Below are 55,313 nucleotides of genomic sequence, written 5' to 3' on the forward strand. Positions count from 1 at the left end.
TCGAGCGCGATGTCCCGCGCACGGCAGTCGCCGAGCGAGCGGGCGTACGCGTCGGCGGCGTCGGCCAAGGCGCCGACGTGGACGCGCAGCCGCTGCCGCACCGTCTCGGCGGCCGGCCCGGCGGGGCAGTGGACCGACAGGCTCAGGGCGATCTCGACATCGGCGGAGACCGTGGCAGGGGAGGTCACCACGGGCGCCTCGCTGGGGCGCGGCGGCGGGCCGACGAGCCGGACCGGGCGCGGCTGCGGCGGGTTCGCCGTGCCGTCGGGCGTGGTCACGGTCATGCGGTCCTCCTCGGTGGGGCGTGGAGCGCGGGGTGTCGCCCGGGGCCCGGAGGCGGGGAACCGGCGGGGGCATGGCTTCCCGGGCGACGAGATCAGTCAACGGCGGCGGAGGGCGCGCAGGAGACCCCAGGGGGTGACTCCAAGTCGGAGTCACCGGAGCACGGTTGGACGTACGCTCAGCTCAGCCGTGAAGGAGCCGAGGATGAGCCGCGAACCGGGAAACGTACGCGAGGTGACCGCCGGACTCCTCGGCGACGAGCGCCTGGTGACGGCGTGCGCGCAGCGGGACATGGGGGCGCTGTTCAGGCTGCTGAACCACCGGGGCGTCAGCACGCGGCGCATCGCGGCGGCCGTGGGCGTCACCCAGGGCCGGGTCTACGACTACATGAACGGCACCAGCCGGGTCGAGAAGCTGGCCATCTTCGAACAGATCGCGGATGCCTTCCACATCCCCGGCCACCTGCTCGGCCTCGCCCGCCGGCCGTGGCAACCCGCGGCCCAGGTGGCCTCGCCCGCGCCGCTCGCCGTCGCGCACGATGACGACGACCTCGCCGCCATGGACTCATTCCGCGACGCTGACCGGCAGACCGGCGGAGGGCGCCTGTACGGGGCCGTCGTACGGCACTTATCCCGGAACCTCGGCCCCCGCCTCGTGGACGCGCACACGGGCCCGCACATCTTCGCCGCAGCCGCCGCCATGACCGAGATGGCGGGCTGGATGGCCCACGACTCCGGCCACGACGACCTCGCCGCCCGGCACTTCGCCCGCGCCCTGCCGCTGGCCCAGACCTCCGGGGACAGCGCGCTCACGGCGAACATCGCGGCCAGCAGCAGCCACCTCGCCCTCCAGGCCGGAGACCTCGCAGCCGCCGCCCACTGGGCCAGGACCGGACTGGACGCGATGACGGCGGGACCGGGGATCGCCTTCCTCACCTCCCGCCTGCACGCGATGGAGGCACGGGCCCTCGCCGCCGCCGGACAGGAGACAGCCGCCGCCCGAGCCCTGGACCGCGCCCACACCACCCTCGACGGCCAGCCCGGCCCCTTCCACCCGTGGGTCAGCCCGTTCGACGCCGCAGCCCTCGCCAGCGAATCCGCCCTGGTGCTCCGCGACCTCGGCCGCTACGAACCGGCCCTGGACCACGCCGAACGCTCCGTATCCCTCCGGGAAGCGGGCCGCGCCCGGTCCATCGCGCTCGCCCGGATCGCCCTCGCCGGCCTCCACGCCGACCGCCGGGAATTCGACGCGGCCGTGGCCACTGGGGACGAACTTCTGAGCACCCTCACTCCGGCCCTCGGTTCGGTCCGGGTGATACACCAGCTCGACGACCTCGCCACCACGCTGGCCCCGCACCGCGCGTACCGGCCGGTCTCGGAGTTCCTGGCCCGCCTCGAGCACACGAGACGGTCCAGAATGCTGCTGCTCGCCGACATCCTCTCGCCCGCCGGAGGTGGCTGATGAAGCCCCCGACCCCTGCCGACCCCGCCGCCTGGAACGCCTACCTCGCCGAGGGCAACGCCACCCAGGCCCGCAAGCGCGTCGCCGCCGACGTACTGATCCGCGATGGCGTCGGTCGCTTCCTCCTGGTCAACCCCACGTACAAGCCCGGCTGGGACCTGCCCGGGGGCATGGCCGAAGCCAACGAGCCACCGCACACGGCCGCCGCCCGCGAACTCCACGAGGAACTCGGCCTCACCCTGGCGCCGTCCGTGCTCCTGGTCGTGGACTGGGTACCGCCCCACGGCCCCTGGGACGACCAGGTCTCGTTCATCTTCGACGGCGGCGTCCTCCGCGACGACGAGGCCGCCGCGCTGCGCCCGCGCGACGAGGAACTGTCGGAGCTGACCTTTGTCACCGCGGAGCAGGCCACAGTCATGCTCCGCCCACGCCTCGCCCGCCGCTTCACCGCCGCCATCGCGGCCCTGCCCCTGGGTGCCCCGGTATACCTGCACGACGGCCGATTGCTGCAAGGGTGACGGCCCGAGTCCAGGCCGGAGAGTTTTGAACCCCGCAGACTTCGCCGCGCTCTCCCCGACGGTCAGGGGCGAGCCGGGACTTGGGGGTCCCCGCCCAGGGGGGCTTCATCGGCTTGAACTGCTATTTCGCTCCAATCGCCCCCGTGCCTGAACGGTGTGTGCGTTCGGTTCGTGTCCGTGGCTTGAGTCGGTTTGGTAGGCGTTTCAGGGCCACCGGACGTGTTGCTGACCATGGTGATCCTGACGCTAGTCGCGGCGCTGCTTCCCGGCGGCCGTGCAGGTCGCGCAGAGCCCGCGTGCGAACCCTGGATCGGCGGCAAGTCCGGCGCGGTCGAGCAAGGCGCGCGAGAGCGGCCAGTGGTCGGCGTGCGTGCTCGGCTGCTCCTTGCACATCACGCAGATCGGATCGCGTGCCAGGACCGCACTGTGCAGCGCGTCCTCGAGCGCGCTCCTGTCCGCCGTGCGGCCGCTGTCGGTTGGAGCCGTGTCGGTGGCAGCTCCGGGCTCGGGCATAGAGGGGTGGGGCGGCCGGTAGCGGCGCCGACCGTAGACGTGCATCGAGCTGGTTCCTTCCTGCGTGGGATACGGAGGAGACCCCTGTGTGGTGCAGCCCTGCGGGTGAGCGGCGGATTACAGAGTGCGATGGCCGGCACCGTGCGCAGCCCAGGCGCCAGTAGGGGTTTCGGGCGTGAAGCCCGGAGATGCGGTGGTGTCGGAAGGGGGCAGCCTGGGAAGGCCCCGGGGGCTGGTCTGCTTCACTACGCCGGGCCGGTCCGGAGGTGGGGCTGCATTGCGTTGGGATGGGGGTCTCCATTCCTGGACAACCTCTGCACGCTCCTGAAGTCCATCGCAGGGGAGAGGCTGTACAGCCACTGGACCCCCTGCCCGTAGGGCGCCTTTTCCACCGAGAGCACGCCCAGGAGGTGCAACTCCTGGAGGGCCCGGTCCACGGTGCTGCGCGGCAGTTGGACACGTCTGACGACTGCGGCCGTCGAAGAGCCGGGGTGAGCGTGCACATCTGCGAGCACGGTGAGGCGCAGCGGTGGCATCGTGTCCCGCGCGCAGCGCACGGCCAGCAGCAGAGCGTCCCCAGACGCTTTACCGATGGCCCGCCCGCCTCGGACGATCTGCGCGAGCTGCTTGGCGAACCGGGTCGGCATCTCGGGCGCATGGGCTTGGACGACGTTACCGCTGTAGTCGCGCTCAACGGCTGTGCGGGCGAGGGTGACGACGTCCGCGAGGCCGAACAGCTCTTCTGTGTCCGCATCCGTCAGCATGGACTCTGCGTCCGGACCGATGTTCTTGAATAGATTCGCGACGGCCTCACCGAGGTTTTCGCGCATCTCCCTCTCGTGCCCGACGTTCGCCAGCGCCTGGCGTGCTGCGGCCCGCCGACTGCGGGGGGCTGCTGAGTCGAACCTGACCAGGACGAAGCGGTCTCCCATGACCGAGATCACGGCATGGGCTGCGTCCCAGGCGGTGGTTACCGCACCGATGACGGTGAGCCGGCCCCTCCACGTCAGCCTCCTGCCGCCATCCGCTCCCACTTGGCGGACCCAACAGCCGTCGTAGACCTCGCGCAGCGAAGCGAGTACGGCTGCGCGAGCGTCCCGGTTCATCGACAGGATCGACGTCACGTCCTTGATCACTAGGAGGCCGTCCTCGCCGATCTCCCGAAGGAGTCCACCGGTTGCGTTCTTGGCCCGTTCCTTTTCAGCTGTCCCGGACAGGAGGGCGGCTTCCCCCGTGATGGTTGAGGTGACGTGCGTCCCCGGGATCGCGGTGAGGGGCATTACGGTTTCGGTCTTGGCAGCGCCGGACCCTGACACGACAAGCATCCAGCAGGGGTCGCCCGCCAGCTTCTGGGCCGCAGCGGCTGACAGCACGCAGTCGAGAGCCTCGAGGTCATATTCCTTCCCGAACCACCGGGTGAAGACGGCGTGCACGTGGTCGAGATGTTGCCCAGAAATGGAGACCCCCGTCCCCATGGCAACGGCGATCGTGGCGTCAGTGGTCACGGAGGCCCCTCTCGAATGCCAGATAGCGGCCGTTGCCGCCTGGGATACGGATCGGAGGCCACCCAGGCGTTGGGCGAAGGTGGTGGGTCGCTGATGGACTTGCCTGCTCACTACGGCAGGCTTCGGCTGCTTCCCGCGTGGGCCGGGTGGCCAGACCTCGCGCGATGCGGCGCGCATATGCGTTGGCGTCAGCGGTCACCGCTGCCCACCACAGCGCGGGGTCGCTGGTGGAGAGTCCTTCGAGCCAGCCGTTCGCCGCGCGCCGCCGCCGTGAGTCCTCGGCCGCACGGATAAGGGCTGCGGCTCGGAGAGGAGAGTTCGGACTCAGCCGGAGCCATCCCTGGGAGCCATAGGCCGGCGGTTCGGTTCCGTCTCCTGCTGGTAGAAGTTCCGCCAGGCGGGCCGATGCCCATGCGGCGGTTAGCTCACCAGGAGTGTTAGCGGACTGCCCCGGACTACTGGGTGCCTCTGCCATGCTGGCCGTGCTGAGACCGCTCTCCATCCGGTCCCTCGGACGCCCCGCCGCACCGTCCCGTGCCGGGGCGTCGCTCATGTTGCTGCTCATTCGGCGGCACTCCCACGTGCTGCGCGGCGCTTGCGGCGGCGTGGGGAGCGCGCGGGCTGCGTAGCCGAGACCGGGGACGGCTCGACAGTAGGTGCGGGCGGGATCTCGAAGGGGCGGCCGGTGAGGAGTTCCCAGAGCTGAGCGGTGGGGACGAGGAGCCGGTTGCCGATCCGGATCGTGGGGATCTCGCCTGTGCGTGCGCCCTGGTAGGCCAGTGTTCGGCTGACACCGAGGAGTCGTCCGGTGTCCGGCCACAGGGGGAGGGTCGGCGTCGCGCACGGATCAGGGAGATTCCATGTCCGCTGCGGAAGCGATAGGGCCATGCATGAGGAGCGCGCCGTACGTGGTGTGCGGGTGTGGGGGAGGCGTGCGCGGTGCCGAGAACGGCGCGCTCTCCTCCTTCGGCTACTGGGAGGCGACCGACGCAGCCACAGGCGCCGGGGGTGGGGCCGCAGTGAGGACCGATGCGACGAGCGCATACCGCTGAGGGGTGACCACGGGTGGCAGGGAGTCCCCGACTCGTGGCATGAGCGCAGCCCATGCGGGGAGGCGGCCGAGCTCTGCCGTGGCGGTGAGGGCTGCCTGCGAGACGGCGAAGTGGCGGCAAAGGGTGTTGAGTACCCGGAGGAGACGGTGGATATCCGCGTCGAGGCGGTACATGCGCAGAGCGGGCCAGTCCGCCTCGGGCAGACCGAAGTACGCCTGGAGTCGCTGGGTGTAGGTGTGGATGCGTTCGGCGACTTCCGCGGCGATGAAGTGCAGTCGCCGGAGGGATACCTTTCGCTGGCCTGGGCTGGTCCAGGCGCCCCGGCGCCCGAAGGTCTGGCCGAAGCGGCGCCGCAGCCTGCTGCGCAGCTTGGTCAGATAGGCCTCGGCGACCTCCCGCACGTCCCGGGATGCCCCGGAAGATGCGGAGTTGTCCATGTGGGACAGGAAAGCACCGCGCGGCACGGCCTGTCATCACTCGCGGGTGTGTACTCGGGTCTCGATGGGCTGACGACTCAAGATCATCGGTGCCCCCCGTGGGGGCACCGGGCGTGTCAGCCGGTGTCATCTGGGGTTGGCCCATGCTGGCCTGTACGGCGCTGACCAGGCAGAATGGGGAAAACGGCAGGTCAGGCCGGAAGTATTTGGCGGGTTCGATTCCCGCCATCTCCACTCATCCCATGTGAGGCGAAGGCCCCGCAACCGGTTCCGACCGGCGGCGGGGCCTTCGTCGTGCCGCGAGCGCGGGCGGGCGGGGGCCGCGACGATCAGCGGCGCGCCCTGCCCGCGTCGATGGCGCCGAGGACGTCCTGGACGTCGACGTCCTCTGTGGCACATCGCTCGGCCCGGTCGCGGGCGACGGCCTCCGGCAGGCGCCGGGCGTTGGCCGGGGAGCGCAGGAGGTGGGCCGTCTCCTGCCAGGAGTCGTGCTCGTTCGTCGGCTCGGCGGGGGTGGGGCGGGACAGGTAGAGGGCGTGTTCGCCGGTGGCGGGGGTGCCGTCGTAGAGGGTGAGGTCCAGGCCGCAGAGGGCGAAGCCCCAGCGGCGGTAGGCGCGGACGGCCGGGGCGTTGACGTTGCTCACCTCCAGCCACAGGTGCACGGCGCCCCGCTCGCGGGCGAAGCCCTCGGCCCGTGCGATCAGGGCCCGCCCCAGGCCCCGGCCCCGGTGGGCGGGGTCGAGCGCGATGTCCTCGACCACCAGGCGCCGGTTCCAGGCCGCGTACGCGAAGACGCCGAAACCCGCGATCCGGCCGTCGGGGGCCACGGCCACGTACGTCCGCCGATCGGGGGCGGGGTCCGGGGTGGGGGCTGCGTCGGCGGCCGGGTCGGGGGTGTCTTCCGGGAAGACCTTCCGCAGGGGCGGGTCCACCGTGACCTCGCGCAGGCCGAAGCCCGACGGCGTCACGGACACCTCCAGGACCGTGTCGGTGGTGAAGGAGCTGTCGACGGCCGCCAGGCCCGCCGCGTCCTGCGGCCGGGCGGGACGGACCGCGTAGCGCCCGGCGTCGTGCGCTCCGGGGGTTCCCGGGGGAGTGGTCATGGGGGTGACGCTATCGATCCGTCACGACCCCCGTGTTCTGGCAGGCGTGCAGCAGCCACCGGCCGTCCTCGTCCCGCGTCATCACGTACAGCGGGGCGCCCTCGGTGTCCCCGTCCGGGGCGCGGTAGAGCTGCCGGACCTTCACGGCCGCCACGTCGGGGCGCAGGAAGCGCACGTGCGCGACCTCGTACGTCACGTCCCCGTCCCAGCTCGCGTCGGGCAGCACGGCGCGGGTGAACGAGGCGATCTCGTCGCGGCCGAGGAGGACCTTGCCGTGGCCGGTGGTCCAGATCGCGTCGGGGTGGAAGAGGGCGAGGAAGCCCTCGGGGTCCTTGGCGCGCTGGGTCCGTTCCACGGCGGCCACGACCTCGGTGATGGCCTCGATGGCGCCCGGGGCGCCGAGTGTCGGGTTCGGTGTCGGGTTCGTCGTCATGGGGGGAACTCTGGTACCTCAAGTCGCCTTGAGGTCAAGGGGTTTGGTCAGGACCGCGTACGCGTACGCCAACACCGGCGCCGCCGGCGCGAACACCGCGAGCGGCAGCGCCGGCAGGAGCATCGGCGCGCCCCGGGGCCACGACAGCGCGGCGGCCACCGCCGCGCCCCCGCCGATGCCGAGGACGACGGCGAGCAGGGCCAGGGCCGGCGCCTGCCGGTGCGCGGCGCGTCGCAGGGCGCGCGGGGCGAGGCCGAGCCGGCGCAGCCGGCCGAGGTCGGCCGCGAGGGCGTCGGCCCCGGCGACGGCGGCCGGCCCGAGCGGCACGGCGAGGACGGCCAGGGCCAGGGCCAGCGCCGCCCACCACAGGGCGGGGGAGGGGCCGACGGGGCCGCGTTCCACCCGCACCGCGTCGGCCGGCGGGCCGGCGGTGACGCGTGCGACGGCGTCCGTGACGGCCCTCCCCAGGGCGGGGGACGGGTCGGGGACGAGGGTGTCGGCGAGGACCGAGTAGTCGACGGGCTGCGCGCCCCAGGCGCGGGCCGCGGCCGAGGAGACGAACGCGGCGGCCCGACGCGCGGCGCTCGGGTCCACGGGCAGTTCGGCGGGCACGGCCGGGACCACCGGGCCGGGCACGCTGGACTCGGAGCCCGCCGGCCGGGTCAGGGCGGCGCGGTCGCCGTCGAGATGGTCCGCGGAGAGCACCAGCAGCCGACCCGCGCGCAGCGCGGCCTCCTCCCCGACGGTCCACGGCCGACCGGTGAGCAGCGCGAACTTGGCCGCGTCGTCCACCACCTCGATGCCCTGCCCGGTGCCCGCCAAAGGGCTGTCGGGGCGGGCCGCGACCCGCCACGGGCGGGCCAGCGCCGGGCCCGGGGCGGCGGCCAGGGCGTCGGGATCGCCGAGCGCGGTGCCCCGCACGAGCGGGATGCCCGGCGGCAGCGCCCCGGCCGTCGCACGGGCCACGTCCGCGGGCGCGGCCCGCGTCGTCAACAGCACCTCGACCTGGCCGGGCCGGCGCGGACCCTCGTGGACGGCACGGTCGTGCGCGGCGGCCCCCGCGAGGGTGCCGAGCGTGCCGACGACGAGGGCGGTCCCGGCGGCGCCGACCGCCACCACCCGCGTCGCACGCCGGGGCGAGCGGGCCAGGGCGCGCAGCGCGATCCGGCCCGGGGGCCGCCGGTCGGCGAGCCGGGCCAGGAGGTGCAGGAGGAGATCCGTGCGGGCCAGGAGGGCCCCGAACAGCAGGACCACCCCGGCCGCCGCGCACCGGGCGACGGTGTCGGCGTCCGCGCCCGGCGCGAGCCCGAGCCCGAGCGCGCCGACGAGCGCGAGCCCGCCGAGGACGGCGGCGACCCCGGCGAACGGGTGCCGGCCGGGCGGTGCGGGGCGCGGCTCGGACCGGTCCCGGGTCAGGGGCAGGGCGACGGCGGGGACGACGAGGAGACACAGCACGAGCGCGGCGTCGTACCAGGCGGGAGTGGTGGAGGCGCCGGCCGGCAGGGGCGGGGCGAACTCGGCGCCCAGGCCCCAGCCGAGGGCCGCGGCGGGCACCGCCGTCACGAGCACCCCGACCCGCAGGGCCGTGCGCCCCGTGCGCTCCGGGACCCCGAGCTCGACCAGGCGGGCGAGCTCGGGCCGCGAGCGGCGCCGCAGCAGGGCGAGGGCCGGACCGAGGATGAGGAGCAGCAGCAACGGCACGAGGAACAGCGGGGTGTCGGCGGCGGAGGACGCGACGGAGTCGGGGAGGAACGGATCGGCGGGCACGGGCAGCAGCGGCGCGAAGGCCCGCCCGAGGGCGACCGGCACCACGTACCCCGCGACCCGCCCGACCCGCCGCCCCCCACGCCCGAGCACGAGCCGCACCCCGAGCCGCACCGTGAACAACGCCCGAGCGAGGGCACCGGCGGCCGGGGGCGGGGCGGTGGTGTCGGGCGTGGCCGGCGCCGGGTCCGCCGTGCGGCGCGTGCCCGTATCGGGCCCTCGGAGGGTCGATTCGAACGCCGAGTCCGAGGTCGGGGCCGAGTCCGAGGTCGGCGTCGCCGTCGGCACCGAACCTTGGGCCGAGCCCGAGCCCGAGCCCGAGTCCGAGGTCGGCGTCGGCGGCGGTGCCGAGTCCGGGGTCGGGCCCGAGCCCGGGGTGGGTGTCGGTGTCGGTGCCGAGTTGTGGGCCGAGGGTGGGGCCGTGGTCCGGCTCGGGGCCTGGCCGGGATCGCCGCCCGGGGGTGGCGGGGGGTGTTCGGGGGATTCACCGGAACGGGGGACGGGAGCGCCGGCCGGCTGGGCCGGCCGGGGCGGGTGTTCGGGGGAGCGGGGGGTTTGCGGGGGGACGGCGGCGGGGTGCTCGGGCGGGCGCGCGTCGCCGGAGTGGTCGCCCGTGCGGTCGGCGGCCGGTTGGGGCGGGAGGGTCGGTCGGGGGCGGTGGGCACGGCCCGTGGGGTGGGGGCCGCCGGTCACGGCCGGCCGCCGGTGGTCACGGGGCCGAGGACGCCGTCGGCGAGTTCGGCCACGAGGTCGGCGTGCCGGACGGGCCCGGGCCCGGTCCCGCGGTGGGTGAGGACGACGGTGACCCCGTGGTCGCGCAGGCCCGCGAGGAGCCGCAACAGGTCGGCGGCGGCGCGGGAGTCCAGGCGTGCCGTCGGGTCGTCGGCGAGGAGGAGTTCGCGGTCGCCGACGACCGCGCGCGCCACGGCGGCGCGTTGCCGGGCCGCCGGGTCGACCTGGGCCGGCAGCCGGTCGCGCAGGTCGGCGATGCCCACCCGGTCGAGCGCGGCCCGCGCGGCCTGTCGGGCGCGGGCGCGCGGGATGCCGGCGGCCTCCAGGGGCAGCGCGGTGTTCTCGCCGAGGCTGAGGTCGGCCAGCAGCCCGGGGTCGGGTCTCACGAGGCCGATGCGGCGCAGGCGCAGGGCGGCGCGGTCGGCGGGACGGCGTGCCGCGAGGTGGTGGCCGAGCACGGCCACCTCGCCCTCGTCGGCGGCGTGCAGTCCCGCGAGCAGGTCGACCAGGGTGCTCTTGCCGGAGCCGCCGGGGCCGGCGAGGGCGAGCATCGCGCCGGCCGGCACGTCGAGGTCGACCCCGCGCAGCGCGGTCACGGAGTGCCGACCGGAGGCGAAGGTCTTGGTGGCGCCCCGCAACCGGATCACGGTTTTCGGCGAGGACGAGGACATGGGGGTCTCCCTCGGACCGGGGTTCGAAGGGGCCGACGCTACCGAGCGATGCGCCCGTTCGGGGGAGGGACGGGCCACGTGGGGCCGATAGGACGGATAACTCGAACCCGAGTCCGAATTCCTCGACGTGTCGATTCGATCGACGACAACTGATCGAAACTGATCGCATTGCCGGATTTACCGCCGAAGGGCCCGCGTCCCCTTCCCGGGTTACCGAAAGTCACCGCAGGTCGGGTCAAGTGGAATGGGTCGGTCCGAATGTGAACCGGATCGATCAAGGCGCGCGTAGTGGCTGGTCAGCGGCATATGCCGGCACTCCGAACAGGCTGATCTGCGCTCATTCGCCGCCTCTGCACAGAAAAAGAGGCGGCCCCCGAGGGTGCACCAACACCGATTCGGGGGCCTTCACCCACAAGCCATTTTAGCCCTGAGGATGGTTGGGATGCTCCACCATGTCATCCCCCCGACGCGCCGCTTCTCGCAGGTTTCCCACGACATCATTCGCCACCCGGGTCTGTCGGCCCACGCGAAAGAGCTGCTGCTGTGGAACCTCTCCCTCCACGAGCCCGAACCCCTCTGGCTGACGGCCCGGCCTGCACCCCTGCCGCACGCTGCGCTAACCCCTGTCGGCGTCCCGCATGAGCATCTGGCGTTCGCGCCCGCAGGCCATGCGGACCCACAGGTACGCCTGGTCGGCGTCCACCCCGGCCCAGCCGGATCCCACCTGGACCACGCGCCCGGTGACGATCTCGGAGCGCTCCCGGGCGGGGTGCTCGCGGGGCACGTACGTGGGGCCGGTGACGAGTTCGCCGAGGCGGAAGGGCGGTTCGGCGGAGGGCGCGTCGCTCACGACCCCTCCGTGCCCCGGTCATCGGCCCACGCCTCCAGGAAGCGCGCGAACCCGTCCTCGGCCCGAGCGAGCGTGTCGGCCGACAGCGCGTGATCCGGGCCGAGGGATCCCCAGGGGGCGGTGAGGGTCGGAGGGTCTTCAGGTTCGGGCACAGGGAACTCCGTTGATTGCTCGTGGGGCATTGATCGGCGAGGCCGGCCGGTCATCGCTGTCGGGTGTCGATGCTCCGTCCCTCACAAGGGCGTTTACACCTCGTTCCCGGGACGTTGGGGACGTTTCGTCGCTACGTTTCGACACGTCCCGGACGTCATCAGGAGGCGAACCGTGAACCACGCCCTTCGGCGCGCGATGGCGAGTGCCAAGATGACGGAGAGGCAGCTCGCCGATGTGTGCGGCGTGGACGCCAAGACCGTCGGCAGGTGGATCGCCGATCCGGCCCGCATCCCGCACGCTCGTCACCGGTGGGCCGCCGGCGACGCACTAGGCGAGGAGGAGAGCACGTTGTGGCCCAACGCCGTTCGGTCGGCTCTCGCGACGGGGCCCGACAAGGAAGTCGTCCAGGTCTTCCCCTACCGGTCGGCGGCCCCCGCCGCCCTGTGGCGGTCCCTGGTGACGAAGTCCCGCCGTGAGCTGGTGTTCGCCGGGTACACCAACTATTTCCTCTGGCTCGAACAGGCCAATTTCGCGGGTGCGTTGCGACGCAAGGCGCAGGCCGGTTGTCGGGTCCGGTTCCTGATCGGGGATCCGGACAGCCCGGTCACCGAGGCTCGGGAAGCGGAAGAGGGGGTGCCGTTGACGCTGTCGACACGGATCGCGGTGACCCTGGCCGAACTGGAGAAGTTGCGGGACGTGCCGGCCATCGAGGGCCGGTTCGAGACCGGACACGTGAACCTGTCCGTCTTCCGCTTCGACGACGAGATGATCGTGACCCCGATCCTGGCCCGCCACGTCGGCCACGATTCGCCCATGATGCACCTGCGTCGCTGCCGGGCGGACGGGATGTTCGACCGGTTCGCTGCGCACGTGGAAGAGCTGTGGGGCCGGGGACGGGATGTGCGAGGAGAGGTGGGGGATGGGCAGGCGGGATTGGTTTGACGATCCGGGGGCGCCCGTCGCGAACAGTCTGGTGCCGGCCGCGTCCGTCGTCGTCGTGGACGGGGACGGGCGGGTGTTGTTGCAGCGGCGGGTCGACAACGGGATGTGGGCCCTGCCCGGTGGGCGGATGGAGATCGGCGAGTCCATCGCCGGGTGCGGCATCCGCGAGACCTGGGAGGAGACCGGGGTCCGGGTGCGGATCACGGGGATCGTGGGGACGTACACCGACCCCCGGCACGTGTTCGGGTACGACGACGGCGAGGTGCGGCAGGAGTTCTCCGTGTGCCTGCTCGGCGAGCCCGTCGACGGGGGTGCGGGGGTGCGGGTGTCCGAGGAGTCGACCGAGGTGCGGTGGTTCGCGCCCGAGGAGGTCGACGGGCTCCCGATGGTCGACAGCGTGCGCCGGCGGGTCCTCGACTGGCGCGACGGCGACGGCCGTCCCGTCGTCTCGTAGGGGCCGGCGGTGAACGGGAGCATCGGGCGGCCCCTGCATTCCGTGTCCGTCGCCGGGGTCGTGGTGCGCGGGGACGGGCGGGTGTTGGTGATCCGACGGGCCGACAACGGGGCCTGGGAGCCGCCCGGCGGGATCCTGGAGGCGGCGGAGCGGCCGGAGGACGGCGTCGTGCGCGAGGTCGCCGAGGAGACCGGCGTGCTGGTGCGGGTCGAGGGCCTGAGCGGCGTGTACAAGAACCTCGCGCTCGGCGTGCTCGCCCTGGTCTTCCGGTGCCGGCCGGTCGGCGGTCGCGAGCGGGTCTCGGCGGAGTCGACCGAGGTGGCGTGGCTCGAACCCGCCGAGGCCGGGCGGCTGATGACGGAGGCGTTCGCGGTGCGGGTCGCCGATGCCCTCACCGACGCCGGCGGAGGCGCGCCGGTGCGGGTTCATGACGGGGTTCGGGTTTTCGGAGCGGAGGGGTGATGAGTGTTCGGGTCGCGGCTTATGCCGTGTGTTTCGAGGGTGGGCGGGTGTTGCTCGCCCGGCATGTCGGCGGGGACGGGGAGGACAACTGGTCGTTGCCCGGTGGGCGGGTCGAGCACGGGGAGGATCCGGTGCACGCCGTGGTGCGGGAGGTGGCCGAGGAGACCGGGTGCGAGGGGGTCGTGGAGCGGTTGCTCGGTGTGGACTCGCGGGTGATTCCCGCCGCCGAACGCGCCGTGCCCGGTGGCGACGAGCACCAGAACCTCGGGGTGTTCTACCGGGTGCGGATCACGGGCGGGACGCTGCGGCCCGAGCCCGGCGGGGCGGTCGTGGAGTGCGTGTGGACCCCCGTGGACGAGGTCGTTCGGCTCGGGCGGTCGGGGCTGGTGGACGTGGGGCTCGCGCTCGCGCGGGAGTTGCCGGCGAGCGGGCACGTGGAGCCCGTGCCCGTCGGGGGGCTCGTCCGGCACTGAGCCCTCACCGGCGGGCACGGGCGCGCAGGGCGAGGGCCAAGGCGGTGAGGGCGGCGGCCGGGGGGAGGAGGTAGGCGGTGGTCGTGGGGAGGTGGTCCACCGCCGGGCCCGTGAGGGCCGAACCGGCGGAGATGCCGGCCAGGATCGCCGTCACGGCCAGGGTCATGCCCTCGTTGAGACGGGCCGGTGGGGTGAGGCGTTGGACGAGGGTCATGGCCGCGACCATCGTCGGCGCCGTCGCCATGCCCGCCGCCAGGAGGGCGAGGGCCAGGGGGAGCAGGGCCGGTGAGCGGGCGGCCAGGGCGGGCAGGGCCATCAGGGCCGTGAGCGCCGCCAGGCAGGTCCACAGCCGGCGGTGGGGGTGTCGGGCCGCCGGGAGGAGGCCGCAGGCCAGGCCGGCCAGGCAGGAGCCGAGGGCCTGGAGGGCGAGGACCGGGCCGGTGGCCCAGGTCAGGCCCGCCGCCGTGAGGTGCGCGATCGAGGCCACCTCCATCGCCCCGAACATCACCCCCAACGCCGCGAACGCCGCCAACAGCGGCACGAGGCCCGGGACTCGCAGGCGGGACGGCCGGCCGGCCGGGTCGACGGGGGACGGCGGGGGTTCGGTGGCACGTTGCGCCGTGAACAGGGCCATGCCCGCGGCCAGCAGCAGCGCGGCCGTCGCCGTGGCGGCCTCCGGGAACAGCGCCGTGCACAGGAAGGCGGCGAGGACCGGGCCGAGCATGAAGCACAGCTCGTCGGCGGCCTGCTCCAGGGACATCGCCGTGTGCCGGCCCGTCTCGTCCGCCGCCAGCAGGTGCGCCCAGCGGGCCCGGGACATGCCGCCGGTGTTGGGCGTGGCCGCCGTCAGCGCGTGGCACGCGAACAGGGTCCACACCGGGGCGTCCAGGCGCACGCAGGCCGCCAGGCCGAGCGCGCCGAGGACCGCGAGCGCGGTCGCGGGACGGGCGATCCGGGCTTGGCCGTGCCGGTCGACGAGCCGCGCGATCCACGGCGCGGCCACGGCGGTGCAGGCCAGGCCGGTGGCCGTGACGGCCCCGGCCAGGGCGTACGAGCCGTGCCGGCCCGAGATCATCAGCACCGCGCCGACCCCGAACATGCCCATGGGCAGGCGGGCCAGGAGGTTGCCGAGGGTGAAGGCGCGGGCGCCGGGGATCGCGAACAGGCGGGCGTAGCGGGCGCGGAGCGGCACCCGGGCGGGCGGCGGTACGGGTGCGGGCGGCGGTACGGGCGTGGGCGGCGGTACGGGCGTGGTGGTCTCGGGGGCGGTGGCCTTGGGTGCGGGCGGCGTGGGCGGGGGCGTGGTCGTGGGCGTGGGCGTGGGCGCGGGTGGGGTCGGGGCGTGTGGCATGGGGATCAGGCTCAGCGTGGGTGGGTCGGCGCGTCCAACACCTGTTCGGGACCGATTCACGCACTCGGGTTGTGAAAGCCGGGGCGGGGAAGTTCGTAGGGTGGGGCCGTGGCACCCCTCGACCTCGATCCCCGGCTGCTCCGCGGCTTCCTCGCCGTCGCCGAAGAGCTGCACTTCTCGCGCGCCGCCGCCCGCCGGCACGTCGCCCAACAGGCCCTCAGCCGCGACGTGCGCCGCCTGGAGGCCCTCCTGGGCACTGTCCTCTTCGCCCGCACCACCCGGCAGGTCCAGCTCACCCCCGACGGCGAACGCCTGCTGCCCCTGGCCCGCCGGGTCCTGGCCGCCCACGAGGAACTCGCCGCCGCGTTCACCGCCCCCGACCGGGCCCGGCCCCTCCTCGTCGACCTCAACACCGAGGGCCCCGGCACCCCCGCCGCCGTCCTCGCCCACGCCCGCGACCGGGCCCCCGAGCACGAGTTCCTGGCCCGGTTCGAGCGCGGACTCACGCACGCCGCCGCCGAGATCGCCGCCGGCCGGCTCGACTGCTCCTTCGGCCGGGTCGGCGGCCTGACCGCCGGGGCCCGCGCCCACCTCGCCTGGCAGCCCGTGCGCCTCGAACCCCTCGCCGTGCTGCTGCCCGCCGACCACCCCCTGGCCGCGTGGCCCGCCGTGCCGCTGGCCGCCCTCGCGGGCGAGGACGTGTACGCGGGGGCCGGCAACCCGCACACCCCGGAGTGGACCGACCTGGCCCGCCACCTGTTCGAGGGGCGGGGGATCGGCATAGCGCCGGCCGCGCCCGTGGCGATCGGGGCCGAGGAGTTCCGCCGGGTGATGGCCCGCACGCGCACCCCGGTGCTCGTGACCGTGGACTTCCCCGAGCTGCCCGGGTCGGTCCGCCGCCCGCTGGTGGAGCCCGTGCCGCACTCGCCGGTCTCCCTCGTCTGGCGTCGGGGCCTGCGGCATCCCGCGCTGAGCGTGCTGCGCGAGGCCGCCGCCGGGCTGGCCGCCGAACGGGGGTGGCTCACGCGGGTGCCCGAGGGGGGCTGGGCCCCCGAACCCCTCACCTCCGGCTGAATCCCGCACGCCCCCCGAACCCCTCACCGACGGCTGAATCCCGCACGCACGCCTCCGCCTCGCCCGCATACCTTCGCCCCGCACGCCTCCGCCCCGCCCGCACGCCTCCGCCCCGCCCGCACGCCTCCGCCCCGTCCACCCCGTGCGTCGTATACCGACCGTCCCGTCCCGCCCCCGCCGCTGCCCCCGAACGGCCGGGCCACGGGCCGGCGCGTAACACCCGGGACACGCCGGCGAAGCCTCCGCGTCACGCCGTCTTGGCACCCTGTCGCCCCGCACGAGAGCGCCCGCGACCGGACGACCCCGCCGAGGTGGCACGCATGGACACCGCACGACGCAGCCGGCCCACCGACCCCACCATCCCGGACGAGGCCGCCGCGCGGGCCCGGCCCGGGCCGCTCGCCGGGTGGACCGTCGCCGTCGCCCCCGACCCGGCCGTGCCCGCCCCGGGCCTGCGCCTGGCCACCGCCCTGCGCGCCGCCGGCGCCCTCGTCCGCACCACCGGCGACCCGCACACCGCCGACGCCCTCGCCGTCCCCACCCCCGGCGCCGCCGGCCCGCTGCTGGCCCGCCTCGACCCCGACCGGCCCGCGCCCCCGACCGCCTGCGCCGACGAGGACACCGCCCGCCTCCTGCGCGCCGCCGGCCTGCGCCCCCTGCCGCCCGCACCCGACCTGCCCGGACTCGTGCACCTCGCGCTCACCCGGCACGCGCCCGTCCTCACCGTCGCCGGCCGCCGGCTGCACCCGCGCGGGCACGCCGTGCTCCTCGACGAGGCCGAGCTGCGGCCCGTGCCGCCCGCCGGGATGGCCCTGCTGCGGGCGCTGGCCGTCCGGCCCGGCCACGTCGTGGGCCGCCCCGCCCTGCTGCTGGCCCTGCCCGGCTCCGGGACCGACGAGCACGCCGTCGAGAGCGCCGTGGCCCGGCTGCGCGCCGCCCTCGGCGTGCCCGGCCTGATCCGCACGGTCGTCAAACGCGGCTACCGCCTCGCCGCCGAGCCGGACCGTGCCGCCGGGCCGGACCGTGCCGCCGAGCCGGACCGTGCCGTCGGGCCGGAACGTCCGGGCACCGACGCGACCTTCACCGCCCCGTCCGTTACCGTGCGCGGATGATGCTCATCGAAGGCGTCCGCCTGCGCGAGGTCCGGCCCGCCGACGCCGCCGGACTCGCCGACACCCTGTCCCGCAACCGTGCCGCCATGGCACCCGTCGAACCCCTGCGCCCCGACTCCTTCTACACGGAGGCCGGCCAGGCCGCCCGGATCGAGGGGATGCTCGCCGACCGGGCCGCCGGCCGGCTGCGCCCGTACGTGCTCATCGCGGGCGCCGGCACCGGCGCCGACACCGCCCCCGGCACCCCCATCGGCTCGATCAACCTCGGGAACATCGAGTACGGGCCGCTGTGCTCGGGCGGCCTCGGCTACTGGATCGACGCCGCCCACCACGGCAAGGGCCTGGCCACTGCCGCCGTCCGCGCCCTGATCGGCGTGGCCCGCGACGACCTCGGCCTGCACCGCCTGCACGCCGGCACCCTCCTGACCAACCACGCCTCCCAGCGCGTGCTCACCCGCTGCGGCTTCGAGGAGTACGGGCTCGCGCCCCGCTACCTGCACATCGCGGGGGCCTGGCGAGACCACCGGCTCTTCCAGCTTCTCCTCCACGACGACCCGCCGCCGACCCTGGTGTGAGCCCGCAGGCCGGCGCGGTGTGCGGAGCGGGCCGTCGTTCGCGTACGGTTGACGGTCGCCCAGCACGTCAGAAGGGGGCCTTTGGTGGCCGCGCAGGATGCCGCCGTCGAGAACTCGGCGGATTCCGTTCGCGATCGTGAGATCGCGATCGAACAGACCCACCTCGACCGGGTCTACCGACGTCTGGAGGAGAAGATCCACGAGGCCGAGTTCCTCATGGACGACGCCTCCAAGCGCGGCCAGGTCGGCACCCCCGGAGCCCTCGCCGAGCGGGACGCGCAGGTGTACCGCGCCGGCATCCACCTCAACCGGCTCAACAACGAGTTCGAGGACTTCCTCTTCGGCCGCATCGACCTGCTCCTCGGCAAGGACGGCGAACGCGGCGCGGACGGCGCGTACACCTCGGTGGCCCCCGCCGACGACGCGATCCGGCCCGATCTGACGGCGGAGATCGCCGAGACGCTGCACATCGGCCGGATCGGCGTCCTCGACAGCGACTACGCGCCGCTGGTCATCGACTGGCGCGCGCCGGCCGCCGCCCCGTTCTACCGTTCCACCCCCAAGGAGCCCGGCCGGGTGGTGCGCCGGCGCGTGATCCGCTCCAAGGGACGGCGCGTGCTCGGTGTCGAGGACGACCTGATGCGCCCCGAGGTCACCGCGAGCCTCGACGGGGCCGAACTCCCCGCCATCGGCGACGGCGCCCTGATGGCGGCCCTCGGCCGGGCCCGGACCCACACGATGCGCGACATCGTCTCCTCCATCCAGGCCGAGCAGGACCTCGTGATCCGCGCCCCCGCCGCCTCCGTCGCCGAGGTCTCCGGCGGCCCCGGCACCGGCAAGACGGCCGTGGCCCTGCACCGCGCCGCCTACCTCCTCTACCAGGACCGGCGGCGCTACTCCGGCGGCATCCTGATCGTCTCCCCGACCCCCCTCCTGGTCGCCTACACCGAGGGGGTGTTGCCCTCCCTCGGCGAGGAGGGGCAGGTCGCGATCCGCGCGCTCGGCAACCTCGTCGACGGGGTCGAGGCCACCGCCTACGACACCCCCGAGGTGGCCCGGGTCAAGGGTTCGGCCCGGATGCTCAAGGTGCTCCGCAAGGCCGTCCGGGGGGCGCTGGAGACCGGCGGGGCCCCCGACCGGCTGCGGGTGGTGGCCTTCGGCCGCCGGCAGGAGCTGGAGAAGCCCGAACTCGACCGGATCCGACAGACCGCCCTGGGCGGCACCGCCCCCGTCAACCTGCTGCGCCCGCGCGCCCGCCGGCTGCTGCTGGACGCGCTGTGGCAGAAGTCCGGCGGCGCGAACCGGCACAGCGACCGCGAGCTCGCCGCCGAACTGCGCTCCGCGTTCGACGAGGACATCACCACCGAGGACTCGTTCATCGAGTTCCTCGACGCCTGGTGGCCCGAGCTGACCCCGCGCGGGGTGCTCGCCGAGATGGCCGAGGAGCGCCGCCTGTCGCGCTGGAGCCGCCGGATCCTCACCCCGCGCGAGACCCGCGTGGTGGCCCGTTCGCTGCGCCGCGCGGAGTCCTCCGTGCACGACGTGGCGATGCTGGACGAGCTCCAGACCCTGCTCGGCGCCCCGGCCCGGCCCAAGCGCAAGCGGGAACTCGACCCGCTGGACCAGCTCACCGGCCTCGACGAGCTGATGCCGCAGCGCGAGGAGACCCAACGCGAGCGGGCCGAGCGCCTGGCGGCCGAGCGCACCGAGTACGCGCACGTCATCGTCGACGAGGCCCAGGACCTGACGCCGATGCAGTGGCGGATGGTCGGCCGGCGCGGCCGGCACGCCACGTGGACGGTGGTCGGCGACCCCGCGCAGTCCTCCTGGCCCGAGCCCGAGGACGCCGCCGCCGCCCGGGACGAGGCCCTGGGCAGCCGGCCCCGGCGCCGCTTCACCCTCACCGTGAACTACCGCAACCCGGCCGAGATCGCCGAGCTGGCCGCCCGCGTCCTGCACCGGGCGATGCCGGGCATGGAGTCCCCGACGGCCGTCCGCTCCACCGGGCTGCGCCCGGTGTTCCGGGCCGCCCCCTCGGCCAAGGGCGCGGGGCCGGGCGGGCTCGGCGAGGTGGTGCGGGAGGAGACGCGGGCCCTGCTGGAACGGGTGGACGGCACGGTCGGCGTGGTCGTGGCCATGGAACGCCGGGCCGAGGCCGCCGGCTGGCTGGCCGAACTCGGCGACCGGGCCGTGGCCCTGGGCAGCCTGGAGGCCAAGGGCCTGGAGTACGACGCGACCGTGGTGGTCTCCCCGGCGGAGATCGCGGCGGAGTCGGAGGCGGGGCTGCGGGTGCTGTACGTGGCGCTGACCCGCGCCACCCAGGAGCTGACCGTGATCGCGACCCCGGCGGACGAACCGGAGGAGGGCACGGGCCTGCCGGCGCTGCTGCGCGAGCCCGGCACGGAGACCGGGGACGCGAAGCCGGTGGAGGACGGGGCGGCCGACACGCTCTGGTGACCGGGACGCGGGACGCGGGACGCGGGGCGCGGGCGCGGGCCGGGGCGAGGTGACGGACCGCCGGGGCCGGCGGGCGCGGGCCCCCGGCCCGGCGGGCGGGCCGGCGGCGGGGTCCGGGGCCCCGACCTGCGGGGTACCGCCGGACGGCGGGCCGCCAAGGGCGTGAGTCGCGTCCGGGACTCGGAACGGGGGGATCAATTCCGGGCGGTCTTTGTTAGCCTGGGGACAGACACCGGCTCGATCCAAGCCCCCGGGCCCAACCTTAGTCGCCGCGAGCGACCACTTGCCGCGAGGCGAGCATGGCGGGCCGGTGTCCTCATACTTCGCGCGGCCGTTCGGTCGCGCAACCAGGTCCGGCCCCTCCGCGTTGTGGAGGGGCCGGACCTGTTTCGTATCAATCCACGATTCCGTGACGCCCCTAAATCTCGTATGGTGGAAGAGTCTTTCCGAAATTCGTGGTCAGCTACCTGCTACCCGTCGGTAGGTGGGACGATCGGACAAACAGGTCCTGCCACACCTGCCGTGCGGGGGGGCCCGTGCACATCGCACACAGGGAAAGCAGAGGAACACGGCCATGGCAACGGCGCCCAGCGTCTCGTACTCGATGACGGTCCGCCTGGAGGTGCCCGCGAGCGGAACCGCGGTCTCCCAGCTCACCACCGCCGTGGAGTCCTCCGGTGGCTCGGTCACCGGCCTCGACGTCACCGCCTCCGGAATGGAGGCCCTGCGGATCGACGTGACCATCGCGGCCACGTCCACCGCGCACGCCGACGAGATCGTGGAGAAGCTCCGCGGGATCGAGGGGGTCGTGCTCGGGAAGGTGTCCGACCGGACCTTCCTGATGCACCTCGGCGGCAAGATCGAGATGGCGGCCAAGCACCCCATCCGCAACCGCGACGACCTCTCGATGATCTACACCCCGGGCGTGGCCCGGGTCTGCATGGCCATCGCCGAGAACCCCGAGGACGCCCGGCGCCTCACCATCAAGCGCAACTCGGTCGCGGTCGTCACCGACGGCTCCGCCGTGCTGGGCCTGGGCAACATCGGCCCGAAGGCCGCGCTGCCCGTCATGGAGGGCAAGGCCGCGCTGTTCAAGCGCTTCGCCGGCATCGACGCGTGGCCGATCTGCCTGGACACCCAGGACTCCGACGAGATCGTCGCGATCGTCAAGGCCATCGCCCCCGGCTTCGCGGGCATCAACCTGGAGGACATCTCCGCGCCGCGCTGCTTCGAGATCGAGGCCCGGCTGCGCGAGGCCCTCGACATCCCCGTCTTCCACGACGACCAGCACGGCACCGCCATCGTGGTGCTGGCCGCCCTCACCAACGCGCTGCGCGTGGTCGGCAAGGGCATCGGCGACGTCAAGGTCGTCATGTCCGGCGCCGGCGCGGCGGGCACCGCGATCCTGAAGCTGCTGCTCTCGGCGGGTGTGAAGAACGCCGTGGTCGCCGACGTGCACGGCGTCGTGCACGCCGGCCGCGAGGACCTCGTGGACGCGGACGCCGAGTCCCCGCTGCGCTGGATCGCCGACAACACCAACCCCGAGGGCTACACCGGCACCCTCAAGGAGGCCGTGGTCGACGCCGACGTGTTCATCGGCGTCTCGGCCCCCAACGTGCTCTCCGGCGAGGACGTCGCGGCCATGGCCGAGGGCGCGATCGTGTTCGCTCTCGCGAACCCGGACCCCGAGGTCGACCCCGCGGTGGCCCGCCAGACGGCCGCCGTGGTGGCCACCGGCCGCTCGGACTTCCCCAACCAGATCAACAACGTGCTGGTCTTCCCCGGCGTCTTCCGCGGCCTGCTGGACGCGCAGTCCCGGACGGTCAACACCGACATGATGCTGGCCGCCGCCGCCGCGCTCGCCGACGTGGTGACCGAGCCCGAACTGAACCCGAACTACATCATCCCGTCCGTGTTCAACGACAAGGTCGCGGGCGCCGTGGCCGGGGCCGTCCGCAAGGCCGCCACCTCGGTGACCGCGAGTGTGACGGGTCCCACGCCCACCGCGTAGCGGCGCGTCGCGAGATGCGGGCCCGTCCGTCGCCCCCTAGGGTTGCGGGCGTGCCCGCACGGAGCGTGACACGGGGTCCCGATCGACCGGATCGGGTGGGAACGGAGCGTCACCGAAGCGTGACGCCGGCGTTCTCCGTGTGATCCCGGCGGGCGCCGGATTGGCGTTCCCGCCGCTGGTGGGGGCAGGATGCGTAATCGGGCGCGAGGGTCTGGACGACAGACCCGGGTCCGGGGACTGTCCGAGGACCCTGGCAGCATCGGCTTCGATCTCACGCCTCACAGGCAAGTTGAACACGGGAGTTACGAACATGAACCGCAGTGAGCTGGTGGCCGCTCTGTCCGAGCGCGCCGAGGTGACCCGCAAGGACGCCGACGCCGTTCTGGCCGCGCTCGCCGAGACCGTCGGCGAGGTCGTCGCCAAGGGCGACGAGAAGGTCACCATCCCCGGCTTCCTGACCTTCGAGCGCACCGCCCGTGCCGCTCGCACCGCGCGCAACCCGCAGACCGGCGACCCGATCCAGATCCCGGCCGGCTTCAGCGTCAAGGTCTCCGCGGGCTCCAAGCTCAAGGAAGCCGCCAAGGGCAAGTAAGGTCCGCGGGCCCGGCCCCCGCCCGCGACCCTCGGCCGCCGCCGAGGCCGTCGCGCGGGAGTCGGAGCGCGAACCACCGCGAAGGGCGGTCACCCCACGGGGGTGACCGCCCTTCGGCGTGTCCGGGGCGGGCGTAGCGGCCGGTGCCCGGGTCGGGCGCGCGGGCGGGGTTCGGGCGGGGATTTCGGACGGGAGCCCTCCGGTGCCCTTCAGGGGCCGCGCGTGACGGGCGGGGCCCACCGGGGCCCCGGGGCGGGCTTCGGCGGTCCTGGGGGCCCTGGGGGGCCGTCACGGGGTGTCACGGGCGACCGGGGGGCGACGGGACGGGCAAAATCGGCCCACACCCGCCCACAGGGGGCGCTCCGGACGCCGCCGGGCACCCGTTCGGCGGCGCGGCACCCCGTTCGGCCGCACGGGCCGTACCGGGGTCCCGTGCCGGGGTCGCGTGCGGGGGCCGGGAACGGCGAAGGGACCGCCCCGCGCCCCCGGGTGGGGGCGTCGGGACGGTCCCGTCGCGTCGTGCCGTGTGGCGGGTGGGTCAGACCACGTCGCCGGAGGGCAGCTCGACCTTCGCGCCGAGCTCCACGAGCTTCTCCATGAAGTTCTCGTAGCCGCGGTTGATGAGGTCGATGCCGTGGACTCGCGAGGTGCCCTCGGCGGCCAGGGCCGCGATCAGGTACGAGAAGCCGCCGCGCAGGTCGGGGATGACCAGGTCGGCGCCCTGGAGCTTGGTCGGGCCGGAGACCACGGCGGAGTGCAGGAAGTTGCGCTGGCCGAAGCGGCAGGCGGAACCGCCCAGGCACTCGCGGTAGAGCTGGATGTGCGCGCCCATCTGGTTGAGGGCGGAGGTGAAGCCGAGCCGGGACTCGTAGACCGTCTCGTGCACGATCGACAGGCCGGTGGCCTGGGTCAGGGCCACGACCAGCGGCTGCTGCCAGTCGGTCTGGAAGCCCGGGTGCACGTCGGTCTCCAGGGCGATGGCCTTCAGGGGGCCGCCCGGGTGCCAGAAGCGGATGCCGTCGTCGTCGATCTCGAAGGCGCCGCCGACCTTCCGGAACGTGTTCAGGAAGGTCATCATCGAACGCTGCTGGGCGCCGCGCACGTAGATGTTGCCGCCGGTGGCCAGGGCCGCCGAGGCCCAGGAGGCCGCTTCGAGGCGGTCCGAGAGGGCCTTGTGGTTGTAGCCGCGCAGGCGCTCGACACCGGTGATGCGGATGGTGCGGTCGGTGTCGAGGGAGATGATCGCGCCCATCTTCTGCAGCACGCAGATGAGGTCCTCGATCTCGGGCTCGACGGCCGCGTTGGTGAGCTCGGTGACGCCCTCGGCCAGGACGGCCGTCAGCAGCACCTGCTCGGTGGAGCCCACCGAGGGGTAGGGCAGGCGGATCTTGCAGCCGCGCAGGCCGCGCGGGGCCTCCAGGTACTGGCCGCCCTCGCGCTTCTCGATGGTCGCGCCGAACTGGCGGAGCACGTCGAAGTGGAAGTCGATCGGCCGGCCGCCGATGTCGCAGCCGCCCAGGCCCGGGATGAAGGCGTGACCCAGGCGGTGCAGCAGCGGGCCGCAGAAGAGGATCGGGATGCGCGAGGAGCCCGCGTGCGCGTCGATGTCGGCGACGTTCGCGCTCTCGACGTGCGTCGGGTCCAGGACCAGTTCGCCCGGCTCGTCGCCCGGACGCACGGTCACGCCGTGCAGCTGCAGCAGGCCGCGGACCACCCGCACGTCGCGGATGTCGGGGACGTTGCGCAGGCGGCTCGGTTCGCTGCCGAGGAGAGCGGCGACCATGGCCTTCGGCACGAGGTTCTTCGCACCGCGGACACGGATCTCGCCCTCCAGCGGGGTACCGCCGTGGACAAGCAGGACATCGTCTGTGCCGGTCATGAATCTCGCGTTCCGGAAGAGGGGTGGGCAGGGGCCAAGGAAAAGGGTAAGGGGCGAGACCCCCCGCTTTGTAAGGGCGACGCGGGGTCGAGTTCGGGACACACAAGGGACGAAAGTCTCGAATCGGGCGCGCCTGTACGGTCCGTGGGGGCCTCGTGGCGCACAGTGCGAGCCTTCGCGGGGCGTGTGGGGGCGCGGGCGTGGCGCGCGGGAGGCGCCGGAGCGGACCGGGCGTGTCCCGCGCCCTCGGAACGGTCCGGTCCGGCCGGTTCTCGGGTCCCCCTGACGGGCGAACGTGGGGGACGATGGGTCCATGACCGAGGTGTCCTCCCTCACCGGGCGACTGCTGGTGGCCACACCCGCCCTCGCGGATCCGAACTTCGACCGGACGGTGGTCCTGCTGCTCGACCACGACGAGCAGGGCTCCCTGGGCGTCGTCCTCAACCGGCCCACCCCGGTGGGCGTGGCCGACATCCTCGAACCCTGGGCGCCGTTGGCCGGTTCCCCCGGGGTGGTGTTCCAGGGCGGGCCGGTGGCCCTGGACTCGGCGCTCGGCGTCGCGGTGATCCCCGGCGCGGACGGCCCGCTGGGCTGGCGGCGGGTGCACGGGGCGATCGGCCTGGTGGACCTGGAGGCGCCGCCCGAACTGCTGGCGGCGGCGCTCGGGGCGCTGCGGATCTTCGCCGGGTACGCGGGCTGGGGCCCCGGGCAGCTGGAGGCGGAGATCACGGACGGGGCCTGGTACGTCGTGGAGTCCGAACCGGGCGACCTCGCGCACCCCGACCCGGAGTCGCTGTGGCGGGCGGTGCTGCGCCGTCAGCCGGGCCGGTTGGCCTTCCTGGCCACCTGGCCCGAGGACCCGGGCCTGAACTGAGCCCGGACCCCGAGCCCCGGAGCCCGAGCCCCGGACCCTGTGGGCCGCCGGGTCGGGCCCGGGATCGGTACCCTTTCGACATGAGCACTCTTGAGCCCGATCGCGGGACAGGCACGGGAACCCTGGTCGAGCCGACGCCGCAGGTCTCCCACGGCGACGGCGACCACGAGCGCTTCGCCCACTACGTCCAGAAGGACAAGATCATGGCGAGTGCGCTCGACGGCACCCCCGTCGTCGCGCTGTGCGGGAAGGTCTGGGTCCCGGGTCGCGACCCGAAGAAGTACCCGGTCTGCCCCATGTGCAAGGAGATCTACGAGTCGATGGGCCCCGGCGGCGACCAGGGCAAGGACGGCGGCAAGGGCGGCAAGTAGCCCGCCGTCGCCTCCCGACCCCCCGGTTCGTCCGTCCCGTCGACCCGCTCACCGGCCGTCCGCGCTCCCCGCGCGGGCGGCCGGCGGCGTGTCGGGGTCGAGCGGGGGTCGGACGCGGCTCGGACGCGGGTCGGGCGGGAGGCGCGGCCCGGTCGGGCGCCGTCGAGCGCGGGCGGGTCCTCGGCGGGGCCTTGGTCCCGGGGTGGGCGTCCGTCGGTCCCGAGGGCGCCGGGGCCCCCGATCCGGTCCCTCCGGCCCGGGTGTGCGCACCCCGTTCCGTACTAAGGTCTGGACCACTTGGTCGTGGTGTGCCGTGTGCGCGGCGCCCCCGCGGCCTCGTACGTCGACCGCAATCGACCGCACACCGGTGAAGGGACGCGCACGCGCCATGGACCTCATACCCGAGCCCCGCTCCGTCGAGACCACCCCGTCGAACACCCCTCAGGCCGACTGGGTCCCGCACGACCCGGCCCTCCTCGCCCCCGCCGGCACCGAGCGCACCGCGGCCTGGCTGCGCCGCGAACTCGGCGCCGCCCTCGGCTGGCCCCTGCTCCCGCCCACCGCCCCCGGCGGCGAGCGGATCGAGCTGGACCTCGACCCGGCCCTCGCCGAGGCCGACGGGCCCGAGGCGTACGAACTGACCGTCACCGCGACCGGCGCCCGGATCGTCGGCGGCGGCCCCGCCGGCCTGTTCTGGGGCGCCCAGACCCTGCGTCAGCTCCTCGGCCCCGACGCCCACCGCAAGGCCCCCGTGCGCCGGCCCGCCGCCGAGCGGCCCCGGATCGCGCCGCTCGTGGTCCGCGACCGGCCCCGGCTGGCCTGGCGCGGGCTGATGCTGGACGTGGCCCGGCACTTCATGCCCGTGGCCGACGTGCTGCACCACATCGACGTGCTCGCCGCCCACAAACTCAACGTGCTGCACCTGCACCTGACCGACGACCAGGGCTGGCGCGTCGAGATCCGCCGGCACCCCCGGCTCACCGAGATCGGCTCCTGGCGCCCGCGCAGCCGCTGGGGCCACCGGGCCTCGCCGCTGTGGAACGACACCCCGCACGGCGGGTTCTACACCCAGGACGACATCCGCGAGATCGTCTCCTACGCCGCCGAGCGCCACATCCGCGTGGTGCCCGAGATCGACGTCCCCGGCCACTCCCAGGCCGCGATCGCCGCCTACCCCGAACTCGGCAACACCGACGTGGTGGACACCGCCGCGCTCGGCGTGTGGGACGACTGGGGCATCACCGAGAACGTCCTCGCCCCCACCGACGCCGTGGTCCGCTTCTACGAGGAGGTCTTCGAGGAGATCCTCGAACTCTTCCCCGTCGAGACCTCCCCCTTCGTGCACGTCGGCGGCGACGAGTGCCCCAAGGCCCAGTGGAAGGCGTCCCCGACCGCGCAGGCCCGCATCGCCGAACTCGGCGTCGGCGACGAGGACGGCCTCCAGTCCTGGTTCATCCGCCACTTCGACGGCTGGCTCGCCGCCCGCGGCCGCCGCCTGATCGGCTGGGACGAGATCCTGGAGGGCGGCCTCGCCCCCGGCGCCACCGTCTCCTCCTGGCGCGGCTACGCGGGCGGGATCGCCGCCGCCGAATCCGGGCACGACGTGGTCATGTGCCCCGAACAGCACGTGTACTTCGACCACCGGCAGGACGGCGGACCCGACGAGCCCATGCCCATCGGCTACGTCCGCTCCCTGGAGGACGTCTACCGCTTCGAGCCGATCCCCGAGGGCCTGAGCCCGGAGGCCGCCGCGCACGTGCTGGGCGCCCAGGCCAACGTGTGGACCGAGGTGATGGAGAACCGGAACCGCGTGGACTACCAGGTGCACCCCCGGCTCGCCGCCTTCGCCGAGGTCGTCTGGTCCGAGCTCCCCGAGCCCTCGCAACGGGACTTCGGCGCCTTCGCGGCCCGCGTGGAACGCGGCCATCTGCCCCGGCTGGACGCCCTCGGCGTCGACTACCGGCCGCAGGGCGGCCCGCTGCCCCGACAGCGCCGCCCCGGAGTCCAGGGCCGGCCGATCGAGGGCACCCCGCCCAAGCGCTGACCCCCGCCCGGGCCCCACCGGCCCGGCAACCGGAACGCTCCCGGCAACTGCCCGCATCGGGGGAGGAATCCGGCCAATCCCGTGACCTGCGGAGGACCCCGGAGCCCACCCCGCCGCGACGCCCGCACCCGCCCGAAGACCCGGGCGGGTGCGGGCGACCTGCGCGTCGGGAGGTCCGGAAGATGTGCCAGAGTTGCCACGTCCGGGCCCTGAGCACGTACCGTACGGCGGAAAGGCGACAGGGTGGTCGACAACCGATCGGATGCCGACACCCCGGGACCGGACATCGGGAAGGGGCAGACGGGCTTGACCATGCACGCACCGCAGTCGGCGCAGTCGGTGACCATGCCGACCACGCTGGACGAGGCCGTGGCGGCGCTGGCCGCCATGCCCGCCGCCGTGCCGGTCGCCGGCGGCACCGACCTCATGGCCGCCGTCAACGCCGGCCACATGAGACCGGCCGGCCTCGTCGGACTCTCCCGCATCAGCGAGATCCGCGGCTGGCAGTACCAGGACGGGCACGCCCTCCTCGGCGCCGGACTCACCCACGCCCGGATGGGCCGGCCCGACTTCGCCGCCCTCATCCCCGGCCTGGCCTCCGCCGCCCGCGCCGCCGGCCCCCCGCAGATCCGCAACGCCGGCACCCTCGGCGGCAACATCGCCTCCGCCGCCCCCACCGGCGACACCCTCCCCGTCCTCGCCGCCCTCGAAGCCGTCCTCGTCATCGCCGGCCCCGGCGGCACCCGCCGCGAGACGCCCGTCTCCCACCTCCTCGCCGGCCGCGAGATGATCGGCCCCGGCGAACTCATCGGCCACGTCCGCGTCCCCCTCCTGCACGCCCCCCAGGTCTTCCTCAAGGCGGGCGCGCGCACCGGGCCCGGACGCGCCGTCGCCTCCGTCGGCCTGGTCCTCGACCCCGCGCGCCGGGGCGTGCGCTGCGCCATCGGCGCCGTCGCCCCCATGCCCCTGCGCCCCGTGGAGGCCGAGGTCTGGGTGGCCTCCCTCATCGACTGGGACGGCGACCGGCGACTGGCCCCCGAGGCCCTGGCGGCCTTCGGCGAGTACGTGGCCGCCGCCTGCGTCCCCGACCAGGGCGACCCCGTCCCGGCCGGGGTGATCCACTTGCGGCGCACGGTCTCCGTGCTCGCGCGCCGAGCCCTGGGAAGGGCCCTGACCTCATGAGCGGAAACGAGAACGTGAGCGGTACACGGCACGGCGACGGGGGACAGGGCCGGGGCACGGGCCACGAGGCCGGCCCCGGCGAGCACGACTGGGAACGGGAGAACGGCCACGACGGCCGCGACCCCTACCGCACCCACGAGCAGGGCTGGGACCAGCCGCACGGGGGCGGTTGGGCCCCCGAGCCCGACCCCATGACCGGCGGTCACGGCGTGCCCCACCAGGCGCAGGGCCAGGGACAGGCGCAGGGCGGGTGGGGCTGGCAGCCCGTGCCGCAGGGCGGCGAGTACGACTCCGACGCCACCGCCTTCGTCGCCCTCACCCCCGAGATGCTCGACGCCGCCGGCCTCGGCGAACCCCTCGCCGCGCCCGGCCACGGCTACACCCCGCCCACCATCGCGCCCCCGGTCGTGCCCGTCACCTCCGTCGGCTCCGGCGGCACCACCGACCCCACCGCCACCGGCACCTTCACCCTGCCGACCGGCTGGGCCGACCAGGCGGGCGGCCTCGACCCCTCCCTCGTCGCCGGCCTCGGCGGCCCGGGCGTCGGCGGACCCGGCGTCGGCGCCCCCGAACAGGCCGCGCCCGCGCCCGCCGTGCCCCGCGCGCCCATCCCCGCCCTGATCCCGCTGCCGCCGCTGGACGAGGACGAGCCCGTCGGCCAGGCCGCCGTCGCCCCCGCCCCGCCCCGCGAGACCCACGCCCCGGCCCCCGCCGACTGGCCGCAGCCGCACGAGGTGCGGCACGACGCGCGCCACGAGGTCCCGGACGACGCGGGCGAGGGCCCCGGCACCGCCGAATGGCACTTCCCCGAGGCCCACGAACCCTGGAACGCGCCCCAAGCGCCGGCGCACGCGCCGGGCCCGGAAGGACACCCCGGGGCCCCGGCCGGCGACTGGAACGAACCGCACCCCTACCCGGCGCCCGCCGCCGAGTTCGACGGCGTGCGCGCCTACGCCCCCGCCGCCCCCCACGAAGGCCCCGGCTCCACCCTGGGCGACGGCGAACGCCTCGCCCCCGCCGGCCACGGGCCCGAGCCCTCCGACCCGCACGCGCGGGCCCCGCAGGAGGGCCCCGGCTCCACCCTCGGCGACGGCGGACGCCTCGCCCCCGCCGGCCACGGGCCCGACCCGCTCGGCGGCAGCGGCGGCAGCCTCGGCGGCCACGGACTGCCCTACCGGCCCGAGTTCGACGTGCCCGACCACGACCCGTCCGCCACCCGCGCGGCCGAGACGCCCGCCGGCCCGCCGCCGGGCGCCAACCGGGGCCGGGTCCTGGGCGGTCCCGGCGTCGGCGTGCCCGAGGGGGCCGCGCCGGAGGCGCCGGGCGCCCCGGTCCGCGAGAGCCGCGAGGAACACGTCAACGAGGCGACCCAGCGGCTCGGCATCATCACCCTGCCGATCCCCGGCGCCGCCCCCGCGCCGGCCCGCGAGCCCGCGCCGCGACCGGAGGCCGGCCCCGGCCCGGACGCCGCCGCCGGACACCCGCACCCCGGCGCCCTCGCCCCGGGCGACACCTTCGGCCACGGCCTGACCCTGCTGCCCGACCCGGCCCCCGAGCCGGCCGAGGCCCCGGAGGCCACCGAGGCCGCCCTGGAGCCGGCCGCCGAGCCGACCCCGGCGCACGAACACGAGCCCGCGCGGGAGCACGAGCACGCGCACGAGGCCGCGTTCGCGCCGGAGCCGGCCACCGAGTCCGCGGCGGCCACCGCGCCGGACGCCGAGACCGCGCCGGAGCGGGCGCCGGACGCCGAGACCGCGCCCGAGCCCGCCGTGCGCCTGACCGTCGTGCCGCCCGTCCCCGAGGACCTCCCCGCGCTCGCGCCCGCCGAGGAGCCCGCGTACGCGCCCGAGACGCCGGCCGCCGCCTCCTGGGAGCCCCACGACCTCCACGAGCCCCACGAGGCCCCCGGCCCCCGTGAGCACCTCGAACACCCCACCGCCTCCTACGTGCTGCGCGTCAACGGCGCCGACCGGCCCGTCACCGGCGCCTGGATCGGCGAGTCCCTCCTCTACGTGCTGCGCGAACGCCTCGGCCTCGCCGGCGCCAAGGACGGCTGCTCCCAGGGCGAGTGCGGGGCCTGCGCCGTGCAGGTCGACGGCCGGCTCGTCAACTCCTGCCTCGTGCCCGCCGCCACCACCGCCGGCAGCGAGGTCCGCACCGTCGAGGGGCTGGCCGCCGACGGCGAGCTCTCCGACGTGCAACGCGCCCTGTGCCGCTCCGACGCCGTCCAGTGCGGCTTCTGCGTCCCCGGCATGGCCATGACCATCCACGACCTCCTGGAGGGCAACCACGCCCCCGGGGACCTGGAGACCCGCCAGGCCCTCTGCGGCAACCTCTGCCGCTGCTCCGGCTACAGCGGCGCCCTCAACGCCGTCCGCGAGGTCGTCGCCGAACGCGCCGAGACCGCCCGCGCCGCCGACGCCGCCGCCGACGAGGCCCGCATCCCGCACCAGGCACCCCCCGGCGAAGGCGGCGTCCACCCGCAGCCCGGGCAGCCCTTCCCGCCGCACGACGGAGGCATCGCGTGACCCCGCCCGACGCCGCCACGGCCACCGCGGCCACCCCCACGAGCGACTCCCCGGAGGCCCGGATGCCGCGCGGCATCGGACAGTCCGTCCCCCCGGTCGACACCCGGGCCAAGGCCGAGGGCACCTTCCCCTACGCCTCCGACCTGTGGGCCGAGGGCCTGCTGTGGGCCGCCGTGCTGCGCTCCCCGCACGCCCACGCCCGGATCCTGTCCGTGGACACCTCCGGCGCCCGCGAGATGCCCGGCGTCCGCGCCGTCGTCACCCACACCGACATCCCCGGCGCCGGCACCCACGGCCGGCGCGTCGCCGACCGGCCCGTCTTCGCCCACGACGTGGTCCGCCACCACGGCGAACCCATCGCCGCCGTCGCCGCCGACCACCCCGACACCGCCCGCCTCGCCGCCGCCGCCATCGTCGTCGAATACGAGATCCTCGACGCCGTCACCGACCCCGAACAGGCATTCGGCGCCCCGCCGCTGCACCCCGACGGCAACGTCATCCGCCACATCCCGCTCCGCTACGGAGACCCCGACGTCGTCGGCGAGGTCATCGTCGAGGGCGTCTACCGGATCGGCCGCCAGGACCCCGCGCCCATCGGCGCCGAGGCCACCCTCGCCGTCCCCCGCCCCGACGGCGGCGTCGAGATCCACACCGGCTCCACCGACCCGCACGGCGACCGCGACCTCGCCGCCGCCTGCCTCGGCCTCGAACCCGACCGCGTCAAGATCGTCGTCACCGGCGTGCCCGGCGCCACCGCCGACCGCGAGGACGCCGCCTTCCAGATCCCCCCCGCCCTCCTCGCGCTGCGCACCGGCTGCCCCGTCAAACTCGTCGCCACCCGCGAGGAGTCCTTCCTCGGGCACCCGCACCGCCACCCCACCCTGCTGCGCTACCGGCACCACGCCGACGCCGAGGGCCGCCTCGTCAAGGTCGAGGCCCAGATCCTCATGGACGCCGGCGCCCACGCCGACTCCTCCTCCGAATCCCTCGCCGCCGCCGTCGCCTTCGCCTGCGGCCCCTACGTCGTCCCGCACGCCTTCGTCGAGGGCTGGGCCGTGCGCACCAACAACCCGCCCTCCGGCCACGTGCGCGGCGAGGGCGCCCTCCAGGTCTGCGCCGCCTACGAGGGCCAGATGGACAAGCTCGCCACCGCCCTCGGCCTCGACGGCGCCGAACTGCGCATGCGCAACGTCCTGGCCACCGGCGACCTGCTGCCCACCGGCCAGACCGTCACCTGCCCCGCGCCCGTCGCCGAACTCCTGCGCGCCGTCCGCGACACCGAACTCCCCGCCCTGCCCAAGGACGACCCCACCGAGGAATGGCTGCTGCCCGGCGGCCCCACCGGCGCCGGCGAACCCACCGCCGTCCGACGCGGCGTCGGCTACGGCCTCGGCATGGTCCACATGCTCGGCGCCGAGGGCACCGACGAGGTCTCCACCGCCACCGTCAAGGTCGTCGACGGGGTCGCCACCGTCATCTGCGCCGCCGTCGACACCGGCCAGGGCTTCGCCACCCTCGCCCGCCAGATCGTCCAGGAGGTCCTCGGCGTCGACGAGGTCCACTGCGCCCCCGTCGACACCGACCAGCCGCCCGCCGGCCCCGCCGCCCACGGCCGGCACACCTGGGTCTCCGGCGGCGCCGTCGAACGCGCCGCGAAGATGGTCCGCACCCAACTCCTCCAGCCGATGGCCGCCAAACTCGGCATGTCCATCGAACTGCTCCGCGTCACCGACGGCCGCATCACCTCCTACGACGGCGCGTTCTCCACCACCGTCGCCGAGGCCCTCGACGGCAAGGAACTCTGGGCCACCGCCCAGTGCCGCCCCCACCCCACCGAACCCCTGGACGAGAACGGCCAGGGCGACGCCTTCGTCGGCCTCGCGTTCTGCGCGATCCGCGCCGTCGTCGACGTGGACATCGAACTCGGCACCACCCGCGTCGTCGAACTCGCCGTCGCCCAGGACGTCGGCCGCGTCCTCAACCCCGCCCGCCTCGCCGCCCGCATCGAGGCCGGCGTCACCCAGGGCGTCGGCGCGGCCCTCACCGAGAGCCTGCGCTCCACCGGCGGCGTCCTGCGCCACCCCGACCTCACCGGCTACGCCCTGCCCACCGCCCTGGACGCCCCCGCCGTGCGGATCGTCAAACTCGTCGAGGAACGCGACGTGGTCGCCCCCTTCGGCGCCAAGGCCGCCAGCGCCGTGCCCGTGGTCACCACCCCCGCCGCCATCGCCTCCGCCGTCCGCGCCGCGACCGGCCGCAAGGTCCACCGCCTGCCCATCCGCCCCTCGGCCATCGTCGCCCCCCTCCCGCCCCAGACCCCCTGACGGCGGGCGGCGGGCGGCGGGCGGCCGGCGGGACCGGGCCGGGGCCGGCCGGGCGCCCCGGGGCAACGCAGAACGCCCCGCCCGGGACCCTGGGGTCCCGAACGGGGCGTTCACTCGAAGCCGTGACCGGAATCGAACCGGCGTATCCCGCTTTGCAGGTTTGCGGGCGCCCCGGGGGCCTCGATCCGGCATCGTTCAGGACCGTTCACCGAGGGCCCCGGCCCGCGCGCCCGTACGCCGGCGAACGGCGGCGGTCGGGGGTGAATGAGACGGAAACTGAGACGGGCGTGGCCGGTGTTCGAACGGCCCGAAGCGCCGATGAGACTGTTCGACACCGCTCAAATTTGAACGATGCGCGATGACGGAACCCCTGGGCGACCCCCCCAGAGAGAGCACACCGCAACGTTACGGTGTGGCCCCCTGTTACGGCCCGGCGGAGTGATCCGCTGCCGGACACCAGCGAGAACCTCAAGGCACTCAGCACCTGCCCCGACTCAAGAGGAGCCCCCCGTGCCACCGGCTATCCCTCTCGTCCACCGAACCGGGCCCCGCTACCCTGGCGAGCAGATGCCGCCGACAAGGGAGTGTGCGCCGAGGATGGGACCCAAGACGCAGAGGGTCTACGAGACGATCCACTCGTGGATCGAGAACGGCCGCTATGCGCCCGGCGAGAAGCTCCCGTCCGAGCGGACGCTTAGCGCGGAGCTGGAGATCGGCCGTACGGCCCTCCGGCAGGTCCTTCAGCGCCTGGCGACCGAGCGCCTCATCAAGGCCCACGACCGCAGTTCCTACCGCGTCCTCGGCGGCGGCCCCGTCCAGACGCCTCCCGAGGGCGAACCCTGGCGCGTGGGCAACCGCCGGCACATCTACGAGAACCGGTGGGTCACCCTCGACCTGGTCGACGTGGAGCCCCCCGGCGTCGAGCCCTTCGACCACCACGTCGTCCTCCTGCACCACGTCGCCGTCACGGCCGTGGTGGACGACCAGGACCGCGTCCTCATGCTGTGGCGATACCGGTTCGTCCCCAACCAGTGGGGCTGGGAGCTGCCCGGCGGCATCGTGGACGCCGGCGAGGACCCGGCGACCACGGCCGTCCGTGAGACCGAAGAGGAAACGGGGTGGCGACCGGCCTCCGTCGAGCGGATCGCCAACTATCAACCGATGATCGGAATGGTCGACTCGCCGCACGAGATCTTTGTGGGGCGGGGGGCAGTCAAGGTCGGGGACCCGACCGACGCCGAGGAAGCCGGTGAAGTCGCCTGGATCCCTCTGGACGACATCCCCCGGCTCATGGCCGACGGAAAGCTGATGGGCTCGGGCACCCTCGTGGCCTTGCTCCACCTCTTGGCGGAGCGCTCTACAGCCGGTCGATGAGCAGGTCGATCCTCCGCCGGTGCCGCACGGACCCGGTCCGTGTGGTGATCGTCCGGGCCTTCTGGAGCTGAACGCGCGCGTCGTCGATCTCCCCCCGGGCCAGATGCCCTTGGGCGAGGTCGACGTGCTGGCCGGCGGAGGCCCGAACGAACTCGGCGTCGGCTCCCGCGAGCGCGTCGTACACCGCGCCCATCGCCTCCGAGTCCCCGAGCAGGGTCAGTACGTTGCCCCGCCAGCGAGCGAGATGACCGCTGTTCAGGAAGATGCTGGCCATGTCGGGATCCCGTGCCTCGTCCTCGTCCGGCAGAAGGCTCGCGGCCCGGTCCAGCGCCTGCCGGGCCTCGTCCTCTATCCCGGGCACACCCGCACACAGCTCGGCCTCTGCTGCTGCCAACCAGCTCCGGAGCCGCGGCGACTGACGATCGGCGTGCGTCTGCTGGGCGTCCCGGATCAGTTCGATGCCGAGGGCGCCGCGCCCGGCGTCGAGAAGGACGTACGCCTGCTCGCCCTTCGCGTGGGCGAGGTACATGGGGGAGTCCGCGTCGAGCGCGGCGCGCTTGGCCAGCTCGTAGTTGCGCCAGGCCCGGTCCACGGAGCCCGAGTCGAGAGCCTGCCAGGCCGCGAGCGTCGCAGCTCCGGCCAGCGCCTCGGCCACGGGACGCCGGGCGCTCGGCAGGACCGTGAAGGTCAGGGCCTCTTCGAGGGCGCTCAGGTGCCCCGACATTTGGTCGACCAGCACGGCCGCGCCCATGCGCCGATCCATCGTGCGGAGCAGCTCCGTCTGCGCCAAGAACGTCTCCACCATGGACGAACTGACGCCGGCCGCTGAGTCGATCCTGCTGAGCAGGTCGTCGTAGGCGTCGACCGTCGGCAGGACCAGCGCGGCAGGCTGCTCGCGCAACTCGGCGTCCGTGACCCCGAGCAGCGGGCGGAGCAGCGCGGCGTACTTGTCCGACAGGGGGCGCCGGTTGTTCTCCCACTCCGAGACGTAGACCTTCAAGCTGGTGCGCGCCGCCACCGGGACGCGGCGCTGTTCTGCGTACCGGATGAGCTCGGCGATGAGCCGTTCCTGAGACCAACCGCGGGTGGTGCGGGCCTCTCGTAAGCCCATGGCGTTCCCTGCCTCTCACTGAGCTAACCCCATTACCGCAGGTCAGAGCTGGTTAACACCGGCGAGGTTAACCCCCCGGTGACTGCACGCGCAGCCCTCTCGCGAGATTTCCTCGACCTGTCACCAACGACGCGACCCTCAAGGGGGGTTGCAATCTGGTGCGCACCAGATGCATGCTTCTGGTGCGCACCAGAAGGCCGCAAGGCCGGATGGTGAAGCACGCCGATGGGGCCCTTCTTTGGGCTGCCCGGGAACAACAACTCCACAGCGTGATTCACCGCAGAACTCCCGATCGTGACCGTGCCGGTCGGGGCGAGTGGAGACCAGCCGCCTGAGAGTGGGCCCCCTTCACACCGGGGTCCTACAACCCGAATGGGAGCGACGCCAGCGGCTCTAAAGAACGATCCGGCACACCTTGAAACTGCGACCTCAGACCCACGAGCACGGGACCGCACTCGTGGCGAGCAGCGCCGGATCAACGCCCAGTCCCACCCCTTCCCGGACCACCCCCTCCCGGAGGTTCCGATGAGTCGCTTACGACTGTGGGCCCCTGCCGCCGCTGGACCGGCGCGGTGGGGAGTGCCCGCCTGAGTCACCCCCGTTCCGCAGCCGGTTGCTGCGGCGGTTGCCTCTCCGGCCCGGCCACCCTCTTGCGGGGTGTCCGGGCCGGGGTGTGGGGAGCCGGATCTCCTGCTCTGCCCTCGTGAAACGAGCGCGGACCCCGGCGCGTCAACGCCGGGGTCCGCTGTACGAGGGCCTGCTTCCTGGACTAGAGGAGCACACCCCCTATGAAGATGATCGACGTGGTGCTGGATCCCGTTACGGGGGAGGTCTACGGACCGGAGCCCACCGACGCGGACCTGGCCGCGATCGACGCCGAACAGTCGGTGCCGCTCGCGGACGTGGACCTGTTGGACGTGCGGATCGCGTTGGCGGACCGCCCGACGCTGACCCTGTTGGACGCCCGCCGGGTCCGGCGGGCCCACCGCCGTGTGCTGGCCGCGCGCCGGGCCGCCGCGAACGCGGTGCTGGGCGGTGCGGCATGAGCCACCGCGCTTACCTGGCCATCGTCACCGGCCGCTGGGAGATCTACATCATCGGCCCCGGCTGCGACCAGCCGGAGGGCGTCCCCGAGCACCGGTTCGCGTCGGCAACGGTCCGGCCGTCCCGCACGGAGCGCCTGGCCGCGATCACCGCGCTCGGGTTCGAACCGACCGGCGCCGAGCGCTGGTCCTGGCGCGAGAGCGACGTACCCCCCAACGACCTGACCGGCGTCCTCGCCGTCCGCCCTCGTGGTGAGGGGACGGGCCGGTGAGCGCGCCGGAGCCCCGCAAGTTGGGATGGCCGCAGTGGGTGGTACTGGCCGCAGCGATGGTGCCGATGCTGGGTGTCGGCGCCGCCGGCGGGATCGGCACCTACTCCAACATCAAGGCCGCCTACAGTGAGGGGACGGCGCTCGGCGCGGTCGCCGCCGGTGAGGGCGCCACGGCCGTCTTGGCGCTGCTCATGCTCGGTGTGACGATGCTGGGCCAGGCCACCCCGACGATGGTGCGGGTCGGCTTGTGGGCCCTGCCGGCGGCCGGGTCGGTGATGGGCGCGATGTCGGCCCCGGACCTGGCCCGGACCGTGATCTACGCGATCACCCCGATGGGCATGGTGGCCGCCGCCGAGGGTTTGGCGTTCCTGGCCCGCAGGATCGTGGTTCACACCGCCGGCCGTGACGCCGACGCCGAGGCCCGCGCCGCCGCCCTGACCCGCCGTCTCGCCTACCACTGGGCGCGGGCTGCCAACCATCCCGACGCCAAGCTTCGCAGGTACTCGGAGCGGGCCGCGTGGCGTCTGGCGCGCCGGGTCGGCACGGGCGACACGGACCTGGGTGACCGGCTCGTCACGGTCCAACGCGACCGCGTCCAGGAGGGCGCGGACGGGGCGTTGGCCGCGATGTTCGCCCTGCCCGTCACGCTCCCGGATTTCACCGTCACGACCGCCGTGACGGCCCTGCCCCCGACCGCTCCCGACCTTCCCGGATTCCTAGAGGTCGACACGGCCCGTCACGCCGAGGACACGCAGGTCACACCCGGAATCGCCCCCGAGCAGCCCGCCGTCGACACGGCCGTCACGCTCCCCGTGACGGAGGCCGTGACGCCCGTCGACGAACCCTCCGCCGCCGAGGTCGAACCGATGGTGTGGACGGTGGAGGATCAGGCGTGGTTGGACCGTGAGGAGCCGCCCGTGCCGGGTGTGACGCTCACCGACGGACAGATCGTGACGGTCCTTCGCCACCTGCGCGACCGCACCACCCCGCCCTCCTCCTACCGCGACGCCGCCACCGCCTACCGCGACGCCGGCTACGTCGGATCCGAGGCCCGGCTCCGCGCCGCCTGGGCCGCCCTCACCCACCCCCACCCCGGTACCGAGGGGAGCACCCCGTGACCCTGCACCTCGTCCGCTCCGGCGGACCGATCCCGATCAGCCCCGTCGACAAGGGCCCCGCCCCCGTCGCCTGGCAGACCCAGGGCATCTGCGCGCAGACCGACCCCGACCTCTGGTTCTCCGACGAGCCCGCCGAACGGAACGCCGCGCGCTGGCTGTGCAAGGACTACTGCCCGGTCCGCGCCCTCTGCCTGGAGGCCGCCCTCGGGCAGGACACCCGGCACGGCATCTGGGCCGGGTACTCCGTCCGCCAGCTCCGCACCCTCCGCAAGGCCCGCGCCGCCGACCTCCCGGACGCCGCTCCTCTCGACACGCCCACCGCCGCCTGAAGGGGATTTCCCGTCATGCACCTGCCCGACAGCTCCACCCCTCCCGCGCCGGCCAACCTGGTGGTGCGCTACGTCAACCAGGTCGGCGCCGCCGTCGACCTCCTCGACGACACCATCGACTACACCTGGCAGTGCCACGGCTGCGGCGACGGCGGACTGGGAGACACGCTCCACACCTACCTCCACGACGCCAACAAGCACGCCACCGTGTGCCGGGCCGTGTTCAACCGCCGCCGATGACCGGCCTGCCCGTCTACCCGTGGCGCTGCGCGCCGACCGGCCTGGCCACCCGCCGCCAACTCCGCAAGCTGGGGCTGCGGCCGGGCGGGCAGGACGTGGTCGCCACCCTCGAACGCCGCCGCCGGCGCGGCCGTGACCCGCTGGTCGCGCACCTCTACCGCGTCGACCTGGCCCGGCCGGTCCGTCCGATGACGGCCCGCCGGTGGGGTGCGCTCGCGCTCGCGATGCTCGCCCGCCGCACCTGCCCCGCCTGCGGCATCGACCGCGGCTACTGCATCCCTCGCTCACTCGGCACCTGCGTGCCGTGCCACGACTCCGCTGAGGAGCGCCCGTGAACAACCGGATCCTGTCCGCGCTGGTGGTGGGCACCTGCGCCGGTCACATCGCCACGATGTGGGCCCAGACCGACCTGCCCACCGCCGTCCTCGCCGCCGCCCTCGCCGGGGCGGCCGAGTGGTCGCTGAGCCCCCTCTGGGCCGGCGACCGCACCACCGTCCACACCTGCCCCGACCCCACCTGCCCCGTCCGGATCCGTACGACGGGCGTCGCCCGGGCCGAGGCACGGGAGTTGGCGGTGCTCGCCACCGACCACACCCGACACGGAAGGACCGGCCGATGAACTGCGAGTTCTGCGGGAGCGACGACTCGGACGTGGAGGTCCGCTTGGACCCCGTCGACTGGGAGGTCAATGACGAGGAGTGGTACGTCGCGATGTGCGACGACTGCGAGCAGATGCGTGCGGACGAGGTGTGATGACCGCCGCTGCGCGCTACGGCGCCGTCTACGCCCTGCTCCGCGCCGCCGCCGACCTCGGCGACCACTGGGTCCAGACCCACGGCCAGGCGTGCCGCAAGGCGGCCCCCGGCCGGGCCGGGCACGCCGCGCTCGCCGGGCACGTCGTCACCTACGTCGCCACCCAGGGCGCCGCCCTCGCCCTCGGCAACCGCCTCCTGGGCCTGGGGCTTCGTCCCGGCCGGGTCGCGGCCGCGCTGGCCCTGTCCGGCGCCACGCACTACGTCATCGACCGCCGGTGGCCCCTCGAACGCCTCTCGGCCGCGATCGGGAAGCAGGGCTTCTACGACCTCGGCGCCGACACCCTCCACACCGCCGACGGGGTCACCGGCGCGCACCTGGGCCGCGGCTCCTACGCGATGGACCAGGCCGCCCACCACGCCGTCGAAGCGGTCGCGGCCCTGATCGCCGCCCGCTCCTGACCGAAGGGACTCCGCATGTTCTCCGCCGGAGAGAAGGTTCTGATCGTGTCGTGCGCGGACGACCCGCGTGCCGCCGGCAGGACCGGCCGGATCGTGGACGAGGTCCCGCCCGGCCCGCTGACCGAGGGCCGTTGGAGCGTGGTGGGGATCGCGCTGTGGATCGGCCCGGTCCTGTGCCACTCCCACGAACTCCAGAAGACCCACTGACCAGGCAAAGGAGCATGTGATGGGTTCCGCCCTGCTCGCGATCGTCGGCACCGTCGCCGGAGCGCTCGTCTCCGGTCTCCTGTCCCACCTCGCCCAACGCGCCCAACGCCGTGACGCCCGCTCGGTCGCCCGCCGCACGGAGGCCCTGGCCGCCTTCACCTCGCTGGCGACCTCGTTGGCAGATCACCGGCGGGCCATGTGGGTCCGTGAGGAGACCCGTCTGCTGGGCCTGGCCTGGGAGGCGGCCCGCGCGGAGAGCCACACCACCCGCTCGGCTCTCACGGCCCCCACGCTGGCCGCGCTGGTACTCCTGCCCGGCTTGTCACGGGAGGTCGACGAGGCCCTGACCGCGACCTATCACCTGCGCGGCTCCGCCGACCTCGACACCCTCACCGCCCGACGCGAGGCGGCGTTGGCCGCCGCCGATCGTCTGGTGTCCGCCGCCGCCGATCACTTCGCCGCCTGACCCCACCTGTTCTTCGCCAGCGGGCCCGCACCGGACATCACCGGTGCGGGCCCGCTCCTTGGAGGTCCCGTGTTCTCCGGCAAGTCGAAGTCCCGGCCTGTGCCGGGTGTCGTCAGGATCCCCCGGCAGCGTGGCCGTCGGGGCGGTCCGCCCGTGGTCATCGTCATGGAACAGCAGCGCCCATCGCTGACCGCCCGCGCGGCCGGGGCCGTGGGCCGGTGGGTGTGGAGCCACCGCCGCGCCTGGGCTCCGACCGCCCTGGCCCTCGTGTTGTGGCTGCTCACCGGGATCACCCATCTCATACGCCCCGGCCTGGCCTGGTTCCTGGCCCCACTGGCCCTGGTGCCGCTCGCGGCCTGGGGGTGGGCGTGGGTCAAGCGCCCGACGAGGTCACGTTCCGCGTTGCGCCGCCGGGGTGCCCTGGCTGGCGCCGGGGTGTTGGCGGCGGGGTGGCCGGTCGCCGCGATCTGGATCGGCCCAGCCCACCCCGCCCTCACCACGACCTGGCTGCTCCTGACCGCCGCCGGACAGGGCGCCTGGCTGCTGCTGCGCCCCGCTCTTCCCGCCGCCCCGTCCATCCCCCCTGTTGAGGAGACCGGCTGATGACGACGCCCTCCGGCCCGAACATCCCCACGCCGCCCGGCTGGACCGGCGGGGTCTTCCCCCCGCCCCGCCAGGCCCCGCCCCGACGCCCCCGCACCGCCCCGGGGGCGGGGGCGTCGGGGGCCCAGTCCAAGACCCGAGTGAACTCGAAGTCGTTCAACCCGGGGTTGAACATCAACATCACCTCCGGCTCCCACAACCAGACGGGCACGGCCGGTGGGAACAGCTCCGCGCAGGCCGGCGGCGGGCATCAGACCCTGCTGCCGCCGCCGGAGTTCACCTCCCCCGCCTCGATCCGGGAGTACTGCAACCACCTGCGCACCGTCGCGGTGACCGCGTCGATCGAGGTGGCGATGGGTGCCGAGATCCTCAAGGGCGTGCTGGCCACGGTCCCGGACCCGAACGGGCGGATCGGCGGATCCCGGATCAGGGCCGCCCGCGTCGCCCGCAAACTCGCCCGCTCCGCCGAGGCCCTGCGCGACGCCGCGACGAACGCCGCCGCCACCTACGCCATGTTCCAGCGCGAGTACGAGGAGGAGATCGGCCGGGTCCGTCACCGGGCCCGGCCGACCCCGCCGCGCCGCTTGAACTGGGACCAGCAGTGACCAGAGGGGAGAGCCCGCGATGACCGAGAGCACCGTTGAGCAGCAGTACGAGGCCCAGTTGCAGGGCGGCTCCTCCCCGGCCGGGGTCGGCGGCTACCTCCTGCACCGGGTCAAGCCCTACCTCCCGCCGTGGCTCGCCGCGGGCGGGATCGGCGCGGCCGGCGCGCTCGCCTCGATCCCGTGGAGCCAGTCGGCGGCGGCCGGGGTCGGCCTCACCCTGGCCTCCGTCGCCCTGACCGGCGTCACCTGGTGGGCGGGCAAGCCCACGGGGGCTCAGCGGCGGCTGCACTCGGCCATCACGGTGGCGAGCGCGTCGGCGTGGACGACCGCCGCCGCGCTCGCCGGCCCCACCGCCGGCCCCCTCGGCGACCTCTACCTGATGGGCGCGCCGGCGCTGGCCCTGTCCTGGAACATCCGGCAGGTCCTGCGCCGCAACACCGAAGGGCAGACGGCCGGTTCCGACGGCGGCCTGCTGGAGAAGATCGGCCTGGCGAAAGCGCAGATCAGCGGGACGAAGGTCGAACCGAACCGGGTCACCGCGAAGGTCGCGTTGGAGCCGGGGGAGCAGACCAACGAGGACGTGGGCAAGGCTCTGCCCCGCTTGGCCTCCGCCCTCGATCTGCCGACCTCGGCTGTGCGCTACCTGGGCTCGGCCGACTCCGCCCGGAGGGGTGAGCTGGTCATCGTCCCGGAGGACATGCTCAAGCACCCCGCCGTCTGGGAAGGCCCCTCCAACCTCGGCGGATCCATCGCGGACCCGCTGGTCATCGGCCGCTACGACGACGGCGCCCCCTTGCAGCTGTGGTTGCCCGGGGACCCCGATGAGCAGCGCAACGCCACCCACCTCCTCATCGCGGGCATGACCGGCTCCGGCAAGGGTGACCTCGCGCTGGACGTGATGACGGAGATCCTCTCCCGCACCGACGTGGCCCTCTGGCTGTCCGACCCGAAGATGTTCCAGGACTTCCGGGCTCTGCTGCCCGGCATCGACTGGGCCGCCGAGGGTGGCACCCCCACCGAACTGTGGGTGGAGGGCGTCCGCGCGGTGATCCCCGCCCGAACCCGGTGGCTGGGCAAGCACAACTACCGCCAGTGGAGCCGGAAAGCCGCGAAGAAGCAGACCAGCCCCGACCACACGTGCCGCCCCGACGGCACCCCCTGCGGCTGCAAGGGCCTGATCTACCTCGTGGTCTGGGCCGAGGAAGCCGCGAACACCCTCCGCGCGCTCGGCGACGACGTGTTCACCGGCATCGCCCAGGAAGCCCGCTCCGCCGGCGTCTCCCTGATCATCTCCCTGCAACGCCCCTCCTACGACCAGATGTCCACCAGCACAAGGGCATCCCTGCCGTCGGTGGTCGCGCTCGGCTGCGACCCCCGCGACGAAGGGTTCTCCCTGCCCGACACCGTCCTCGACGCCGGCGCGCACCCGGGGGCGTGGACGAACCGCAAGCCGGGCTACTGCTACCTCGTCTCCCCGGGTGTGCCGGAGGAGCGGTACCCGTCTCCGGCCCGGACGTGGCAGATGCCCGCCGACGCCGCCGACGACATGGCTGCCCTGGCCGAGTGGGCCCAGCACCACGGCGCCCGACTCGACCCCGTCACCGCCGACGCCGCCCGCGCCGTCGCTGGCGACGCCTACACCGGCCGCCCCACCCCCGACACCAACCCCACCGCCGTCCCGGCCGAGGCCGGGCACGACACCGATGAGGACGAGGACGAGATGCCGGAAACGGAATTCGGCGGGCCGCTGGTCGACCCGGAGGACGCGGACATCGACCCCACCGTCGAACTCCCCGACCACGCCGACGGAGACGACACCCCGTTCGTCACCCTCCCCGGCTACAAGCCCTCCCCCGAGGAGGCCCGCGCCTACTTCGCCGCCGCCCTCATGGAGTTCGAGGACGGCGGTCAGATGGTCGTCGGCCCGAAGGACTTCACCGACTGGTGCGACCGCCACAACCTCTCCCGCCCGTGGGTGTCCGAGCGGCTGAAGGAGGCGGCGCTCGCCGGGCGTCTGGCGCCCACCACGAAGACCGGCCGGTGGCGGATCGTGCCCACCCCGGCCGCCGCCTGACACCTGACCCCCCCTGACACCGTCAGGCCGCCCTGACACCCAAACCCCTAGGCAAACCCGGGCGTCAGAACCCGTGACACCACGCCCTGACACTGCCTGACACCCAGTCCTGACACTTCCCACGGGCCCGCGCCGCACCCCGACGGCGCGGGCCCGACCCACACCCGAAAGGGCACCCGAGATGCCCCACGACCCCGCACTGCCCACCACCCGCTACGGCGACCCCGTCCACCACCCCACCCCGCTCCTCCACCCCCCGACCCTCCCCACCATCCCGCCCGGCATCGACCTCGTCACCCTCCCCGACGGCACCCGAACCCTCGCCTACACCCACCCCGGAACCCCCGCCCCGACCACCCTCCCGACGCCCGTCCCGGCGGGGGTCCCGGGGTGGGCGAAGACCACCGCGCTCCTCGCCCCGACCGTCGGCGGCGGCATCGGCGCGGCCGGAATCGGAATCTCCTACGCCGCCCCCGGAGTCCTCGCCATGGCCGAAGCCCTCTGGGCCCTCGTGGCCCTCATCGCAGCCGGCGCCGCCCTCCCCCTCCTCCTGCGCGCCGGCCGCCGGGGAACGACCGGCGGCGGGCCCGCCCACCACACCCACATCCACCAGTCGATCACCGCCACCGGCCTCTTCGGCCGCGCGAAGGGCACCATCCACCACCCCTGAGGAGCCACGTGTTCGACGCCGCCGGCTGCACCGAATGCCGCCGCCCCGACTGCAACGGACACCTGCTCTGCCCCGGCTGCAACGACGACCTGTGCGACGAGTGCGGCGGGTGCCTGTGCCCCGACACCTACTGCCCCGGCTACACCACCCACCTGAACCACTGAGGAGACCCGTGGACATCCGCGACGAGTGCACCACCCGCAACTGCCCCGGCCACGTCTACTGCGAGATGTGCTGGGGGGAGATCTGCCAGATCTGCTGGCTCTGCGACGAGGGGTGCAGCGGCGGCCTCGACAGCGGCTGCCCCGGCCGCTTCATCCACGTGCTGTCGTCCGCCCTCTGACCGGCTGAGGAGACCCATGTACGCCACCGACGACGAGCCCGACACCTACTGCGACGAGTGCACCGACTTCCGCTGCCCCGGCCACGACGCGTGCGAGGACTGCGACGACGACATCTGCGTCGAGTGCGCCGGCTGCTCCTGCCCCGACAACCCGTGCGGCGGCTACCCCGCCCACAACGGCTTCTGACAAGGACCCGCACCATGCGCATCGAGATCCGGGTCATCTGCGACCCGACCGACACCGACCACGTCACCACCACCCTGGCCGGGGCCCTGCCCGGGTTTAAGGTGACCGAGACCCACCCGGGGAGCCACTTGGGGAGCCACCTGGGCGGCCGGACCCTGCTCTACGCCACCGCCGACCCCACCGAGCCCGCCACCCAGGACGCGGGGAGCGGGTCCGCGCTGCCCGGCGTGTGGCTCGCTCCCGAGACCGCCTACCAGGGCGCGCCGGCCGTGACCCGCGAGATCGGCTGGGTCACCCGGCAGGTCCGCACCGTGCTCCTGGCCGACGACCCGGCGGTCAAGCGCGAGTACTACCTGCGCAAGGCCGCGCTCCTGGACCGCATCGCCCTCAACGAGAACCTGCTCGTCGGGTCCGCCGACAACGCGGTCGACTCCGCCGAGAACGCCGCCCGCCAGCTCCTCGACCACGACACCACCCACGGCCGGTTCGACCCGGACACCGCCTGCGGTACCTCGGTCGTTCCCGTCCCGGCCCACGCCACCGCGTACCCGCGCGGCTACGTCCGTATCGAGTACGCCACCTGGGCCACCACGGCCCGCTAGCTCCGCCCAGACCGGCCCGCACTCTCGCCAAAGACTTCGGGCCGGCCTGGTTACCCACAACTCAACTAGTGAGCTGGAGGACCAGCATGACGCACACCGTCCCCCGTCCGCGACCGGGTCGGCCCCGGTTGCTGGACCTGTTCTGCTGCGCCGGGGGTGCCGGCCGCGGCTACGCCGACGCCGGGTTCGCCGTGACCGGCGTCGACATCGTGCCGCGCGAGCGCTACCCGTTCGAGCTCGTGCGGGGCGACGCCCTGACCGTCCTCGCCGACCTGATCGACACCGGCCGGATCGGCGAGTTCGACGTGATCCACGCGTCCCCGCCGTGCCAGGCCGCGTGCACCCTCACCGCCGGCACCAACACCGCCACCGGCTGGGGCGGTAGGCACGTCGACCTCCTGCCCGCCGTCCGTGAGCTGCTGGACGCGACGGGCCTGCCCTACGTGATCGAGCAGCCCAACGGCCGCGCCGCCCTTCGGCGCGATCTCACCCTGTGCGGGGAGATGTTCGGCCTCGGCGTGCTCCGCCACCGCAACTTCGAACTCGGCCGCTGGACCACCGGCCGCCCCGCGCACCCCAGGCACCGGGGACGGGTTCGGGGCTGGCGCCACGGGGTCTGGCACGAGGGCCCCTACGTCGCCGCCTACGGCGCCGGCGGCGGGAAAGCCAGCGTGCCCGAGATGCAGGCCGCCATGGGCATCACCTGGACGGACCGCCGCGAGGAGCTGACCGAGGCCATCCCGCCCGCGTACACCGCGTGGATCGGCCGGGCCTGGCTCGCTACCCGCGAGGCAGCCGCGTGAGCGGGCCCGCGGCTTCCCGTCGGATCGTCGGGATGCTCCACGTCCGGGCCCCGCAGGGTGCCGAGCCCTCGGCCCGCTCGACCTGCGAGTGCGGCCGGTCCGTCACCGTCTTCGGCCACGACCGGGTGATCGCCCTGGTCGCCGACCACACCGCCCACCGGAACCTCTGCCCGCTCCGCGCCGACATGGAGGCAGCCGCGTGACGCTCCTCGACACCGCCCTGGACCTGGCCGCGCGTGGGGTGCCCGTGCTGCCGCTGAGCCGGGGCAAGCAGCCCGTCGCCAACTGCCCGACCTGCACGGGCAACGCGTGCGGGGGCCGGCCGACGATGGCCGTTCCCGGGCCGTGCGTGTGCCCGGCCCCGTGCCACGGCTGGGCCGCCGCCACCGTCGACCCGGCCGTCATCACCTCCCCGGCCTGGGCTACCGCCTGGCACCGGGCCCCGACCGTCGCCTACCACCCCGGCGGCGCCGGCCTCACCGTCGTCGACCTCGACAACGCCGACGCCATCACGTGGGCCCGCACCGCCCTGCCGCCCACGCGGGTCGTGGCGAGCACGCGGGGCGAGCACTGGATCTACCTCGGCGCCATGCCCTCCCGCAACGCGGTCCGGCCCGGCGTCGACATCAAGTCCACCATGGTCTACACCCGGTGGCTCGGCCCCGGCACCGGCACCATGGCGCCCCTCCCGGACGCCGTCCGGGCCCTCGTCACCGCCACCGCCCCGGTGCCCCGCCCGCGCGCCGTCGTCGTCGCGGCCCCGGCCGGGGGCGGTGTGTGTCCGCACCGGTCCCCGGTCTACCTGGAACGCGGGATCGCGATGGCCGAGCAGCGCATCAAGGACGCCCGCACCGGCATCCACGCCGCCGTCTACCGCGTGTTCCTCGCGGTGCTGGCCACCCACGGCCGGTGCGGCTGCCTCACCGAAGCCCACATCGGCCGCCTGTTCACCGCCGCCCAGGACAAGGGCGAGTCCCCCCGCCACTGCGAGATCGCCTGGGCCAACGCCCACGCGGCCGTGGGGGTGTGACGTGTCCGAGGAGGAGAAGAACCCGGCGCGCGAGGTCATCGCCGACTACGCGCGCGCCCACTTCCGGTACTTCCGCACCGCCGACGGCGCCGTGTTCGCCCAGCGCATCGGCCACCCCGTCGCCCGCCCCATTCGCTCCCAGGGCACGTCCGGCAGCCACCGCCAAGAGCTGATGGTGGGGCTGTTCCACGACGGCCTGGGCGTCTTCAACGGAACCGCCATCAAGGAGGCGTTGGACTTGATCGAGGCACTCGCCATGAGCAACGACGTGCAGCCCGTCCACATCCGGGTCGCCCCCGGCCACGCCGGCGCGACCTGGCTCGACCTCGGCCGCACCGACGGCCTCTCGGTGCGGATCCACCCCGCCGGGTGGGAGACCGTCACCCCCGACCCGGTCGAGGTCTGCTGGCGCCGCACCCAGCTCACCGGCGAACTCCCGCTGCCGGTGAAGGACACCGACGGCAAGGGCATCGACCTGCTCCTCAGGTTGTGCAACTTCGCCGACCCGGCCACCGAGTGCCTGGCCATCGCCTGGCTCATCGGCTGCCTCGGCCCCAGCGTGCCCGTCCCCGCGCCGTTCCTCACCGGCCCCCAGGGGGCGGGGAAGTCGACCGGCGGCCGGATGCTGATTCGGGTCATCGAGGGAATGACCGGCGACCTGCGGCGGGCCCCGAAGGACGAGGAGAGCCTGATCACCGCCGTCGCGGCCGGATGGGTCACCGCGCTGGACAACCTCTCCCACCTCGCCCCGGACCTCTCCGACCTGATGTGCTGCATCGTCACCGGCGCCGAGACCGTCAAGCGGGCCCTGTTCACCGACGGCGACGTGGTCCGCTCCCGCTACCGCCGCCCCCTGCTCCTGACCGGCATCGACGTGGGCGTCATCCGCCCCGACCTCGCCGAACGCCTCCTCCCCCTCCGCCTCGAACGCCCCACCGTCCGCCGGACCGAGGCCGAGCTGTGGGCGGAGTTCGAGGAGGCCCTGCCGGTGATCCTGGGCTCGATCCTCGACCTCACCGTCAAGGTTCGCGCGGCCCAGGCCCAGATCCCCTCCGACCTGCGCATGGCGGACTTCGCGCACCTGTGCGCGCAGCTCGACCAGGCCACCGGCCTCGGCGCCCTGGCCGCCTACCGCACCGCGCTGGACGAGCTGAACGACGACGTGATCGAAGGCGACCTCCTCGCCCAGACCGTCCTGTCCCACGCGGCCGGCCTCGCCCCCGGCGAGCCGACCCGGATGTCGTCGGCGGAGTGGCTGACGACCCTGACCCAGCTCTACACCGGGGAGGACTTCAAGTCCCTGCCCAAGGGCTGGCCCACCACCGGGAAGGTCTTCTCCGACCGCCTCAAGCGCCTCCAGCCCACCCTCGCCGCCCGGGGCGTCCTCGTGGACTGGGGCCGCACGAAGGCCGCCCGCTACATCGAGATCGTCCGCCCCGACACCCCCGCCCCGCAGCCGTAGCCGTCCGGCGGGGCGCCGTCCGGCCACAAGCAAAAGGAGCACCAACTCCGTTCGCGGCCGGGTGCTCCTCTTGCTGTTCGGCGCAGCCGCCCCGAAGGACGCGCCGCGAAGCGGCTCCCCAATCAGCTCTTCAAGACCCGCACAACAACACAAGACCGGGCCTCTTTTTTCCTAAGTAGAGAAAGCTGCGTCACCTGCGTCACGACGGCCCCCACACCCCGGCCCACCTGCGGAAAGAGGGTGACGCAGAGCCCCTTCCGCTGCGTCACCCCGCGTCATCTGCGTCACCCCGGTGACACAGCACCCCCATCCGAGGTGACGCAGGCCGAACCCCTCTGTCACCCGAAACCGCAGGTCACAGGCCCAAGTGACGCAGATGACGCGATGACGCAGAAATCCCGACCTCGGACACACGCGAGGAGCCACGACATGAACGCGCCCCTCCCCACCCCCGACGACCCGACGGTCGTCCTGCTCACCGTCGAAGAAGCCGCGCGGCGGCTCCGGATCGGCCGAACGCTCTGCTTCCGCCTCATCGCCACCGGCGAGCTGGAGGCCATCGCGGTCGGACGGCTCCGCCGGGTCCCGGCCGCCGCTGTGCACGAGTACGTCGACCGGCTGCGTGCGGCGCACCGACCCGCGCAAGCCGCCTGAGAGGATCACGTGGAAGAGAAGAAGCGCACCCGACAGCCCAACGGCCGGTCGACCATCTACCAGGGTGCCGACGGCAAGTGGCACGGTCGGGTCACCGTCGGGACCCGGGACGACGGCCGTCCCGACCGGCGGCACGTCGAGCGGAAGACCCGGGCGGAGGTCGCCACGGCCGTTCGCCAGCTGGAGAAGGACCGGGACGCCAAGACCATCAAGAAGGCCGGCCGCGCGTGGACGGTGAAGACCTGGCTGACCCACTGGGTGGACGAGATCGCGCCGCTGGCCGTGAACGACAACACGATGGTCGGCTACCGCGTCGCGGTGCGGAAGCACCTGATCCCCGCCCTCGGTGCCCACCGGCTCGACAGGCTGAAGCCGGAGCACATCGAGACGTTCTACCGGCGCATGAAGGAGGGCGGCGCCAAGACCGGGACCGTGCACCAGATTCACCGGACCTTCCGCACGGCCCTCAACCAGGCCGTGCGTCGCGGGCACATCGGGGTGAACCCGATCCTGCTGGCCACGCCGCCGAGGACCGGGGACTTCGAGGTCGAGCCCTACAACGTCCGGGAGGTTCAGCGGCTGCTCGCTGCCGCCGGTGAGCGACGGAACTCCGCGCGGTGGGCCGTCGCCCTCGCCCTTGGCCTGCGGCAGGGTGAGGTACTGGCCCTGAAGTGGGAGGACGTGGACTGTGAAGGGGCCTTCCTCATGGTTCGCCGCAGTCGTCACCGGCCGCAGTATGCCCACGGGTGCGAGGAGCCGTGCGGGCGCAAGGCCGCCGGGTACTGCCCGGACCGGCGCCGCACGAACCCGGAGCTGGCCCCGACCAAGTCCCGCGCCGGCCGCCGCGCGGTCGGCCTGCCACAGGAGTTGGTCAGCCTGCTCCGTGCGCACCGCGTCGCCCAAGAATCCGAGCGGGCGGCGGCGGGCGGGCGGTGGGAGGAGAACGGCCTGGTCTTCCCGAACGAGCATGGGCGCAACCCGTCGCACCGGCGTGATTGGGCCGAGTGGAAGGAGCTGCTGGCCGCAGCCGGCGTTCGGGACGGCCGGCTGCACGACGCCCGGCACACCGCCGCCACGGTCCTGCTCATCCTCGGCGTCTCCGAGCGGGCCGTCATGGGCCTGATGGGCTGGTCCACGACGGCCATGGCCGCGCGGTACCAGCACATGGTCGACGCGGTGCGGACGGACATCGCGCGGCAGGTCGACGGGCTGATTTGGGAGACGGGCAAGCAGGGCCCGGAGAGCGATGACGACGGCGCTGCCGGCGCCCTCGTTCCGCCGAACTGAGACGGGAACTGAGACGGAAACGACGTTGAGCGGCCCCCAATCAGGGGGCCGCTCAACGTTTGGCCTGTTCAGGCCGTAGAAGCCGTGACCGGAATCGAACCGGCGTATCCCGCTTTGCAGGCGAGTCCCTCAACCACTCGGGCACACGGCTGTGTGGTGCTGCGGCGCGCCCCTCGCGGTGCGCGTTCGCTGCCTCGACCACGACGTTACGGCCGCCCCCACACCACCGGAACCCCCACCCGCCCCGCGCCACACGACCGCCACGCCCTGTTCACAAACCCACGTCACCGAGGGCGGGGCCGGACCCGGGCCGGACCTGGGCCGGACCGGGGACCTAGGACGGAAGCACGAGGGCGGATACACCTTCCCGACAGGGTCCAAACAGTGTTTCGGCCCTTACGCTGAGCGCATGAGCCAGCACGAGACCCGAGAGCCGACGCCCCCCGACGAGCCCCCCGCCGGCCCCGTCGACACCCGCCCCGCCCCGCCCACCGCCGCCGACGCCGGCGGCGGCGTGCTGGGACGGGCGCACCGGGCGCTCACCCTCGGCATCGTCTCCGTCGTGCTGCTCGTCGCCTTCGAGGCCACCGCCGTCGGCACGGCCATGCCGGTCGCCGCCCGCGAACTCGACGGCGTCGCCCTCTACGCCTTCGCCTTCTCCGCCTACTTCACCACCAGCCTCCTCGGCATGGTCCTCTCCGGCCAGTGGTCCGACCGGGCCGGGCCGCTGCGGCCGCTGATCACGGGCATGGCCGGCTTCGTCGCCGGCCTCCTCATATCCGGCACCGCCGGCGACATGCTCGCGTTCGTCGCCGGCCGGGGCGTGCAGGGGCTGGGCGGCGGCATGGTCATCGTGGCCCTGTACGTGGTCGTCGGGCGGGCCTACGACGAACGGCTGCGGCCCCGGATCATGGCCGCGTTCGCCGCGAGCTGGGTGGTGCCGTCCATCGTCGGCCCGCTCGCCGCCGGCACCATCACCGAGCACCTCGGCTGGCGCTGGGTGTTCGTGGGCATCCCGCTGCTGGTCCTCGTGCCACTGCTGGTGGCGCTGCCCGCGATCCGCCGCACCGCCGACGGGCCCGTGCCCGGCGTCGACCCCGGCCCCTTCGACCGGCGCCGGATCGGCTTCGCCCTCGCCATCTCGGCCGGCGCGGCCCTGCTCCAGTTCGCCGCCCAGGACCTGCGCCCGCTGTCCGCGCCGATCGCCCTGGCCGGGCTGGCACTGCTCGTCCCGGCGGTGCTGCGGCTGCTGCCGCGCGGCACCTACCGGGCCCGGCGCGGCCTGCCGTCGGTGGTGCTGCTGCGCGGGGTGGCCGCCGGCTCCTTCATCGCCACCGAGAGCTTCCTGCCGCTGATGCTCGTCACCCAACGCGGGCTGAGCCCGACCCTGGCCGGGTTCTCCCTGGCGCTGGGCGGCGTGACCTGGGCGGGCGGCTCGTGGATCCAGTCCCGGGCCTGGGCCGAACCCCGGCGGGAACGGCTGATGGGCTTCGGCATGGGCATGGTCGCCTTCGCGATCGCGGCGGCGCCGGCGGTGCTGATCGCCTGGGTGCCGGTGTGGACCCTCGCGCTGGTGTGGGGGGTGGGCTGCCTCGGCATGGGCCTGGTCATCGGCCCCTCCAGCGTGCTGCTGCTCAAGCTGTCGCCGCCGGCGGAGGCGGGCGCGAACTCGGCCGCCCTCCAGATCTCCGACGCCCTGTCGAACGTGCTGCTGCTCGCGGCGGGCGGCGCCGTCTTCGCGGCCCTGGGCGGCGGCGCGGTCGGCGCGGGCCACGGCGCCCCGGCGGCCGGCGGAGGTGCCTCGCACCCGGAGGCGTTCGTCGGGGTCTTCCTCCCGATGGCGGTCATCGCCCTCATCGGCATCTGGATCACCACCCGCCTGTACCCGCGCCGTGACACGGGCGTGGACGCGGACGCGGGCGCGACGGGCAGCGGTTCCGCGTCGGCCCCGCGAGGTGTCTCGTCGCCGCAGGTGAGCGGCACATCCGCCGCAAAGTAGTACCACTATGGCCCCACCGGAATTAGACTGATGTCATGGCGATGAACCTGCGTCTTCGTGACGACCAGACCGATGCCCTCAGACAGCGTGCGGAGGAAGAGGGGGCCAGCATGCACGCCATAGTGCTCAAGGCCGTGGACGACTACCTCGACCGCACGGCGCACCAGACCATGGTCCGGCGTACGGCCAAGGAGCAGGCGGCGAAGTGGGGCGAGCTCATGGAGCGGCTCAAGTGACCTTCGTGCCCTGCGTGTACCTGACAGCCGAGGACGTCCTGGAGATCGCCGACGCCGCATGCCCGGACATGCAGGTGGTGGTGCGTGACGTGGGCCTGCTGGAATCCGCCGTGCACCGGCCCTCGGCCGCCATGTTCGGCGAGGAGGCGTACCCGGATCTCATCGACAAGGCCGCCGCGCTCCTGCAGTCCTTGGCGATCAACCACCCGTTCTTCGACGGGAACAAGCGAACGGCATGGCTCTCGTGTGCCACGTTCCTCGCGATCAACGGCATCGACCTCGTCCTGGACGTGGACGCGGCCGAGATCCTCGTCGTGGCCGTGGCCACGGGAGAGCTGCACGAGCTGGTGGACGTGTCCAAGGGGCTGCGGGCCCTCGTGGTGCCCGCGCCCTGACGGGGCGGGCGGGGAGGGCCTCGTGAGGGCCTCCCCGCGGTCTCCGCGTAGCACGGTCGGCCGGGTCGCGCACCCCGGGGCGGGGGTGGTGTGAGCCTTCCCGCACGTCCCCAGGTCACGGGCTCGGCGGGGCGGGGGAGCCGGGCGGGCCCCGGTAAGGTGGTCCGGTTGTTCTGATGCCCCGCGCATCACCCGCGTACGATCGCCTGCCCGCCACCGTCCGACCTCGCGACGCACCCGTCCGACCTCGTGACGCCGAGAGCCGAACCGGAGACCGTGACTACTACCGCCTCCCACCACCTCTCACCCGCCTTCCCCGGCCGGGCCCCCTGGGGTACCGCCGGCAAGCTGCGCGCCTGGCAGCAAGGGGCGCTGGACAAGTACGTCCAGACCCAGCCGCGCGACTTCCTCGCCGTCGCCACCCCCGGCGCCGGCAAGACCACGTTCGCGCTGACCCTGGCCTCCTGGCTGCTGCACCACCACGTGGTGCAGCAGATCACGGTGGTCGCGCCGACCGAACACCTCAAGAAGCAGTGGGCCGAGGCCGCCGCCCGGATAGGCATCCGGCTCGACCCCGAGTACTCGGCCGGCCCGCTCAGCAAGGAGTACCACGGGGTCGCCGTCACCTACGCCGGTGTCGGCGTGCGCCCCATGCTGCACCGCAACCGTTGCGAGCAGCGCAAGACCCTCGTGATCCTCGACGAGATCCACCACGCCGGCGACTCCCGCTCCTGGGGCGACGCCTGCCTGGAGGCATTCGACCCGGCCACCCGCCGGCTCGCCCTGACCGGCACCCCGTTCCGCTCCGAC

61 protein-coding genes and 1 tRNA gene (2 of these 62 running past the window's edge) are annotated in these 55,313 nt (G+C 74.1%); 48 read left to right on the forward strand and 14 right to left on the reverse strand.

Annotated features, from left to right (window positions below; translation table 11 throughout):
* Positions 1-284, reverse strand: the 5' portion of a protein-coding gene (locus ACN20G_RS16420) for a hypothetical protein (RefSeq protein WP_424213533.1). Its footprint begins 124 nt before the window's first position; the window shows 284 of its 408 coding nt (coding positions 1-284); its start codon is at positions 282-284; its stop codon lies beyond the left edge, outside the window.
* Between the two features lie 202 nt (positions 285-486).
* On the opposite strand from ACN20G_RS16420, the gene ACN20G_RS16425 reads away from it, so the two are divergent.
* Positions 487-1,743 carry a helix-turn-helix domain-containing protein gene (locus ACN20G_RS16425; protein ID WP_424213534.1) on the forward strand — a complete coding sequence of 419 codons (1,257 nt, stop codon included), beginning with the start codon at positions 487-489 and terminating at the stop codon, positions 1,741-1,743.
* Positions 1,743-2,261, forward strand: coding sequence for an NUDIX domain-containing protein (locus ACN20G_RS16430; RefSeq protein WP_424213535.1), 519 nt, complete (start codon positions 1,743-1,745; stop codon positions 2,259-2,261). Before ACN20G_RS16425 ends, ACN20G_RS16430 begins: the two co-directional genes overlap by 1 nt.
* A 246-nt stretch (positions 2,262-2,507) precedes the next feature.
* On the opposite strand, the gene ACN20G_RS16435 is transcribed toward ACN20G_RS16430, so the two are convergent.
* The 9 genes from ACN20G_RS16435 to ACN20G_RS16475 form a co-directional block, all read right to left on the reverse strand.
* Positions 2,508-2,819, reverse strand: coding sequence for a hypothetical protein (locus ACN20G_RS16435; protein ID WP_424213536.1), 312 nt, complete (start codon positions 2,817-2,819; stop codon positions 2,508-2,510).
* Between the two features lie 200 nt (positions 2,820-3,019).
* Positions 3,020-4,279 carry a MarR family transcriptional regulator gene (locus ACN20G_RS16440; RefSeq protein ID WP_424213537.1) on the reverse strand — a complete coding sequence of 420 codons (1,260 nt, stop codon included), beginning with the start codon at positions 4,277-4,279 and terminating at the stop codon, positions 3,020-3,022.
* Between the two features lie 970 nt (positions 4,280-5,249).
* Complete coding sequence (locus ACN20G_RS16445; protein WP_424213538.1) at positions 5,250-5,768, reverse strand: hypothetical protein; 519 nt, start codon at positions 5,766-5,768, stop codon at positions 5,250-5,252.
* A 329-nt stretch (positions 5,769-6,097) separates the two neighbouring features.
* Positions 6,098-6,871, reverse strand: a complete 774-nt coding sequence (locus ACN20G_RS16450; RefSeq protein WP_424213539.1) for a GNAT family N-acetyltransferase — start codon at positions 6,869-6,871, stop codon at positions 6,098-6,100.
* 10 nt (positions 6,872-6,881) lie between these two features.
* Positions 6,882-7,304, reverse strand: a complete 423-nt coding sequence (locus tag ACN20G_RS16455; RefSeq protein WP_424213540.1) for an SgcJ/EcaC family oxidoreductase — start codon at positions 7,302-7,304, stop codon at positions 6,882-6,884.
* A gap of 18 nt (positions 7,305-7,322) precedes the next feature.
* Complete coding sequence (locus tag ACN20G_RS16460) at positions 7,323-9,161, reverse strand: hypothetical protein (RefSeq protein ID WP_424213541.1); 1,839 nt, start codon at positions 9,159-9,161, stop codon at positions 7,323-7,325.
* 596 nt (positions 9,162-9,757) lie between these two features.
* Entirely contained in the window at positions 9,758-10,471 is a 714-nt protein-coding gene (locus ACN20G_RS16465) for an ATP-binding cassette domain-containing protein (RefSeq protein WP_424213542.1), read from the reverse strand.
* 616 nt (positions 10,472-11,087) lie between these two features.
* A complete protein-coding gene (locus ACN20G_RS16470; protein ID WP_424213543.1) occupies positions 11,088-11,321 on the reverse strand; it encodes a hypothetical protein in 234 nt (77 codons plus the stop codon).
* Positions 11,318-11,473: a hypothetical protein gene (locus ACN20G_RS16475; RefSeq protein ID WP_424213544.1), complete on the reverse strand. Its 156-nt coding sequence runs from the start codon at positions 11,471-11,473 to the stop codon at positions 11,318-11,320. Before ACN20G_RS16475 ends, ACN20G_RS16470 begins: the two co-directional genes overlap by 4 nt.
* 172 nt (positions 11,474-11,645) lie before the next feature.
* Here ACN20G_RS16475 and ACN20G_RS16480 point away from each other — a divergent pair, with 172 nt between their 5' ends.
* The 4 genes from ACN20G_RS16480 to ACN20G_RS16495 are packed head-to-tail and all read left to right on the forward strand — an operon-like array spanning position 11,646 to position 13,805.
* On the forward strand, positions 11,646-12,416 hold the full coding sequence (locus tag ACN20G_RS16480) for a DUF5919 domain-containing protein (protein WP_424213545.1): 771 nt from the start codon (positions 11,646-11,648) through the stop codon (positions 12,414-12,416).
* Positions 12,394-12,870, forward strand: a complete 477-nt coding sequence (locus ACN20G_RS16485) for an NUDIX hydrolase (protein WP_424213546.1) — start codon at positions 12,394-12,396, stop codon at positions 12,868-12,870. The genes ACN20G_RS16480 and ACN20G_RS16485 overlap by 23 nt, the downstream gene beginning before the upstream one ends.
* A 9-nt stretch (positions 12,871-12,879) precedes the next feature.
* Positions 12,880-13,332, forward strand: a complete 453-nt coding sequence (locus tag ACN20G_RS16490; RefSeq protein ID WP_424213547.1) for an NUDIX domain-containing protein — start codon at positions 12,880-12,882, stop codon at positions 13,330-13,332.
* Entirely contained in the window at positions 13,332-13,805 is a 474-nt protein-coding gene (locus ACN20G_RS16495) for an NUDIX hydrolase (protein WP_424213548.1), read from the forward strand. Before ACN20G_RS16490 ends, ACN20G_RS16495 begins: the two co-directional genes overlap by 1 nt.
* 4 nt (positions 13,806-13,809) lie before the next feature.
* Here the strand turns inward: ACN20G_RS16495 and ACN20G_RS16500 are convergent, their stop codons facing one another.
* Complete coding sequence (locus ACN20G_RS16500) at positions 13,810-15,156, reverse strand: MFS transporter (protein ID WP_424213549.1); 1,347 nt, start codon at positions 15,154-15,156, stop codon at positions 13,810-13,812.
* 108 nt (positions 15,157-15,264) lie between these two features.
* On the opposite strand from ACN20G_RS16500, the gene ACN20G_RS16505 reads away from it, so the two are divergent.
* The 6 genes from ACN20G_RS16505 to ACN20G_RS16530 all read left to right on the forward strand — a co-directional run bounded on the left by ACN20G_RS16505 (position 15,265) and on the right by ACN20G_RS16530 (position 22,977).
* Entirely contained in the window at positions 15,265-16,230 is a 966-nt protein-coding gene (locus ACN20G_RS16505) for a LysR family transcriptional regulator (RefSeq protein WP_424213550.1), read from the forward strand.
* A 320-nt stretch (positions 16,231-16,550) separates the two neighbouring features.
* A complete protein-coding gene (locus ACN20G_RS16510) occupies positions 16,551-17,342 on the forward strand; it encodes a winged helix-turn-helix domain-containing protein (RefSeq protein ID WP_424213551.1) in 792 nt (263 codons plus the stop codon).
* Positions 17,342-17,917: a GNAT family N-acetyltransferase gene (locus ACN20G_RS16515; RefSeq protein ID WP_424215540.1), complete on the forward strand. Its 576-nt coding sequence runs from the start codon at positions 17,342-17,344 to the stop codon at positions 17,915-17,917. Before ACN20G_RS16510 ends, ACN20G_RS16515 begins: the two co-directional genes overlap by 1 nt.
* Positions 17,918-18,001: 84 nt before the next feature.
* A complete protein-coding gene (locus tag ACN20G_RS16520; protein ID WP_424213552.1) occupies positions 18,002-20,374 on the forward strand; it encodes a HelD family protein in 2,373 nt (790 codons plus the stop codon).
* 574 nt (positions 20,375-20,948) lie between these two features.
* Entirely contained in the window at positions 20,949-22,385 is a 1,437-nt protein-coding gene (locus tag ACN20G_RS16525; protein ID WP_424213553.1) for an NAD-dependent malic enzyme, read from the forward strand.
* A gap of 310 nt (positions 22,386-22,695) precedes the next feature.
* Positions 22,696-22,977 carry an HU family DNA-binding protein gene (locus tag ACN20G_RS16530; RefSeq protein WP_424213554.1) on the forward strand — a complete coding sequence of 94 codons (282 nt, stop codon included), beginning with the start codon at positions 22,696-22,698 and terminating at the stop codon, positions 22,975-22,977.
* 538 nt (positions 22,978-23,515) lie between these two features.
* Here the strand turns inward: ACN20G_RS16530 and murA are convergent.
* On the reverse strand, positions 23,516-24,856 hold the full coding sequence (gene murA, locus ACN20G_RS16535) for a UDP-N-acetylglucosamine 1-carboxyvinyltransferase (protein ID WP_424213555.1): 1,341 nt from the start codon (positions 24,854-24,856) through the stop codon (positions 23,516-23,518).
* 313 nt (positions 24,857-25,169) lie between these two features.
* Here murA and ACN20G_RS16540 point away from each other — a divergent pair, with 313 nt between their 5' ends.
* The 7 genes from ACN20G_RS16540 to ACN20G_RS16570 all read left to right on the forward strand — a co-directional run bounded on the left by ACN20G_RS16540 (position 25,170) and on the right by ACN20G_RS16570 (position 35,553).
* The gene (locus ACN20G_RS16540) at positions 25,170-25,730 is read left to right on the forward strand and encodes a YqgE/AlgH family protein (protein WP_424213556.1); all 561 of its coding nucleotides are present in this window, start codon (positions 25,170-25,172) and stop codon (positions 25,728-25,730) included.
* An 80-nt stretch (positions 25,731-25,810) separates the two neighbouring features.
* Positions 25,811-26,101, forward strand: coding sequence for a DUF3039 domain-containing protein (locus ACN20G_RS16545; RefSeq protein WP_424213557.1), 291 nt, complete (start codon positions 25,811-25,813; stop codon positions 26,099-26,101).
* A 388-nt stretch (positions 26,102-26,489) separates the two neighbouring features.
* Entirely contained in the window at positions 26,490-28,145 is a 1,656-nt protein-coding gene (locus tag ACN20G_RS16550) for a beta-N-acetylhexosaminidase (protein WP_424213558.1), read from the forward strand.
* 306 nt (positions 28,146-28,451) lie between these two features.
* Positions 28,452-29,327, forward strand: coding sequence for an FAD binding domain-containing protein (locus tag ACN20G_RS16555; protein WP_424213559.1), 876 nt, complete (start codon positions 28,452-28,454; stop codon positions 29,325-29,327).
* Entirely contained in the window at positions 29,324-31,855 is a 2,532-nt protein-coding gene (locus tag ACN20G_RS16560) for a 2Fe-2S iron-sulfur cluster-binding protein (RefSeq protein ID WP_424213560.1), read from the forward strand. Before ACN20G_RS16555 ends, ACN20G_RS16560 begins: the two co-directional genes overlap by 4 nt.
* Positions 31,856-31,917: 62 nt before the next feature.
* On the forward strand, positions 31,918-34,179 hold the full coding sequence (locus ACN20G_RS16565) for a xanthine dehydrogenase family protein molybdopterin-binding subunit (protein WP_424215541.1): 2,262 nt from the start codon (positions 31,918-31,920) through the stop codon (positions 34,177-34,179).
* Positions 34,180-34,776: 597 nt separating this feature from the next.
* Positions 34,777-35,553 carry an NUDIX domain-containing protein gene (locus ACN20G_RS16570; RefSeq protein WP_424213561.1) on the forward strand — a complete coding sequence of 259 codons (777 nt, stop codon included), beginning with the start codon at positions 34,777-34,779 and terminating at the stop codon, positions 35,551-35,553.
* Here the strand turns inward: ACN20G_RS16570 and ACN20G_RS16575 are convergent.
* On the reverse strand, positions 35,537-36,664 hold the full coding sequence (locus ACN20G_RS16575; RefSeq protein WP_424213562.1) for a helix-turn-helix domain-containing protein: 1,128 nt from the start codon (positions 36,662-36,664) through the stop codon (positions 35,537-35,539). The two genes, ACN20G_RS16570 and ACN20G_RS16575, sit on opposite strands and share 17 nt — an antisense overlap.
* Positions 36,665-37,452: 788 nt before the next feature.
* On the opposite strand from ACN20G_RS16575, the gene ACN20G_RS16580 reads away from it, so the two are divergent.
* The 25 genes from ACN20G_RS16580 (at position 37,453) to ACN20G_RS16700 (ending at position 51,873) form a co-directional block, all read left to right on the forward strand.
* Positions 37,453-37,710, forward strand: coding sequence for a DUF6284 family protein (locus ACN20G_RS16580; RefSeq protein ID WP_424213563.1), 258 nt, complete (start codon positions 37,453-37,455; stop codon positions 37,708-37,710).
* Complete coding sequence (locus ACN20G_RS16585; protein WP_424213564.1) at positions 37,707-37,979, forward strand: DUF6303 family protein; 273 nt, start codon at positions 37,707-37,709, stop codon at positions 37,977-37,979. The genes ACN20G_RS16580 and ACN20G_RS16585 overlap by 4 nt, the downstream gene beginning before the upstream one ends.
* Positions 37,976-39,097: a hypothetical protein gene (locus ACN20G_RS16590; protein WP_424213565.1), complete on the forward strand. Its 1,122-nt coding sequence runs from the start codon at positions 37,976-37,978 to the stop codon at positions 39,095-39,097. Before ACN20G_RS16585 ends, ACN20G_RS16590 begins: the two co-directional genes overlap by 4 nt.
* Complete coding sequence (locus ACN20G_RS16595; protein ID WP_424213566.1) at positions 39,094-39,426, forward strand: WhiB family transcriptional regulator; 333 nt, start codon at positions 39,094-39,096, stop codon at positions 39,424-39,426. Before ACN20G_RS16590 ends, ACN20G_RS16595 begins: the two co-directional genes overlap by 4 nt.
* 15 nt (positions 39,427-39,441) lie before the next feature.
* Positions 39,442-39,666, forward strand: coding sequence for a hypothetical protein (locus tag ACN20G_RS16600; RefSeq protein ID WP_424213567.1), 225 nt, complete (start codon positions 39,442-39,444; stop codon positions 39,664-39,666).
* Positions 39,663-40,001 (forward strand): RRQRL motif-containing zinc-binding protein, encoded by a 339-nt coding sequence (locus ACN20G_RS16605; RefSeq protein ID WP_424213568.1) that lies wholly within the window; start codon positions 39,663-39,665, stop codon positions 39,999-40,001. The genes ACN20G_RS16600 and ACN20G_RS16605 overlap by 4 nt, the downstream gene beginning before the upstream one ends.
* Positions 39,998-40,285, forward strand: coding sequence for a hypothetical protein (locus tag ACN20G_RS16610; protein WP_424213569.1), 288 nt, complete (start codon positions 39,998-40,000; stop codon positions 40,283-40,285). The genes ACN20G_RS16605 and ACN20G_RS16610 overlap by 4 nt, the downstream gene beginning before the upstream one ends.
* The gene (locus ACN20G_RS16615; protein ID WP_424213570.1) at positions 40,282-40,419 is read left to right on the forward strand and encodes a hypothetical protein; all 138 of its coding nucleotides are present in this window, start codon (positions 40,282-40,284) and stop codon (positions 40,417-40,419) included. The genes ACN20G_RS16610 and ACN20G_RS16615 overlap by 4 nt, the downstream gene beginning before the upstream one ends.
* Entirely contained in the window at positions 40,419-40,880 is a 462-nt protein-coding gene (locus ACN20G_RS16620) for a transcriptional regulator (protein WP_424213571.1), read from the forward strand. The genes ACN20G_RS16615 and ACN20G_RS16620 overlap by 1 nt, the downstream gene beginning before the upstream one ends.
* Positions 40,881-40,895: 15 nt before the next feature.
* Entirely contained in the window at positions 40,896-41,087 is a 192-nt protein-coding gene (locus tag ACN20G_RS16625; protein WP_424213572.1) for a hypothetical protein, read from the forward strand.
* Positions 41,088-41,106: 19 nt separating this feature from the next.
* A complete protein-coding gene (locus ACN20G_RS16630; RefSeq protein ID WP_424213573.1) occupies positions 41,107-41,553 on the forward strand; it encodes a protein kilB in 447 nt (148 codons plus the stop codon).
* 165 nt (positions 41,554-41,718) lie between these two features.
* A complete protein-coding gene (locus tag ACN20G_RS16635; RefSeq protein ID WP_424213574.1) occupies positions 41,719-42,156 on the forward strand; it encodes a hypothetical protein in 438 nt (145 codons plus the stop codon).
* Complete coding sequence (gene traA, locus ACN20G_RS16640; protein ID WP_424213575.1) at positions 42,156-42,761, forward strand: plasmid transfer protein TraA; 606 nt, start codon at positions 42,156-42,158, stop codon at positions 42,759-42,761. Before ACN20G_RS16635 ends, traA begins: the two co-directional genes overlap by 1 nt.
* Before the next feature lie 19 nt (positions 42,762-42,780).
* Entirely contained in the window at positions 42,781-44,835 is a 2,055-nt protein-coding gene (gene traB, locus ACN20G_RS16645) for a plasmid transfer protein TraB (RefSeq protein ID WP_424213576.1), read from the forward strand.
* Positions 44,836-45,016: 181 nt separating this feature from the next.
* Entirely contained in the window at positions 45,017-45,505 is a 489-nt protein-coding gene (locus ACN20G_RS16650; RefSeq protein WP_424213577.1) for a hypothetical protein, read from the forward strand.
* An 8-nt stretch (positions 45,506-45,513) separates the two neighbouring features.
* Positions 45,514-45,669: a hypothetical protein gene (locus tag ACN20G_RS16655; RefSeq protein WP_424213578.1), complete on the forward strand. Its 156-nt coding sequence runs from the start codon at positions 45,514-45,516 to the stop codon at positions 45,667-45,669.
* Between the two features lie 8 nt (positions 45,670-45,677).
* Positions 45,678-45,848, forward strand: coding sequence for a hypothetical protein (locus tag ACN20G_RS16660; protein ID WP_424213579.1), 171 nt, complete (start codon positions 45,678-45,680; stop codon positions 45,846-45,848).
* Between the two features lie 16 nt (positions 45,849-45,864).
* Positions 45,865-46,035, forward strand: a complete 171-nt coding sequence (locus ACN20G_RS16665) for a hypothetical protein (protein ID WP_424213580.1) — start codon at positions 45,865-45,867, stop codon at positions 46,033-46,035.
* Positions 46,036-46,049: 14 nt separating this feature from the next.
* Positions 46,050-46,637, forward strand: a complete 588-nt coding sequence (locus ACN20G_RS16670) for a hypothetical protein (RefSeq protein WP_424213581.1) — start codon at positions 46,050-46,052, stop codon at positions 46,635-46,637.
* An 86-nt stretch (positions 46,638-46,723) separates the two neighbouring features.
* Entirely contained in the window at positions 46,724-47,440 is a 717-nt protein-coding gene (locus ACN20G_RS16675) for a DNA methylase (protein ID WP_424213582.1), read from the forward strand.
* 32 nt (positions 47,441-47,472) lie between these two features.
* Positions 47,473-47,643, forward strand: coding sequence for a hypothetical protein (locus ACN20G_RS16680; protein WP_424213583.1), 171 nt, complete (start codon positions 47,473-47,475; stop codon positions 47,641-47,643).
* Positions 47,640-48,470: a bifunctional DNA primase/polymerase gene (locus ACN20G_RS16685; protein WP_424213584.1), complete on the forward strand. Its 831-nt coding sequence runs from the start codon at positions 47,640-47,642 to the stop codon at positions 48,468-48,470. Before ACN20G_RS16680 ends, ACN20G_RS16685 begins: the two co-directional genes overlap by 4 nt.
* Position 48,471: 1 nt before the next feature.
* A complete protein-coding gene (locus ACN20G_RS16690) occupies positions 48,472-49,932 on the forward strand; it encodes an ATP-binding protein (protein WP_424213585.1) in 1,461 nt (486 codons plus the stop codon).
* A 429-nt stretch (positions 49,933-50,361) separates the two neighbouring features.
* On the forward strand, positions 50,362-50,586 hold the full coding sequence (locus ACN20G_RS16695) for an excisionase family DNA-binding protein (protein ID WP_424213586.1): 225 nt from the start codon (positions 50,362-50,364) through the stop codon (positions 50,584-50,586).
* 9 nt (positions 50,587-50,595) lie between these two features.
* Positions 50,596-51,873 carry a tyrosine-type recombinase/integrase gene (locus ACN20G_RS16700; RefSeq protein WP_424213587.1) on the forward strand — a complete coding sequence of 426 codons (1,278 nt, stop codon included), beginning with the start codon at positions 50,596-50,598 and terminating at the stop codon, positions 51,871-51,873.
* Positions 51,874-51,952: 79 nt separating this feature from the next.
* Here the strand turns inward: ACN20G_RS16700 and ACN20G_RS16705 are convergent.
* Positions 51,953-52,024: transfer RNA gene (locus ACN20G_RS16705), tRNA-Cys, on the reverse strand.
* Positions 52,025-52,282: 258 nt separating this feature from the next.
* On the opposite strand from ACN20G_RS16705, the gene ACN20G_RS16710 reads away from it, so the two are divergent.
* From ACN20G_RS16710 to ACN20G_RS16725, 4 genes are all read left to right on the forward strand, one after another.
* Positions 52,283-53,872 (forward strand): MFS transporter, encoded by a 1,590-nt coding sequence (locus tag ACN20G_RS16710; RefSeq protein ID WP_424213588.1) that lies wholly within the window; start codon positions 52,283-52,285, stop codon positions 53,870-53,872.
* Between the two features lie 35 nt (positions 53,873-53,907).
* A complete protein-coding gene (locus ACN20G_RS16715; RefSeq protein WP_424213589.1) occupies positions 53,908-54,108 on the forward strand; it encodes a CopG family transcriptional regulator in 201 nt (66 codons plus the stop codon).
* A 5-nt stretch (positions 54,109-54,113) separates the two neighbouring features.
* Positions 54,114-54,503 (forward strand): type II toxin-antitoxin system death-on-curing family toxin, encoded by a 390-nt coding sequence (locus tag ACN20G_RS16720; protein ID WP_424215542.1) that lies wholly within the window; start codon positions 54,114-54,116, stop codon positions 54,501-54,503.
* 276 nt (positions 54,504-54,779) lie between these two features.
* Positions 54,780-55,313 carry the start of a DEAD/DEAH box helicase gene (locus ACN20G_RS16725; protein WP_424213590.1) on the forward strand. The gene runs 1,251 nt beyond the window's last position, so only the first 534 of its 1,785 coding nucleotides appear in the window; it begins with the start codon at positions 54,780-54,782; its stop codon lies off the right edge, out of view.

The organism is Streptomyces dryopteridis (assembly GCF_049606955.1).
In the GTDB taxonomy this organism is placed as follows: Bacteria; Actinomycetota; Actinomycetes; order Streptomycetales; family Streptomycetaceae; genus Streptomyces.

Bases quoted from the DNA above. Each gene is read 5' to 3' on its own strand.
- ACN20G_RS16500 (WP_424213549.1), bottom strand. From the start codon at position 15,156: ATGCCACACGCCCCGACCCCACCCGCGCCCACGCCCACGCCCACGACC.
- ACN20G_RS16600 (WP_424213567.1), top strand. From the start codon at position 39,442: ATGCACCTGCCCGACAGCTCCACCCCTCCCGCGCCGGCCAACCTGGTG.
- ACN20G_RS16575 (WP_424213562.1), bottom strand. From the start codon at position 36,664: ATGGGCTTACGAGAGGCCCGCACCACCCGCGGTTGGTCTCAGGAACGG.
- ACN20G_RS16570 (WP_424213561.1), top strand. From the start codon at position 34,777: ATGGGACCCAAGACGCAGAGGGTCTACGAGACGATCCACTCGTGGATC.
- ACN20G_RS16530 (WP_424213554.1), top strand. From the start codon at position 22,696: ATGAACCGCAGTGAGCTGGTGGCCGCTCTGTCCGAGCGCGCCGAGGTG.
- ACN20G_RS16585 (WP_424213564.1), top strand. From the start codon at position 37,707: ATGAGCCACCGCGCTTACCTGGCCATCGTCACCGGCCGCTGGGAGATC.
- ACN20G_RS16625 (WP_424213572.1), top strand. From the start codon at position 40,896: ATGTTCTCCGCCGGAGAGAAGGTTCTGATCGTGTCGTGCGCGGACGAC.
- ACN20G_RS16445 (WP_424213538.1), bottom strand. From the start codon at position 5,768: ATGGACAACTCCGCATCTTCCGGGGCATCCCGGGACGTGCGGGAGGTC.
- traA (WP_424213575.1), top strand. From the start codon at position 42,156: ATGACGACGCCCTCCGGCCCGAACATCCCCACGCCGCCCGGCTGGACC.
- traB (WP_424213576.1), top strand. From the start codon at position 42,781: ATGACCGAGAGCACCGTTGAGCAGCAGTACGAGGCCCAGTTGCAGGGC.
- ACN20G_RS16715 (WP_424213589.1), top strand. From the start codon at position 53,908: ATGGCGATGAACCTGCGTCTTCGTGACGACCAGACCGATGCCCTCAGA.
- ACN20G_RS16680 (WP_424213583.1), top strand. From the start codon at position 47,473: ATGCTCCACGTCCGGGCCCCGCAGGGTGCCGAGCCCTCGGCCCGCTCG.
- ACN20G_RS16635 (WP_424213574.1), top strand. From the start codon at position 41,719: ATGGAACAGCAGCGCCCATCGCTGACCGCCCGCGCGGCCGGGGCCGTG.
- ACN20G_RS16465 (WP_424213542.1), bottom strand. From the start codon at position 10,471: ATGTCCTCGTCCTCGCCGAAAACCGTGATCCGGTTGCGGGGCGCCACC.
- ACN20G_RS16665 (WP_424213580.1), top strand. From the start codon at position 45,865: ATGTACGCCACCGACGACGAGCCCGACACCTACTGCGACGAGTGCACC.
- ACN20G_RS16455 (WP_424213540.1), bottom strand. From the start codon at position 7,304: ATGACGACGAACCCGACACCGAACCCGACACTCGGCGCCCCGGGCGCC.
- ACN20G_RS16430 (WP_424213535.1), top strand. From the start codon at position 1,743: ATGAAGCCCCCGACCCCTGCCGACCCCGCCGCCTGGAACGCCTACCTC.
- ACN20G_RS16495 (WP_424213548.1), top strand. From the start codon at position 13,332: ATGAGTGTTCGGGTCGCGGCTTATGCCGTGTGTTTCGAGGGTGGGCGG.
- ACN20G_RS16670 (WP_424213581.1), top strand. From the start codon at position 46,050: ATGCGCATCGAGATCCGGGTCATCTGCGACCCGACCGACACCGACCAC.
- ACN20G_RS16650 (WP_424213577.1), top strand. From the start codon at position 45,017: ATGCCCCACGACCCCGCACTGCCCACCACCCGCTACGGCGACCCCGTC.
- ACN20G_RS16425 (WP_424213534.1), top strand. From the start codon at position 487: ATGAGCCGCGAACCGGGAAACGTACGCGAGGTGACCGCCGGACTCCTC.
- ACN20G_RS16525 (WP_424213553.1), top strand. From the start codon at position 20,949: ATGGCAACGGCGCCCAGCGTCTCGTACTCGATGACGGTCCGCCTGGAG.
- ACN20G_RS16560 (WP_424213560.1), top strand. From the start codon at position 29,324: ATGAGCGGAAACGAGAACGTGAGCGGTACACGGCACGGCGACGGGGGA.
- ACN20G_RS16435 (WP_424213536.1), bottom strand. From the start codon at position 2,819: ATGCACGTCTACGGTCGGCGCCGCTACCGGCCGCCCCACCCCTCTATG.
- ACN20G_RS16545 (WP_424213557.1), top strand. From the start codon at position 25,811: ATGAGCACTCTTGAGCCCGATCGCGGGACAGGCACGGGAACCCTGGTC.
- ACN20G_RS16710 (WP_424213588.1), top strand. From the start codon at position 52,283: ATGAGCCAGCACGAGACCCGAGAGCCGACGCCCCCCGACGAGCCCCCC.
- ACN20G_RS16450 (WP_424213539.1), bottom strand. From the start codon at position 6,871: ATGACCACTCCCCCGGGAACCCCCGGAGCGCACGACGCCGGGCGCTAC.
- ACN20G_RS16485 (WP_424213546.1), top strand. From the start codon at position 12,394: ATGGGCAGGCGGGATTGGTTTGACGATCCGGGGGCGCCCGTCGCGAAC.
- ACN20G_RS16695 (WP_424213586.1), top strand. From the start codon at position 50,362: ATGAACGCGCCCCTCCCCACCCCCGACGACCCGACGGTCGTCCTGCTC.
- ACN20G_RS16550 (WP_424213558.1), top strand. From the start codon at position 26,490: ATGGACCTCATACCCGAGCCCCGCTCCGTCGAGACCACCCCGTCGAAC.
- ACN20G_RS16565 (WP_424215541.1), top strand. From the start codon at position 31,918: ATGCCGCGCGGCATCGGACAGTCCGTCCCCCCGGTCGACACCCGGGCC.
- murA (WP_424213555.1), bottom strand. From the start codon at position 24,856: ATGACCGGCACAGACGATGTCCTGCTTGTCCACGGCGGTACCCCGCTG.
- ACN20G_RS16615 (WP_424213570.1), top strand. From the start codon at position 40,282: ATGAACTGCGAGTTCTGCGGGAGCGACGACTCGGACGTGGAGGTCCGC.
- ACN20G_RS16580 (WP_424213563.1), top strand. From the start codon at position 37,453: ATGAAGATGATCGACGTGGTGCTGGATCCCGTTACGGGGGAGGTCTAC.
- ACN20G_RS16605 (WP_424213568.1), top strand. From the start codon at position 39,663: ATGACCGGCCTGCCCGTCTACCCGTGGCGCTGCGCGCCGACCGGCCTG.
- ACN20G_RS16630 (WP_424213573.1), top strand. From the start codon at position 41,107: ATGGGTTCCGCCCTGCTCGCGATCGTCGGCACCGTCGCCGGAGCGCTC.
- ACN20G_RS16515 (WP_424215540.1), top strand. From the start codon at position 17,342: ATGCTCATCGAAGGCGTCCGCCTGCGCGAGGTCCGGCCCGCCGACGCC.
- ACN20G_RS16620 (WP_424213571.1), top strand. From the start codon at position 40,419: ATGACCGCCGCTGCGCGCTACGGCGCCGTCTACGCCCTGCTCCGCGCC.
- ACN20G_RS16510 (WP_424213551.1), top strand. From the start codon at position 16,551: ATGGACACCGCACGACGCAGCCGGCCCACCGACCCCACCATCCCGGAC.
- ACN20G_RS16540 (WP_424213556.1), top strand. From the start codon at position 25,170: ATGACCGAGGTGTCCTCCCTCACCGGGCGACTGCTGGTGGCCACACCC.
- ACN20G_RS16675 (WP_424213582.1), top strand. From the start codon at position 46,724: ATGACGCACACCGTCCCCCGTCCGCGACCGGGTCGGCCCCGGTTGCTG.